This is a genomic window from Shewanella sp. 10N.286.52.B9 (assembly GCF_002873635.1).
Lineage (GTDB): Bacteria > Pseudomonadota > Gammaproteobacteria > Enterobacterales > Shewanellaceae > Shewanella.
The window spans coordinates 1-57,671 of record NZ_MCTY01000181.1; the positions used below are offsets into that span (position 1 = coordinate 1).

General features: G+C 42.3%; 49 protein-coding genes and 2 pseudogenes (1 of these 51 running past the window's edge). 15 read left to right on the plus strand and 36 right to left on the minus strand.

Annotated elements, in window-relative coordinates:
* The 9 genes and pseudogenes from BCU91_RS12950 to BCU91_RS12995 all read right to left on the minus strand — a co-directional run.
* Positions 1 to 206, minus strand: a pseudogene (locus tag BCU91_RS12950) (transposase); the annotation flags it as partial.
* Between the two features lie 340 nt (positions 207 to 546).
* On the minus strand, positions 547 to 1,026 hold the full coding sequence (locus BCU91_RS20700) for a prepilin-type N-terminal cleavage/methylation domain-containing protein (protein WP_102531656.1): 480 nt from the start codon (positions 1,024 to 1,026) through the stop codon (positions 547 to 549).
* A gap of 387 nt (positions 1,027 to 1,413) precedes the next feature.
* Positions 1,414 to 2,421 carry a helicase-related protein gene (locus tag BCU91_RS12965; protein ID WP_157936289.1) on the minus strand — a complete coding sequence of 336 codons (1,008 nt, stop codon included), beginning with the start codon at positions 2,419 to 2,421 and terminating at the stop codon, positions 1,414 to 1,416.
* A 116-nt stretch (positions 2,422 to 2,537) separates the two neighbouring features.
* Positions 2,538 to 2,873 carry a hypothetical protein gene (locus BCU91_RS12970; protein WP_102437417.1) on the minus strand — a complete coding sequence of 112 codons (336 nt, stop codon included), beginning with the start codon at positions 2,871 to 2,873 and terminating at the stop codon, positions 2,538 to 2,540.
* Between the two features lie 244 nt (positions 2,874 to 3,117).
* A complete protein-coding gene (rluB, locus tag BCU91_RS12975; protein ID WP_076537086.1) occupies positions 3,118 to 3,990 on the minus strand; it encodes a 23S rRNA pseudouridine(2605) synthase RluB in 873 nt (290 codons plus the stop codon).
* Positions 3,991 to 4,578: an SMC-Scp complex subunit ScpB gene (gene scpB / locus BCU91_RS12980; protein ID WP_102437419.1), complete on the minus strand. Its 588-nt coding sequence runs from the start codon at positions 4,576 to 4,578 to the stop codon at positions 3,991 to 3,993.
* A 33-nt stretch (positions 4,579 to 4,611) separates the two neighbouring features.
* On the minus strand, positions 4,612 to 5,400 hold the full coding sequence (locus tag BCU91_RS12985) for a ScpA family protein (RefSeq protein WP_102531658.1): 789 nt from the start codon (positions 5,398 to 5,400) through the stop codon (positions 4,612 to 4,614).
* Positions 5,401 to 5,641: 241 nt separating this feature from the next.
* Positions 5,642 to 6,262: an L-threonylcarbamoyladenylate synthase gene (locus BCU91_RS12990; RefSeq protein WP_076537094.1), complete on the minus strand. Its 621-nt coding sequence runs from the start codon at positions 6,260 to 6,262 to the stop codon at positions 5,642 to 5,644.
* Positions 6,259 to 7,119, minus strand: coding sequence for a PHP domain-containing protein (locus BCU91_RS12995; RefSeq protein WP_102437423.1), 861 nt, complete (start codon positions 7,117 to 7,119; stop codon positions 6,259 to 6,261). Before BCU91_RS12995 ends, BCU91_RS12990 begins: the two co-directional genes overlap by 4 nt.
* Before the next feature lie 475 nt (positions 7,120 to 7,594).
* Between BCU91_RS12995 and BCU91_RS13000 the strand changes: the two genes are divergently transcribed.
* The 9 genes from BCU91_RS13000 to xthA all read left to right on the plus strand — a co-directional run bounded on the left by BCU91_RS13000 (position 7,595) and on the right by xthA (position 16,392).
* On the plus strand, positions 7,595 to 9,145 hold the full coding sequence (locus BCU91_RS13000; RefSeq protein ID WP_102531659.1) for an anthranilate synthase component 1: 1,551 nt from the start codon (positions 7,595 to 7,597) through the stop codon (positions 9,143 to 9,145).
* 38 nt (positions 9,146 to 9,183) lie between these two features.
* Positions 9,184 to 9,819, plus strand: coding sequence for an aminodeoxychorismate/anthranilate synthase component II (locus tag BCU91_RS13005; RefSeq protein WP_102437589.1), 636 nt, complete (start codon positions 9,184 to 9,186; stop codon positions 9,817 to 9,819).
* Entirely contained in the window at positions 9,819 to 10,859 is a 1,041-nt protein-coding gene (gene trpD / locus BCU91_RS13010) for an anthranilate phosphoribosyltransferase (RefSeq protein WP_102531660.1), read from the plus strand. The genes BCU91_RS13005 and trpD overlap by 1 nt, the downstream gene beginning before the upstream one ends.
* Positions 10,859 to 12,310 (plus strand): bifunctional indole-3-glycerol-phosphate synthase TrpC/phosphoribosylanthranilate isomerase TrpF, encoded by a 1,452-nt coding sequence (gene trpCF / locus BCU91_RS13015; RefSeq protein ID WP_102437426.1) that lies wholly within the window; start codon positions 10,859 to 10,861, stop codon positions 12,308 to 12,310. The genes trpD and trpCF overlap by 1 nt, the downstream gene beginning before the upstream one ends.
* A 73-nt stretch (positions 12,311 to 12,383) precedes the next feature.
* A complete protein-coding gene (gene trpB / locus BCU91_RS13020; RefSeq protein ID WP_102437427.1) occupies positions 12,384 to 13,589 on the plus strand; it encodes a tryptophan synthase subunit beta in 1,206 nt (401 codons plus the stop codon).
* A gap of 4 nt (positions 13,590 to 13,593) precedes the next feature.
* On the plus strand, positions 13,594 to 14,424 hold the full coding sequence (gene trpA / locus BCU91_RS13025) for a tryptophan synthase subunit alpha (RefSeq protein ID WP_198590468.1): 831 nt from the start codon (positions 13,594 to 13,596) through the stop codon (positions 14,422 to 14,424).
* 295 nt (positions 14,425 to 14,719) lie between these two features.
* Positions 14,720 to 15,265: a septation protein A gene (locus tag BCU91_RS13030; RefSeq protein ID WP_076537104.1), complete on the plus strand. Its 546-nt coding sequence runs from the start codon at positions 14,720 to 14,722 to the stop codon at positions 15,263 to 15,265.
* An 18-nt stretch (positions 15,266 to 15,283) separates the two neighbouring features.
* Positions 15,284 to 15,583 carry a YciI family protein gene (locus BCU91_RS13035; RefSeq protein ID WP_102437429.1) on the plus strand — a complete coding sequence of 100 codons (300 nt, stop codon included), beginning with the start codon at positions 15,284 to 15,286 and terminating at the stop codon, positions 15,581 to 15,583.
* On the plus strand, positions 15,583 to 16,392 hold the full coding sequence (gene xthA, locus BCU91_RS13040; protein ID WP_102531661.1) for an exodeoxyribonuclease III: 810 nt from the start codon (positions 15,583 to 15,585) through the stop codon (positions 16,390 to 16,392). Before BCU91_RS13035 ends, xthA begins: the two co-directional genes overlap by 1 nt.
* Positions 16,393 to 16,537: 145 nt before the next feature.
* On the opposite strand, the gene BCU91_RS13045 is transcribed toward xthA, so the two are convergent.
* The 10 genes from BCU91_RS13045 to BCU91_RS13090 form a co-directional block, all read right to left on the minus strand.
* On the minus strand, positions 16,538 to 18,259 hold the full coding sequence (locus BCU91_RS13045) for a GGDEF domain-containing protein (RefSeq protein WP_157936290.1): 1,722 nt from the start codon (positions 18,257 to 18,259) through the stop codon (positions 16,538 to 16,540).
* Positions 18,260 to 18,309: 50 nt separating this feature from the next.
* Positions 18,310 to 18,600 (minus strand): hypothetical protein, encoded by a 291-nt coding sequence (locus BCU91_RS13050; RefSeq protein ID WP_102531663.1) that lies wholly within the window; start codon positions 18,598 to 18,600, stop codon positions 18,310 to 18,312.
* 48 nt (positions 18,601 to 18,648) lie between these two features.
* Positions 18,649 to 19,449, minus strand: a complete 801-nt coding sequence (locus tag BCU91_RS13055; protein ID WP_102531664.1) for an SAM-dependent methyltransferase — start codon at positions 19,447 to 19,449, stop codon at positions 18,649 to 18,651.
* Between the two features lie 58 nt (positions 19,450 to 19,507).
* The gene (locus tag BCU91_RS13060) at positions 19,508 to 20,074 is read right to left on the minus strand and encodes a GNAT family N-acetyltransferase (protein WP_102531665.1); all 567 of its coding nucleotides are present in this window, start codon (positions 20,072 to 20,074) and stop codon (positions 19,508 to 19,510) included.
* On the minus strand, positions 20,071 to 21,561 hold the full coding sequence (locus tag BCU91_RS13065) for a pepsin-like aspartic protease (RefSeq protein WP_102531666.1): 1,491 nt from the start codon (positions 21,559 to 21,561) through the stop codon (positions 20,071 to 20,073). The genes BCU91_RS13060 and BCU91_RS13065 overlap by 4 nt, the downstream gene beginning before the upstream one ends.
* A gap of 295 nt (positions 21,562 to 21,856) precedes the next feature.
* Positions 21,857 to 24,100, minus strand: coding sequence for a molybdopterin cofactor-binding domain-containing protein (locus tag BCU91_RS13070; RefSeq protein ID WP_102531667.1), 2,244 nt, complete (start codon positions 24,098 to 24,100; stop codon positions 21,857 to 21,859).
* A 2-nt stretch (positions 24,101 to 24,102) separates the two neighbouring features.
* Entirely contained in the window at positions 24,103 to 24,567 is a 465-nt protein-coding gene (locus tag BCU91_RS13075) for a (2Fe-2S)-binding protein (RefSeq protein WP_102531668.1), read from the minus strand.
* Between the two features lie 3 nt (positions 24,568 to 24,570).
* Positions 24,571 to 25,203, minus strand: coding sequence for a nucleotidyltransferase family protein (locus tag BCU91_RS13080; protein ID WP_102476963.1), 633 nt, complete (start codon positions 25,201 to 25,203; stop codon positions 24,571 to 24,573).
* Positions 25,203 to 26,246 (minus strand): XdhC/CoxI family protein, encoded by a 1,044-nt coding sequence (locus BCU91_RS13085; protein WP_102437437.1) that lies wholly within the window; start codon positions 26,244 to 26,246, stop codon positions 25,203 to 25,205. The genes BCU91_RS13080 and BCU91_RS13085 overlap by 1 nt, the downstream gene beginning before the upstream one ends.
* A gap of 342 nt (positions 26,247 to 26,588) precedes the next feature.
* Positions 26,589 to 27,233, minus strand: coding sequence for an MBL fold metallo-hydrolase (locus BCU91_RS13090; RefSeq protein WP_102476960.1), 645 nt, complete (start codon positions 27,231 to 27,233; stop codon positions 26,589 to 26,591).
* Positions 27,234 to 27,502: 269 nt separating this feature from the next.
* Here BCU91_RS13090 and BCU91_RS13095 point away from each other — a divergent pair, with 269 nt between their 5' ends.
* Positions 27,503 to 28,801, plus strand: coding sequence for an alpha/beta fold hydrolase (locus BCU91_RS13095; protein ID WP_102531669.1), 1,299 nt, complete (start codon positions 27,503 to 27,505; stop codon positions 28,799 to 28,801).
* Between the two features lie 284 nt (positions 28,802 to 29,085).
* Here the strand turns inward: BCU91_RS13095 and BCU91_RS13100 are convergent, their stop codons facing one another.
* Positions 29,086 to 31,071 (minus strand): DNA topoisomerase III, encoded by a 1,986-nt coding sequence (locus BCU91_RS13100; RefSeq protein ID WP_102531670.1) that lies wholly within the window; start codon positions 31,069 to 31,071, stop codon positions 29,086 to 29,088.
* A gap of 403 nt (positions 31,072 to 31,474) precedes the next feature.
* Here BCU91_RS13100 and BCU91_RS13105 point away from each other — a divergent pair, with 403 nt between their 5' ends.
* Entirely contained in the window at positions 31,475 to 33,448 is a 1,974-nt protein-coding gene (locus BCU91_RS13105) for a hypothetical protein (RefSeq protein ID WP_102531671.1), read from the plus strand.
* Positions 33,449 to 33,619: 171 nt separating this feature from the next.
* Here the strand turns inward: BCU91_RS13105 and purF are convergent, their stop codons facing one another.
* The 9 genes from purF to fabB form a co-directional block, all read right to left on the minus strand.
* Positions 33,620 to 35,131 (minus strand): amidophosphoribosyltransferase, encoded by a 1,512-nt coding sequence (gene purF, locus BCU91_RS13110; RefSeq protein WP_102476956.1) that lies wholly within the window; start codon positions 35,129 to 35,131, stop codon positions 33,620 to 33,622.
* Positions 35,132 to 35,170: 39 nt separating this feature from the next.
* Positions 35,171 to 35,659, minus strand: a complete 489-nt coding sequence (locus BCU91_RS13115) for a CvpA family protein (protein WP_076537127.1) — start codon at positions 35,657 to 35,659, stop codon at positions 35,171 to 35,173.
* A 115-nt stretch (positions 35,660 to 35,774) separates the two neighbouring features.
* On the minus strand, positions 35,775 to 36,401 hold the full coding sequence (locus BCU91_RS13120) for an SPOR domain-containing protein (RefSeq protein ID WP_102437449.1): 627 nt from the start codon (positions 36,399 to 36,401) through the stop codon (positions 35,775 to 35,777).
* 4 nt (positions 36,402 to 36,405) lie between these two features.
* Positions 36,406 to 37,707 (minus strand): bifunctional tetrahydrofolate synthase/dihydrofolate synthase, encoded by a 1,302-nt coding sequence (gene folC, locus BCU91_RS13125; protein ID WP_102531672.1) that lies wholly within the window; start codon positions 37,705 to 37,707, stop codon positions 36,406 to 36,408.
* Between the two features lie 90 nt (positions 37,708 to 37,797).
* Positions 37,798 to 38,583, minus strand: a complete 786-nt coding sequence (gene truA, locus BCU91_RS13130; RefSeq protein WP_102437454.1) for a tRNA pseudouridine(38-40) synthase TruA — start codon at positions 38,581 to 38,583, stop codon at positions 37,798 to 37,800.
* Positions 38,584 to 38,726: 143 nt separating this feature from the next.
* A complete protein-coding gene (locus tag BCU91_RS13135; protein WP_102531673.1) occupies positions 38,727 to 42,176 on the minus strand; it encodes a FimV/HubP family polar landmark protein in 3,450 nt (1,149 codons plus the stop codon).
* 197 nt (positions 42,177 to 42,373) lie between these two features.
* Positions 42,374 to 43,390: an aspartate-semialdehyde dehydrogenase gene (locus BCU91_RS13140; protein ID WP_102437458.1), complete on the minus strand. Its 1,017-nt coding sequence runs from the start codon at positions 43,388 to 43,390 to the stop codon at positions 42,374 to 42,376.
* A gap of 2 nt (positions 43,391 to 43,392) precedes the next feature.
* Positions 43,393 to 44,526, minus strand: a complete 1,134-nt coding sequence (locus BCU91_RS13145) for a 4-phosphoerythronate dehydrogenase (protein ID WP_102437460.1) — start codon at positions 44,524 to 44,526, stop codon at positions 43,393 to 43,395.
* Between the two features lie 230 nt (positions 44,527 to 44,756).
* Entirely contained in the window at positions 44,757 to 45,968 is a 1,212-nt protein-coding gene (gene fabB, locus BCU91_RS13150) for a beta-ketoacyl-ACP synthase I (RefSeq protein WP_076537142.1), read from the minus strand.
* Between the two features lie 337 nt (positions 45,969 to 46,305).
* On the opposite strand from fabB, the gene mnmC reads away from it, so the two are divergent.
* Both mnmC and BCU91_RS13160 read left to right on the plus strand, forming a co-directional pair.
* Positions 46,306 to 48,303 carry an FAD-dependent 5-carboxymethylaminomethyl-2-thiouridine(34) oxidoreductase MnmC gene (gene mnmC, locus BCU91_RS13155; protein ID WP_241904087.1) on the plus strand — a complete coding sequence of 666 codons (1,998 nt, stop codon included), beginning with the start codon at positions 46,306 to 46,308 and terminating at the stop codon, positions 48,301 to 48,303.
* 33 nt (positions 48,304 to 48,336) lie between these two features.
* The gene (locus tag BCU91_RS13160) at positions 48,337 to 48,876 is read left to right on the plus strand and encodes a hypothetical protein (protein WP_198590467.1); all 540 of its coding nucleotides are present in this window, start codon (positions 48,337 to 48,339) and stop codon (positions 48,874 to 48,876) included.
* A 102-nt stretch (positions 48,877 to 48,978) separates the two neighbouring features.
* Here the strand turns inward: BCU91_RS13160 and BCU91_RS13165 are convergent.
* The 6 genes and pseudogenes from BCU91_RS13165 to prmB form a co-directional block, all read right to left on the minus strand.
* Positions 48,979 to 49,500 (minus strand): annotated as a pseudogene (locus tag BCU91_RS13165) (RNA methyltransferase); the annotation flags it as partial.
* 18 nt (positions 49,501 to 49,518) lie between these two features.
* A complete protein-coding gene (locus tag BCU91_RS13170; RefSeq protein ID WP_076537149.1) occupies positions 49,519 to 49,794 on the minus strand; it encodes a YfcL family protein in 276 nt (91 codons plus the stop codon).
* Positions 49,795 to 49,797: 3 nt separating this feature from the next.
* Complete coding sequence (locus tag BCU91_RS13175) at positions 49,798 to 50,937, minus strand: ATP-NAD kinase family protein (protein ID WP_102531674.1); 1,140 nt, start codon at positions 50,935 to 50,937, stop codon at positions 49,798 to 49,800.
* Complete coding sequence (locus tag BCU91_RS13180; protein ID WP_102519754.1) at positions 50,934 to 52,100, minus strand: MFS transporter; 1,167 nt, start codon at positions 52,098 to 52,100, stop codon at positions 50,934 to 50,936. Before BCU91_RS13180 ends, BCU91_RS13175 begins: the two co-directional genes overlap by 4 nt.
* The gene (aroC, locus tag BCU91_RS13185) at positions 52,100 to 53,194 is read right to left on the minus strand and encodes a chorismate synthase (protein ID WP_102437470.1); all 1,095 of its coding nucleotides are present in this window, start codon (positions 53,192 to 53,194) and stop codon (positions 52,100 to 52,102) included. Before aroC ends, BCU91_RS13180 begins: the two co-directional genes overlap by 1 nt.
* Before the next feature lie 56 nt (positions 53,195 to 53,250).
* Entirely contained in the window at positions 53,251 to 54,195 is a 945-nt protein-coding gene (prmB, locus tag BCU91_RS13190; protein WP_102437472.1) for a 50S ribosomal protein L3 N(5)-glutamine methyltransferase, read from the minus strand.
* An 80-nt stretch (positions 54,196 to 54,275) separates the two neighbouring features.
* Here prmB and smrB point away from each other — a divergent pair, with 80 nt between their 5' ends.
* Positions 54,276 to 54,803: an endonuclease SmrB gene (gene smrB, locus BCU91_RS13195; RefSeq protein WP_102437474.1), complete on the plus strand. Its 528-nt coding sequence runs from the start codon at positions 54,276 to 54,278 to the stop codon at positions 54,801 to 54,803.
* A 140-nt stretch (positions 54,804 to 54,943) separates the two neighbouring features.
* Here smrB and sixA read toward each other — a convergent pair whose 3' ends face one another.
* Entirely contained in the window at positions 54,944 to 55,417 is a 474-nt protein-coding gene (gene sixA / locus BCU91_RS13200) for a phosphohistidine phosphatase SixA (RefSeq protein ID WP_102437476.1), read from the minus strand.
* A gap of 374 nt (positions 55,418 to 55,791) precedes the next feature.
* Here sixA and BCU91_RS13205 point away from each other — a divergent pair, with 374 nt between their 5' ends.
* On the plus strand, positions 55,792 to 57,671 hold the 5' portion of the coding sequence (locus BCU91_RS13205; RefSeq protein WP_102531677.1) for an insulinase family protein. It continues 853 nt past the right edge of the window; only the first 1,880 of its 2,733 coding nucleotides appear in the window; its start codon is at positions 55,792 to 55,794; its stop codon lies beyond the right edge, outside the window.

The following is a 57,671-nucleotide window of genomic DNA, read 5'->3' on the forward strand; positions in this document are numbered from 1 at the left end:
CTCATCACCGCATAAGCACAAATATCAATCGCGAAAATCGTCGCTAATTCAATAATACGGCTATCAACCCACTCACGGCGATGTTCAAAGTTTTCGCCTGTCGACTTATCAAACCCACACAAAAATGCCTTACGTACCACACGCGAACAACAGTGGTAGTAAGGCGTATCTTCTAAACTCACGAGTGTTTTTCTAGGCCTGGCCATCATTAATTACCGAATATTAAGCAGTAACTAAAGCCTAGTAGAGTGTTTGATATTTAGCCAATTAAAATGGGTGGCAATGTTATTATTAAAATGGGTGGCAATGTTAATTGATTGCATAACAATTAACAGGGGAAGTTTTTGCTATTGTAATATCAAGTGTTCATTGAGCGCTTGCTGTTACCTCATGAATAAAGATCCAAAGGTCAGGTCTTTAATCTTGAATTTCGACAAATTGTAAGTTTATTTCCTAAGTCGGTATGTGCCCCGAAGCGCCCCCCACTGTTTTAGTTCCGTTTTAAGCGTCTTGCTGGATTCTCCGACGAAGGTCCCATTTGGACTCTTAGCAACCCGATTCGTCAATCTCTACGACATATTTGGTCATATCAACATTTATATGGTAATAAACACGGCATTTTCTGCTGTAAGTCCCGTCAGACTCCACCCACATATATTCAGCGTAATTGTCCGCACCGTACCAAGAGCTAGGATTACTAGGGTCCTCTAGTTCCCATCTCCCCCCCGAAGCAAGAACTAAGCCTCGCATGCTCCTAGGAGAGGGGTAACCATTAATCATGGTTATTGTGGTACCGTCTATTTCAATATCATCATTGAGTTGCTTACCTTTAATACTCTGCTTGAGATAGGCCATGTCTGCAGCTGCATGTAACGCCCCTGTTAAACCTTCAAACGAAGCTGTACGCGCTGAATCTGTCAGATTAACGAACTTGGGGAGCACCGTTGATGCCAACACCCCTAAAACAACAATCACAATAATCAACTCTATAAGAGCGAAACCTTTAGAAGGCGCAGTTCGATTCATACATTCACTCCAAAACTCAGTGTTGAACGAAGCCGCTGTGCGGCAGAAAACAAAATACAAACAACACGCATACTTATATTTACATCACTTTTCGGTGATACCTAATAGGAGAATAAGCGACAAACACCTCAGAGCAACAAAACTTTAACCTTTTATATCAACAATATTTGAGCAATCTCACACTACAAGGAAAGCGACCAGACACGATCACTAAAGCGGATTTACCAGTCACCGGCTGCATTAGCGCAGTGATTTTGGCCACTAATTTAGAGGCTTAATAGTAACTTTTCTAAGTCGCTCTGTGCCCCAAAGCGCCTCAGTTAGTAAAAATATTCACGCTCGTTTTTTCCCGATAGCAAGCAATATTTCATGTTAGTATTGAGTTTTTTATATATTCTTGGTAGTAAACAAATTCAACTCAATAGTTTCTTGCTTAAAACGACCAAAAATATCCATCACCTTTTCATATGATTGAGTAAGTGGATTTTTATCTCCAGCTTCTGGGTTTGATTTAGTAAACGTCATTGAATCACCAATCTCCATGGATACAGCATGCTTATCTAGATCCCCCTCCAATTGCATTTCATTGCAATTATCATCGAGTAATTCCCCCTCTAAACTCACATGCATTTTTTCAAATTTAACAATACTGACCTCAGTGGGTACATCTTTACCAACCCTATTTGCAAATTCAACCAATTTTGGCTCTGCTGGCATATACATAACCGCCTCTTGATTAATCGAATCTGTTATTCTCAACACACGGCCTAAAATCTGTCGGTAGTGCATCTCTGTTTTGATATTGGTTAAATGGCAGCAAACTTGAAGCCTTGGAATGTTGGTCCCTTCACTGATCATTCCGACACTAATTATCCATTTCTCATTACTATTGCGATATTGCTTTATAAGCACCATTGGCTCATCTTCACGATAAGTCACCACAATCGCCTGTTGCTTTAAATTATCCGCCAAAATTTGCTGTATTTGTTTTGCATGTTTCACCGAAGACGCGACTATCAGACCACCTGCATCTGGGCTTTCAGCCCTCAGCTCATCTAGCTTTGTATTTGCACTCAGAAGTACATGATCGATCACCCTTTCATTTTCAATAATGTCGGAATGCGGCAGAATTGAGGTAGATAATAAATCAAAAAAACTAGAAAAATGTTTTTTATCTTCTCCTGCCTCAACTGTTATATTGTCATTATCAATGGCAATAATTTGAGGAACACGGCAAACATTATCTGTTATTGCGTTCTCTAGGCCGTAGATATAATCACATTCAATTTCATTTGTAACGCTGCCATATTGAGCCAATACAATTGGAGCAGCGTCAGAGCGCCATGGCGTCCCTGTTAGCGCAATTGAATATTTTGATTTATCCTGAATATTCAATATTATTTGCTCCCCCCCAAGAATTAGCATCTTCTACATTAGATCCGCGACAATGATGAATTTCGCAATTTTGTGGTTTGTGCTGCCATTTCGTACTCACTATTTGCGATCTGATACTAGTTATCCATTTTTACTGGGGTTAGGCCTTTAGCTCGATCTTCTATGGCATCTTCTAATTCAAACCCTGACTGCTTCCATGTACCCGCTTCTTCTGGATTAAATTTCTCTTTTGACCATTCAGCTGCTGACTCAACATTAAAGCTCGCTTCGCTCCATTGCTGTGATTGTTCAGCATTAAAGCCGCTCTTACTCCATTTTTGAGCTTTAGCTGCATCAAAGCCTATCGCTTTCCAATCTGCAATATCTCTTTCTGACATTCCTTTCCAGGTTGCTGGCGATGAAGCACAGCCATAGATAAGACACACAAAGATGGCACCGATTAACTTTTTCATTGAATACTCCCTTAACTGTAAGTGTACGTAATTGATGAAAAAATCATCAACATTAAATATAGTTAGCAGATATCACAGTTTCAAGTTAGCGATAGGGAATTATGAGATTAATAGCAAAACACCACGAAATGACTAACTAATAATGCTTTATTACGGGTGTTTTAATAAGTAGGCAGAGGTTTTAGGTATTAAAAAGGCCACATAGTGTGGCCTTTTGTGTCAAACAAGCACGTACTAAAACGTATTAACTACGCTGGCGGTTTGATTTAGGACGCGCTGCGGTAGTTTTGTGCTTACGCACGGCTCGGCGGATCTTAGCGCCTTTCACTTTAGCACGAGCGACACTGTGTTTATCAGTACCTAACATGGTGCGAGTTTCAGGCTCTAGACCTGCAACTTGGCGCAAGTAGTTTACTTGCTCCATATCCAGTTCAACCCAACCGCCACGAGGTAGTGACTTAGGTAGCTCAACCATGCCGTAACGAATACGGATAAGACGGCTAACTTGCACTTCTTGTGATTCCCATAAGCGGCGAACTTCGCGGTTACGCCCTTCTTTTAGGGTCACATGCCACCATTTATTAAGGCCTTCACCACCAGCAGCTTTGATGGTGTCAAAGTTGGCAGGACCATCTTCTAATGTCACGCCTTTACGAAGACGTTGAACTGCCGCTTCAGGTACATCACCAAATGTGCGCACCGCATATTCACGGTCAACTTCATTTGATGGATGCATTAAACGGTTAGCTAGTTCACCATCAGAGGTAAATAACAGTAAACCTGAAGTATTGATATCCAAACGCCCTACCGCTACCCAACGTGAGTCACGTATTGTCGGTAAACGTTCGAAAACCGTTGTTCTGCCTTCAGGATCTTTACGACTACAAATTTCACCTTCTGGCTTATGGTATGCCAACACACGACAAATAATGTCATCTTCGGTTTTGATGGTTATAGCACGGCCATCGATACGGATTTTAGCTTCTGCTTCAACGCGATCGCCTAAGTTGGCAATTTCTCCGTCTACACTAACACGGCCTGCAGCAATCCATGCCTCCATCTCACGACGGGAGCCATGGCCTGCACGGGCCAAGACTTTCTGCAATTTTTCGCTCATCTAGTTCGACTCTTCTGTTTGTTGTGACGCCATTGAGACTTTCTCAAATAGCGCCTGCAATGACTCTTCATCCGATAGCGACGGTAAGTCTGCTAGGGTTTTCAAGCCAAAATAAGATAAAAATTCACTGGTGGTGGCATAGAGTGCCGGTCGCCCAGGCACTTCTTTATGACCCACTGTTTTTACCCAGTGTCTATCAGCTAAACTCTTTATTATGTGGCTGCTGACGGCCACACCTCTTACATATTCAATATCACCGCGAGTAACTGGTTGCCTGTATGCAATTACTGCTAAGGTTTCTAAGGTCGCACGTGAATATTTAGGGGATTTCTCTTGCCACAATGGTTGTAAGAATTCACTTAACAGCTCTTGGGTTTGAAAGCGATAACCACCAGCCACTTCGACCAGTTGTACCCCACGCTCTTGATAATCTTGTTGTAATTCATCGAGGCATTCTTTAATGCGTGCTCGAGAGACATCAAATTTCACTAATACTGTGTCTTTTAATGCTTTTACGGTTAGTGGTTTACCCAACACAAATAAACTGGCTTCGATTAATTGTTTTAATTGAATCATGTTTATTTGCATGGTCATCCTTTATCGTATCTTGTGCAATGCAGCTTAAAACGCTTTGACATAAATGGGGGTTAACGGCTCGTTTTGAACCAAATCAACCAATAGCTCTTTAACCAGTTCCATTAAAGCTAAAAAGCTCACTACCACGCCAGCTCGGCCTTCACTAATGTCAAATAAATCAGTAAATGGCACATAATGCTCGGTCGATAGTAAAGCTAATATCTGACTCATGCGTTCACGGGTCGATAATAGCTCGCGTTTTACATGGTGATGTTCGTTGGCATCAATTCTTTTGAGTACCTCTGAAAATGCTTGAGCAATATCAACTAAAGACACTTCAGGTGGCATCACCATTGGTTTTACATTGGGCGAGAGTGTCGCTTTCGCTAAAAATACATCTCGCTCTAGCCTCGGAAGTTCATCTAAATCAGCTGATGCCTGTTTGATAACTTCATAAGCTTTCAATTGACGAATCAACACTACCCGAGGATCTTCATCATCGTCTTCTTCGGTTGCCATTTTAGGCAACAGTAGTCGTGATTTTATCTCGGCTAATGTGGCTGCCATGACTAAATAATCAGCGGCAAGCTCTATTCGCGCTTCGGTTAAAACTTCAATATAAGCTAAATATTGGCTGGTGATTTTTTCTATTGGTAAGTCAACAACGTCGAGTTTTTGCTTACGAATTAAGTACAACAATAAATCTAGCGGGCCTTCGAATGTTTCTAAAAACACCTCAAGGGCTTCAGGAGGAATGAATAAATCATTAGGCATTGCGTCAAACGCTTCGCCTCGAACAACCGCTAAAGGTAAACTTTTCTGGATACCTTGCATTGTCGTCCCTTAATTTAATGATTAAAATCAGCTTTCTAAGTCAAATAACTTATTAAACTACATTACTACTGTTTGGCTATATCTGTTGTATTTCACAAAGATTAAACTTATATCAACTAAGTATTCAGAAAATATCTGCATCTAATTTTAGCGAGAAATTACCAAACGCGCGATTATACGCACTATTGACTGTGGTTGAAACCACTATCAATCAAACTTGTGCATTCAACCGTTGCAAGGGTTATTCAAAAATACTGGTATCGCCGGCGCCTTGACGAATTATATCGATATCGCCTTCAGACATATCTATAACCGTGGTTTGATTTTCAGCAAGGTAACCACCATGAATAATAGCATCGACATTGTGCTCTAAAATATCTCGAATATGCTCAGGATCAGACTCAGCAAATTCTGCATCTGGCATCACTAAACTGGTAGACATAATTGGCGCTTCTAACGCTTCCAATAATGCCAGTGCAATTAAATTGTTTGGCACACGAATACCAATGGTCTTTTTCTTGTCACATTGTAGTCGACGCGGCACTTCTTTACTGGCTTTAAAGATGAAGGTATAAGGCCCAGGAGTGCAGCTTTTCAATAAGCGGTAAGCTTGATTATCCACTCGAGCGAAATTGGCTAATTCTGATAAATCGCGACACATTAACGAAAAATTATTGTCGTTATCAATCTTACGAATGCGCGCCATACGGGTCATGGCATCTTTTTCACCGATCATGCAGCCCAGTGCATAACCTGAATCGGTAGGATAAACAATCACCCCACCTTGTTTTAAAATATTAACCGCTTGGCTAATTAATCTCGCCTGCGGGTTTTCATCATGTATATAAAAAAATTGGCTCATGTTCGCTCCGTCCAAGATTCTGCTTGCCACACCCACTGTATTCCAGCAGGTTGGAATAAATTTTTACCCAACTCAATCCAATTACTTGGAAAATGAAAATCACTGCCAATTGACCCCATTAGGTTATTCAAATGACTTAATGCGACCAAGTTGGCTCTATCATCAATACTTTGTTGTCCTAATACGACTTCCATCGCATCACCGCCCGCTTCTTTATATTCACGGACTAATTTTTTAAGCCATTTAGCAGATAGCTTATACCCGCTTGGGTGAGCTAATACCGCAACGCCACCACTACGGTGAATAATATTAATCGCGCTGGCCATATCGCCCCAATTATTGGGAACATAACCGGTTTTATTGCGGGCTAAATACCGTTTAAAAACACTCGGCATATCTTTGGCATAGCCTTTTTCAGCTAACCAGCGCGCATAATGGCCTCGACTGATAGCTGCGCCTGCTGCAAATTTTTGTGCGCCTTCATACGCACCTTCAATACCCGCCTTAGCTAAACGAATACCAATGTCTTTAGCCCGTTGCTCACGTAATTCACGTTGGTTTGTTAAAAACGCAAGTAGCGCAGCATCGGTAATATCCAAATTTAAACCGACAATATGAATATCAAAGTTATTCCAACGAGTTGAAATTTCAACGCCATTAATCAGTTTTAATGGCGTGGAATGTTGGTTATTGTATTGATGCGCTTCAGCCAATCCAGCAACGGTGTCATGATCAGTAATAGCGAGCATTTGCACGCCTTTATCAATGGCACGTTCAACAAGTTCAGCTGGAGTGAGTACGCCGTCAGATGCGGTCGTGTGGCTGTGAAGATCGGCCAATAGGGAGTCTGTTATCATTAGGTTATTGTACTTTAAACTTTGTTAGAATGCTTAGCCATCTAGCGTTTATTTGCTACATATACATCAAATTGCTACTGCTTTAGTCGCTAGTTGTAAAAAAATAATAAATTTGAGAAATATTCAATTGACTTTATAAGCCAGCTAAGGTCTTCTATAGCTAGTTACAGAATATAAAACCCATTATAAATGACTTCGCAGTGAAATGACCTGCAAATGACATAAAGAGAACCTTTTTAAATGACAAACTTTAACGCGTTAAACATCAGTTGGTGGTGGCACTTCCCAAATTAACGGGTGGTGTGAAGCGTTGTGGTTATTTAAATAACACAAGATTTTACTAAAAAGCCCGCAGAGATGTGGGCTTTTTTGCTATTTACGGCTTGCACTCTCCAATAAAACTAACGCAATCCAAGCTAAAATGAAGAGAACAGAGTATGAAAAAGCACACTATAAGCGAGGCGCAATAAGCATTATGGAACATCAATTTGCCCATGTGGTAACCCAAAAGCAGACCTTAGCATATCACGCTGACCCGCTTAGTCTTTATCAGCATATTACTGCTAATGCGCCGCATACTATGTTGTTAGAGTCAGCAGAAATAGAAAGCAAAGATCATCTTAAAAGTATTGTATTGACCCATGCAGCCATGATGGTCCGCTGTGATGGTTACCAGCTCACCTTTACTGCATTAACTGATAACGGCGCCAGCTTACTTACGCCAATCAGTAACTTTTTCAAATCCAGTGAGCAACAACGCCAAGATAATGTTATTACCATTCATCTTGCTAAAGCCAAAGAGCTACAAGATGAAGATGCCCGCTTAAAGTCCACCTCACCCCTTGATGGTTTAAGAATGTTTGTCCAGCACATACAAACTGATCAAAGTGATACTTTTGAGGACTTATTTTTAGGCGGTGTGTTGGCCTATGACTTGATTGATACGGTAGAGCCGCTACCTGATGTTCCTAATGCCGACAACGATTGCCCTGATTACTTATTTTATTTAGCTGAAACCTTAATCTTGGTTGACCACCAAACCCAGCAAGCCGACATTATTACTCATCAATTTTTCGACAGTGCAGCTCAAGCCTCGTCACTGCTTGAGCGAGTTACTCAGCTTAAAGCCAATTGCCAAACATTGGCAGCAGTAGCGCCATTGGTCAGTATTGATGCCCCGACTCAAGTCAATATCAGCGATGAAGCCTTTAAACAAACCGTGGTTGATTTAAAAGAGCACATTGTTGCTGGCGATATTTTCCAGGTTGTCCCCTCACGTAGCTTTAGCTTGCCTTGCCCTAATACTCTAGGTGCATACCGCGCATTAAGACTGACTAACCCAAGTCCATACATGTTTTACTTTCGTGGTCCTGATTTCACTTTATTTGGCGCATCACCTGAAAGTGCCCTTAAATATGAAGCCGCCACCAATCAAGTTGAAATCTACCCTATTGCGGGTACCCGCCAACGGGGTAAAACTGCCGATGGCCAGATTGATTTTGATTTAGATAGCCGTATTGAACTTGAACTGCGCCTTGATAAAAAAGAGCTCTCTGAGCACTTAATGTTAGTGGATTTGGCCCGTAACGATATTGCTCGTATTAGTCAAAGCGGCAGTCGTAAAGTGGCCGAGTTATTAAAAGTTGACCGCTACTCTCACGTGATGCATTTGGTGAGTCGGGTGACAGGTCAATTACGCGAAGATTTAGACGCGCTACATGCCTACCAAGCAAGTATGAATATGGGCACCTTAGTTGGCGCGCCTAAAGTTCGTGCTTCACAGTTAGTTAGACAAGCTGAACAAGCTCGTCGTGGCAGTTATGGCGGCGCTGTCGGTTACCTTAATGGTTTAGGTGATATGGATACCTGTATTGTGATCCGCTCAGCCTTTGTAAAACATGATGTTGCCCATATTCAAGCTGGTGCGGGTGTGGTGTTTGACTCCGATCCCCAAGCTGAAGCCAACGAAACCCGTCAAAAAGCACAAGCCGTTATTTCAGCAATTAAAATGGGAGGCGGACTATGAGCACTCTTTTAAACACAACTGCCACGCAAGACAATAATATGAAATTGTATTTACTCGATAACTTCGACTCATTTACCTATAACTTGGTGGATCAATTCCGCTGCTTAGGCTTTGAAGTGATGATTTATCGTAATGATGTCAGTGCTGATTATTTAGCAGAAAAGCTAATAAGCGAAAACGGTAAAGCCGCATTAGTATTATCTCCCGGCCCCGGTGCGCCTCACGAAGCAGGCTGCATGATGGAGCTTATTGCAAAAGTGGCGGGTAAAGTCCCTATGTTGGGAATTTGTCTGGGTCATCAAGCCATGGTTGAGCATTACGGCGGTAAAGTCGAACGCGCTCCTTTTGTCGTTCATGGTAAAGCCAGTCCAACCATTCATAATGGCGAAGGTGTATTTGCTAACCTGCCTTCACCTCTGCCCGTTGCCCGTTATCACAGCTTAGTCGCCACTCAAGTGCCGGCATGTTTAGAGGTCATTGCCAGTACAGATGATATGCCAATGGCAATTTTGCATCCTCAAGATAAAGTGGTGGGTTTTCAATTTCACCCAGAATCAATATTAACCACTTTAGGCAGCACCTTATTAACGCAAACGCTTACCTACCTAACTCAAACATCTGCAGATGTTGATACGTCAGCTAGTGTTGATTCACCAGTTAAAGGAGCCCTGTAATGGCTGAGCTACAACCACTTTTAGACTCGCTATACCAAGGTAATGCCCTTACTCGCGGCCAAAGTGCGCAATTATTTAGTGCTATTGTTGCTGGCGAAATGGATCCCGTCGCCATGGCGGGCATGTTAGTGGCGCTAAAAATGCGCGGCGAAACCATTGATGAAATAACAGGTGCTGCAGATGCGCTGCGTCGAGCGGCTAAACCTTTCCCACGAAGCGCATCGTCGTTAAGCCAAGGCGTAGTCGATATTGTTGGCACAGGTGGCGATGGCCATAACACCATTAATATCTCTACTACCGCGTCTTTTGTTGCTGCAGCTGCAGGAGCAAAAGTCACTAAACATGGTAATCGCGGCGTATCGAGTAAATCGGGCGCATCTGATGTGCTATCGCACTGCGGCATAGCCTTAACCATGAGCCCTGTATCTGCCAGTAAATGTGTTGATGATTTTGGTTTATGTTTCTTGTTTGCGCCCCATTACCATGCCGGTGTAAGACATGCTGTGCCTGTAAGGCAAGCCCTTAAAACTCGCACCATTTTTAATATTCTAGGCCCGCTGATTAATCCAGCAAAACCTGAAGCCATGTTACTTGGGGTGTATTCACCGAAACTAATCGCGCCGATTGTCAATGTGCTTAATGCCTTAGGCGTGAAACGTGCAATGGTGGTGTATGGCAGCGGTTTAGATGAAGTTGCGTTACATGGCGAAACCCAAGTAGCTGAGCTTAATGATGGCAAAATTCGTTTTTATAAATTAACCCCACAAGACTTAGGTGTTGAGCCTGCAGAAATTAAAGCACTAGAAGGTGGTGAGCCAAGTGACAATGCCCTTATCACCCAAGCAATTTTAAAAGGTGAAGGCCAACCTGCTCATCGTGACGCTGTCGCCATTAATGCCGGCTGTGCGCTTTATGTCAGCGGTGTGTGTGACACGGTAAAGCAAGGCACAGCGTTAGCACTTGAAACCATCAACAGTGGTAAAGCTTATGAAGTATTAACCCAACTCGCTGCAGCAAGCCAACAAGAGGATGCGAAATAATGACTACCACTAACTCTGGCGCTAATACAGCGGATAAAGAATCAAACGTATTAACCAAGATTGTTGATACCAAAGTAGCGCATATTGCCTCATTAAAATTGCGCTACCCTGAAGCCAGCTTACAGCCAAAAATTTCAGACCGTAGTTTGTTTGATGCGCTTAAGGCACCCAATGCCGGTTATATTTTTGAATGTAAAAAAGCCAGCCCTTCTAAAGGCCTCATTCGCCCTGTGTTTGATGTTGAAGCCATTGCCGACATTTACGTCAAATATGCCGCCGGTATTTCAGTATTAACCGATGAGCAGTTTTTCCAAGGCGATATAGACTATATTCCGTTAGTACGCGCTCGCGTTAGCCAACCTATTTTATGCAAAGACTTCTTTGTTGACCCATACCAAATCAAGCTTGCGGCTCATCAAGGCGCCGATGCAGTGCTATTAATGTTGTCAGTACTTGATGATGAGCAATACAAGCTTTTAGCCGCTGAAGCCGCAAAATACAATTTAGATGCCTTAACTGAAGTCAGTAATCAACAAGAGTTAGACCGAGCAATTGAACTTAATGCCGCTATTATCGGTATTAATAACCGTAACTTGCGTGACTTAAGTACCGACCTTGCCATGACAGAAGCCTTAGCGCCGCAAATTCCAGCTGACCGAGTTATTATTAGTGAGTCTGGCATTTACACCAACCAACAAGTTAAGCGATTAAATCCACTGGTTGATGGCTACCTTGTTGGCAGTTCAATTATGGCCCAAGATGATATTGATTTAGCCTGTCGTCAGCTCATTTTTGGCAATAATAAGGTGTGTGGTTTAACCCGTTTTGAAGACATTAGCGTGGTAGCTCAAGCGGGCGCGGTATTTGGCGGATTAATCTTTCATTCAAAATCGCCACGTCATGTCAGCGTTGAACACGCGGCAGACCTTGTTAACCAAAGCCAGCAAGCAGGCATTGGACTTCATTTTGTCGGCGTATTTGTCAATCAAGCCAATGCTGAAATCGTTGCAACCGTCAAGGCTGTTGGTTTAAAGGTAGTGCAATTACACGGTAATGAAACCAGCGCCGACATAAGCGAGCTAAAACAATTACTCGCAAGCGCCAAGCTTGATTGCCAAATTTGGAAAGCGGTGAGCGTAGACAGCAGCACCAATACCGTTGGCGATAAAGCACAAGGCTGTGGCCGATACTTATTCGATAGTAAAAATAGTGCTGGATTTGGCGGCACCGGCGAGACATTTAACTGGCAAGGGTTACTCGATTCATCAGTTATAACAGCGACTGAACGAGATAACGCCATGCTTGCAGGTGGGCTGACACCCGAAAATATATTTGAAGCCAACCAGCAAGGCTTTTATGGCTTAGATGTTAATTCAGGGGTTGAATCTGCGCCCGGAATTAAAGATGCACACAAAATTAATTTAGCCTTTAACGCCATTAGAAAGAATTAGTGCCATTAGGCAAGACTGAATGGCAAAGCGCCTGCTAAACAACAAAATTAAACAGAATCATTAAGGAATACCCATGACAAAGCTTAAGTTAGACCCTTATTTTGGTGAATATGGCGGCATGTATGTGCCACAAATTCTAGTCCCTGCTCTTAAGCAACTAGAAACTGCCTTTGTTGATGCTCAAGAAGATCCTGAGTTTCAAAAAGAGTTTACTGATTTACTGAAAAACTATGCTGGCCGCCCAACTGCGCTGACATTAACCCGTAATTTAAGCCCTAACCCAATGGTAAAAATTTACCTAAAGCGTGAAGACTTACTCCACGGCGGCGCCCATAAAACTAACCAAGTATTAGGTCAGGCATTACTGGCAAAACGTATGGGTAAAAAAGAAATTATTGCAGAAACCGGAGCAGGCCAACATGGCGTTGCATCGGCATTAGCCTGTGCGTTATTAGGGCTTAAATGTAAAGTTTACATGGGCGCTAAAGACGTTGAGCGTCAATCACCTAACGTATTTAGAATGAAGTTAATGGGCGCAGAAGTTATCCCTGTCACCTCAGGCTCAGGTACCCTTAAAGATGCTTGTAATGAAGCCATGCGTGACTGGTCTGCAAGTTATGACAAAGCACATTACTTATTAGGAACAGCTGCTGGGCCGCATCCATTTCCGACAATTGTACGTGAATTTCAGCGCATGATTGGTGAAGAAACTAAACAGCAAATTCTTAAAAAAGAAGGCCGTTTACCAGATGCCGTGATTGCCTGTGTCGGTGGAGGTTCAAACGCCATTGGCATGTTCGCTGACTTTATTGATGAAAAAGACGTTGAGCTTATTGGCGTTGAGCCGGCAGGTAAAGGCATTGATACCCCAATGCACGGCGCGCCGTTAAAGCACGGTAAAACTGGTATTTTCTTTGGGATGAAAGCGCCGCTAATGCAAAATAGCGATGGCCAAATTGAAGAATCATACTCAGTGTCAGCAGGTCTTGATTTCCCATCTGTTGGTCCACAGCATGCTTATTTAAATTCAATTGGCCGCGCTCGATATGAGTCAGCAACCGATGATGAAGCCTTAGAGTGTTTCCAGTTATTGGCTCGCACTGAAGGGATTATCCCAGCATTAGAGTCAGCTCACGCGATCGCTTATGCCGTACGATTAGCAAAAGAGGCAACCAAAGAAACCATTTTAGTGGTTAACCTTTCGGGCCGTGGTGATAAAGATATTTTCACCGTCTCTGACATTCTAGAACAACGTGCTTCAGCTGATGCTGCGAAATAAGGAAATCAACATGTCTGTAAATAATACCAATCGTTATCAAGCTGCTTTCGCTGAATTAGCCGCTAAAAAACAAGGCGCTTTTGTGCCTTTTGTGACCTTAGGCGATCCATCGGTTGAAGTATCACTTAACATCATTAAAACCCTAGTGGATAACGGCGCTGACGCATTAGAGTTAGGCTTTCCGTTTTCAGATCCATTAGCAGATGGCCCTGTGATCCAAGGCGCAAACTTACGTGCCCTAGACTCTGGCACCACAGTGGCTGATTGCTTTGCGCTGCTCACCCAAGTGCGTGAGTTATACCCAGATATGCCTATTGGCTTATTGTTATACGCAAACCTTGTGTTTACTAATGGCATTGATGCGTTTTATAGCAAAGTGCAACAAGCCGGTGTTGATTCTGTGCTAATTGCGGACGTGCCCGTTGAAGAGTCAGCTCCCTTTAGTGAAGCTGCTAAAAAACACGGGATCTCGCCAATTTTTATCGCCCCGCCTAATGCTGATAGCGACACCTTAAAAATGGTCAGCGTTGAAGGTCAAGGCTATACCTATTTGTTATCTCGTGCTGGGGTAACAGGAACAGAGTCAAAAGCTGGCCAGCCCATTGATCAAATACTCGCTAAACTGGCTGAATATAATGCACCGCCACCATTATTAGGTTTTGGTATTGCTGAGCCAAGCCAAGTCAGTGAAGCTATTAACGCTGGCGCTGCTGGCGCAATTTCAGGTTCTGCTGTAGTGAAAATCATTGAGCGAAACCAGCACGATGAAGCGGCATTGCTACAACAGTTAGCTGAATTTACCCGTAATATGAAAGCGGCGACGCATAAGGGCTAATTGAGTAAGCTTACAAGTCAACGGACATAAGCTGACGTTAATTAAAGCAAAACATTGAAACTAAATATGCCGTAATCCAATAGGATTGCGGCATTTTTTTATATTAATGGGGCCAAACATACACAGCGCCAATACCGATCCTCAACGATCAATAAAAACTTATCAAAATTTCCCCAAGTTCAGCCGAACGACGGCGAATCAACTTCAGATCAGCTGCGGTAACTGCTACACTTTGAGCCATTATTTTCCTTTAGCAAACGGACTGCTAACACTTACTTTTAGGTTATTGCATCTAATGAAACAACTGCTTGATTTTCTGCCATTGGTTATCTTTTTTACCGTCTATAAATTTTATGATATTTATACTGCAACAGGTGCGCTAATTGCTGCCACAGCCGTGCAGCTTATCGTGACTTATTTGCTCTATAAACAAGTCGAAAAAATGCATTTAATCACCTTTGCCATGGTGACCTTTTTCGGCACCTTAACCTTAGTGTTCCATGATGACGCATTCATTAAATGGAAAGTCACCATAGTCTATGCCTTCTTCGCCATCGCATTACTTGTCAGCCAGTTAATTGGCAAGCCAATTTTAAAAAGCATGCTTGGCAAAGAAATGAAGTGTGCTGATAACATTTGGGCCAACGTCACTTGGTATTGGGTTACCTTCTTTGTTGCCTGTGGTTTGGCTAATATCTATGTTGCCTTCAGTTTGCCGCTAGAAACCTGGGTCAACTTTAAAGTCTTTGGCTTAAGTGCATTAACACTGGTCAATACTGTTATTACCGTTGTGTATCTGTATAAACATATGGAACATGATGAGTCTGAACAAGCAAAATAAACTTAAGGAAACTTACTTATGTGGTACATGATTTCGTCACAAGATGTTGAAAACAGTTTAGAAAAGCGCATGGCTGTCCGCCCTGCTCATTTAGCGCGCCTAGAAGCATTGGCTGGCGAAGGTCGTTTGCTTGTTGCAGGCCCTCATCCTGCTATTGATAACGAAAATCCTGGTGAAGCAGGCTTTACCGGTTCTTTAGTAGTTGCTGATTTTGAGTCATTAGTCGCTGCACAAGCTTGGGCAGATGAAGACCCGTATATTGCAGCGGGCGTTTATGAAAAAGTTATCGTTAAGCCATTTAAAAGAGTACTGGTTTAATGAAAATAGTCTCATTTAACATTAATGGTATTCGAGCACGTTTGCATCAGCTGCAAGCGTTAATCGACAGCCACCAGCCTGATGTTATTGGCCTGCAAGAAACCAAAGTCCACGATGAAGCATTTCCAGTCGCTGACGTTGAAGCTATGGGTTATCACGTCCACTACCATGGCGGTAAAGCGCATTACGGTGTGGCTATGCTGTCAAAAGCTGAACCCGTTGAAATCATCAAAGGTTTTAGCGGCGATGCAGAAGATGCTCAGCGCCGGATGATCATGGGTAAGTTTACTCAAGCTAATGGCCGTATTCTAACGGTGATAAATGGCTATTTCCCACAAGGGGAGAACATCAGCCATGAGACTAAATACCCCGCTAAACGCAAATTCTACCAAGACTTGATGCAGCACCTTGCTGATAACCACACCCCAGATGAAGATATCGCGATTATTGGTGATATTAATATTTCACCGATTGATTTAGATATTGGTATTGGTGAAGTGAACGCCAAGCGTTGGCTTAAAAGCGGTAAGTGCAGTTTTCAACCTGAAGAACGTGAATGGTTAGCGACATTAAAAGACTGGGGCTTTGTTGATAGTTTCCGTGAATTACACCCAGATCGCACTGAGCGTTATTCTTGGTTTGATTATCGCAGTAAGGGCTTTGTTGATAACCGCGGTTTACGTATTGATGTGGTGATGGTGACCAAATCTATGTTGCCAAGGCTGACTGAATCAGACGTAGATTACGATTTACGCGCTATTGAAAAACCATCAGATCACGCCCCGATTTGGAGTACTTTTTCAGACTAGTTTTCTGATGCGAATGTAAAACCTTAAGGTTGGCATTCCTATGTCTTGTCCTAAAAAGCCTAACTACACCTTGAGTATATAGTAGTTAGGCTTTTTGATAACTGCCTCGCTTTAAATGACCAAGGTGGCTTTATTGATGCCTAGATTAATCAGCATAAGTTTCAGTTGATGCACAAACTTTGTTTCGGCCAGATTTCTTAGCTTGATACATGGCATGGTCAGCATCAGCAATCAGTTTATCTAATGAGGTACCAGAAGTACTGAAGTCACTCACCCCAAAGCTGCCGCTGATAGCAAAATCAAACCCCGTTTCAGTAGTGATGATTGCATTAAGCTTAGCGCGGTAAGTTTCAGCAATGACTAATGCATCGCTTATACTGCAGTTGGGCAAAAACAGACAAAATTCTTCGCCGCCAATACGGGCAAAAATATCTTTATTACGGACTATTTTTTTGCATTCCAAAGCGACCCTTTTTAAGACCCAGTCCCCTGTTTTGTGGCCATAGCTGTCATTGATATTTTTGAACTTGTCTAAATCAAACAATATACAGCTGCCAACCTGCTTGAGGTTATTACACTTTGCAATCGCGATTGTGGCACTTTGAGTAAAATAGCGACGATTAAACAATCCGGTTAGGCCATCATTTTGCGCTAGATGGCGCAGTTTCTTTTGCGTCGATTTGGTTCTAAAAATCATCCCCAGTAAAACCGTCACACACAAGATAAGCAGCGCGATAAATAGTCGATTATTCTCTGATTCAACGATATCAATCTTTTGCTTTAGCAGCAGTACATTGTTTTGCTGACGTAAAAATTCAATATTATTTTGTTGTTCAGCAGCCCGATGTTTTGCGAGTTGATAAGCTAAGTGTTTGGCTTTTATATCATTCAAATACGCCTTATCCGCTTCGGCAAATTGTTGATAATATTTAAGCGCCTCAATGGGATTATTCGCTTGTTCTGCAAGGCTATATAATATTTTATTAGCAATCACTTCTGGTTCTGAACTGCCTAAAGTTTCTGTATAAGCCAGTGTCTTAAGAGCCATTTCTTTAGCCTGCTGGTTTTCACCTAAGCCGAAATAGGCTTGAGCAAGGAAACCATAGAAATAAGATAAAATTGGGGTGTATTGGGTTTGCTCAATCATCGATTGATGTTGCAGTAACAGTGCTAACGCTTGTTGGTGTAGATTTGTTTTTATTAATAGCGAAGCCTTAGAGGTATAAATCCCACTCAGCACTACAGGCTCTTGAGCCTGCTCACAAGACTGAATAGCATCGTTAAAAAGTGGACTGTCGTAGTCAAGTAAATTGAGCTTAGACTTGGCTTCTAATGAAAGCTGCGCCGCCATGCAGTGATTGCGACCTTTTGTGACATCTTTAGTTAGCTTACTGGCATATTCTTCACCGAGCTCATATTGGCCTATTTGATTATAAAAAATGGCGTTAACTATTAATCCATGCTGTTTGCTTTCACTGTCGACAATATCAGGCAATAAGCTTTGACTAATGAGCAAGTGCTTTAAGCCTTGATTCCAATCTTTTGAAATTGCGTAAATGTTAACCAGTGACATATTGGCCCGAAATCGGATCGACGTGGATGTTTGATCGTTATCGACAATATCGGTATAGAGGCCAATCGCGCCTTTAAAATCACCTTCAAATGACTTTTGATAAGCCAGCAGGTAATGGTAATGGCCTTGTTGTTGCTGAGATAGCTGTGCTTGTTCTAGTTCTGATAATATTGTCTGAAACGTTTCAGGGTGACTACTGCGAAGATTATCAGCCCTAACTAACAAATCATCGATGTAATTTGCGTTTAGCGATGCTGAAATAACGAGTGCGAAAATAAAAACAAACTTTTTCATCAACTTTAGATCCATTTTTATTTTCGCCAGTGAGTTATGCTGATAGCTATTTAAGCTGACAGTTTGATATTTGAGGTGGTGTTATCTTTATCTTGTGGCTGACTTTCATCAGCAGGTTTGTCATCTTCTGTTGGTTTGTCACTTTCGGCTGGTGCCATCATGCAAACAATATCAGGGCATACATCGAGCTGCTTTTCTAAGCTAGTAATGTCATTATTTGATAAAGCCAGTTTTAACTCGGGAGTTAAGTTAGAGGTTGAAATCGCATCCGCTAATGAAAGTGGATTTTGTAAGTCCGCATCTTGGCCCATACGCTCGAGTAATTGAATAATGTTTGACATGTTTTCTCCTTAAAATGATGTCTTGTAAATCCAGCTTATATTTACAATTTAACTTGCTTGGTGGTGACTTAATTGAGCTTCTAACTCAAGTAGTCGGGTTTGTAATTTGGTATTAACTTTCATACTTTCTGAAGGCGGGATCACCAATGTGGTATGTTGATGAATAGCAACTTGGGCTAATTCGCTAACTGGGATATACTGTTGGCGAACCTTATCAATCGGTAACACTGCCGCTTCATACAATATGACCGAATGGTCTGCGGGGTAAGTTTCAAGTAACAACTCCACTAACAGTTGCTTATGGGCTTGCCCTGTCTCAAGTCGCTGTAATGACTTATCGCCAGCGACACCCACTTGCCATAGTATTAAGTAAGCAGATGCATCAATTTTACGTTGATAAAACATAAATTGACTAGCTTCAAAATGTTGGCAACCAACGCGACCCGGATCTATGCCCAAATCCGCATATAAACAGTCTTCAGCAGAAATGCCGGGGATCATCTTGGCAGCAAACCCCTCTTGTTTTGCCTGTTCGATAGCGACATGGGGAGCTTGGGCAAACACGCCAGGGTGACCGTAAAAAGCGCCAACAACTTTTTTACCCGCTCTGACTTGTTCGAGCATGGCATCGACCATTTGTTTATAGGTAATGTGGCGAGACTTTCCTTTATCGTAGAAGACTTGCAGGCTACGCACATCGGGATGCATTTCTTTAAGCCATAACTCGACAATACCGTTAGAGACGCCAGAAAACACCACGTCGGCCTTATCAATATGACTCTTGCTAATAGGGCAAATATGCGCCCCTAGCGTCATTCCTAACCCTACGCAAACTAAAGATCCATTCATTGGTGTGTATTCTCACGCCTTTATAGTTAAAATCAATGTTACTTTTATGTTATCTAATTTAACAGGTATTGATATGATTTGGCAGTGATTTTTGCCAAATCTCTGCAGTTATATAACTACTGATGTATTGGGGTTTATTTTTGACGTTTTTTTCATCGAAGCGGTTAATTTTTGGCTGCTCAATTATAAACCCTAACTTTTGAGTACTCCTATGGGTCGCATAATTGGTGCTGTCATATTGAGCGTAAATTCGTTCGAATCTAAGCTGACTAAAACCAAAACTAATTAAGCCGATAGTCGCCTCTTCAGCAAGTAACTTACCGTTATATTGTCTTAGTAACATAATGCCTATATCTGCGCGGTTCGATTGATTTTGTTGTGCAAATAAACTTTGTAAACCGATTGCTTGGTTATTGTGTTCGATGACCCAAACCCAGTATTTTTTTGTTGGGGTAAGGTTATTTTGAATGGCAGTTTCGAAAAATTGTTTGATTTGCTTCGGCTCAAAAGGGGCGCATATTTTTCGCATTGTCTTAGGGTCGGAATAAAGCTGCACAAAGATGTCAAAATCACCTTGCTGTATTAATCGCATCGACAGACGTTGAGTGTTAAAGCTGTAATTCATTTAACCGCACCCGTTGATACTGATAGCTGATGTTTGGCTGCCCCTTGCACCAGTTTTGATTCAAAGGGTACTTGCTCTGCAAAACGAATCACTCCAGTTTTATGTTCCTCTCGGTCAAAAATAACGTAGTAATTGTTGAGTAGCGGTAAGCCAATTAATGACTGATTACCCCACTGCGGTAACTTGCCAATAATTTTGAAACACGCTTTACCTTGTAAAGGACTATTAAGTTGCCAGTAATCATGGGGCTTGCAAGTTAATGTGATGGGTTCTGGTTGGTGACTATTGGTTTGAGTTTGAGAGTGAGTATGAGAAGCTGGCGCACCGCCATGACCATCACACTCAGAATGACCCGCAAAAATAAACTCAATATCTGGCCACTGCGTTAAATCCAGTAATTCGGCATCAATTCCCACTTCTTGTGCTGCAAGGTCAGTAAAAGGCGCAATTAAGCTTAAAAAATCCTGTGGAATGCCAGTGTGTTTGTTTGGTTTGGACGCCGCTACAGTTTGAGTCAGTGTGTGTAAGTTCTGCTTTAACCCCTCGAATAACACATCGGTTAACATGATACCGCTAGTGCCGGTATCGATAATTGCATTGGTTAAGTAGTAGGCAAATTCAGGTTTAAGATCGGCGGCATTAATTTGCGCAAAGTCACCCACTTTAATCCCAACTAAGGTGACATTGTAGTGTACGTTATGTTCAACCTTTATGTGCTTGAATTGACCTTGATATAAGTGTGTTTGCTCTTTGCCACCCCCAAGAATTAACCAGCCCTGATTTAAAGGATCTGCAGCAAGTGATGCTTTTGATGGCGTTGCACTTGCCACATGCACACTGGATCGCTGAGAGTAAAAAGCGAATTTGTTTGCACATAATCCTTGAGTTTCTAACTGGGTAAAATACGGCAAAATATCCTGCTCTGGCTGAGTTTTTAAAAAAGCCTTAAAGCGGGTTAAATCATTGCTACTAAAGTGCTGATGTTCATCAGTGTGGTGATGAGTATCATTTGGGCAAACCGAATCCTCTTCTGAAAATGGCCAAGGATAGGTAACTGGCGGGGAAACATTACGTTCAACTAAATAATCATGCAGGTCATAGCTTGAATTCAGTTGATAGTAAGCTAGGCCTAAAATACCATTGGCTTCGCCAAATGTTTTGCGTTGTGCCAGCGAAGACACCACTGCTACAGGACACGGATTCAAAGTAAATGAAAATGTATCATTGCCTATGGTGACATTCGTATTTATGACAGGCCCGTCCCAACCACCGATACCGTAAGTCACTTCCTGAGCAAAACTGGTGGCCGTTAAATCTGTATCATCTTCGGGGTGATAAGCGACTTGACCGACAACTAATGTGCTACTACCTGAATCAACAATTAAGTTCACTTCCGTTTGTTGACTGCCAATATGTAACTTTACTGTGTAACCGCCTTTTGCATAAATATTGATGAGAGGTAAGGCCAATGGATGTGTTGCTGTCATGTGTCGCAGTCCTGTGCTGTTGAGGTTTACTTTTAAAATCGATAATTTAGCTTTAGCTTATATTAAATAAAATTACCTTACTTGTTTTAATTAACTCTTAGCCAAAACATTAGCATGGCCCCTTTTTACAAAAAGCGTCACTGTTGACCTTCTAAATCGAATATGTGCTCACTTCAATAAAGCCTGTGCTGGTCTTGCAAATTTCAGTGTTATTTATACTTTATTATTAAAAATACTTACAAAAAAACGCCCAAATTCTATCACCAATTTGGGCGTTTAAACTTGCTGGCTAAAGTTACATTTTTAACACTTTATTCAGTGGTAAATCACGATAGCGCTTACCGGTAGCAGCAAAAATCGCATTGGTTAAACTTGGCGCAACAGGCGGCACACCGGGCTCACCCACACCAGCGGGTTTTTCGCTTGATGCCACGACAATGGTTTCAATTTCAGGTGATTGCCCCATTCGTAATAACCGATAGTTATGGAAGTTTGATTGCTCCACTTTACCGTCTTTGTAGCTAATCTCGCCCATCATCGCGAGGCTTAAACCAAATATAACCGCACCTTCTGTTTGAGAGTGCGCTCTATCAGGGTTAACCACTGTACCCGCATCAATGGCGGCGATACTCTTTAAGACCTTGAGGTTATCGCCGTTAACTTCAACTAATGTCGCAACCGCCACGTAGCTGACAAAGCTACGATGTACTGCAAAACCCCAGCCTTGACCGTCTTTGACTTTAGGGTGTTTCGCCATCGCTTTTTCTACCGCATCGATAACACCAAGAAAACGACCAATATCGATGGGAAAATCATCTAAGGTTTCACCATAGTTACCGTATTTGACGATTTGGTTCTCAAGCTTTTCATAGCGTGGCGTACCGAGCAGCTCACGCCACATTGCAATGCAAGGTTTACCTGCATTGACCGCCAGTTCATCGACAAAGCTACCGATCCCAAAACCGTGTTGAATATTACACACAGAGCGCATCCAACCGATACGAGAGTGAGCCGTGGCTTTCACTGACTCTAATTGAATTTGAGGTAAATTAAACGGCATATCGGAAAAGCCCAGGTCCAATTCGCCAGCCGATGGCATATCAACGCCTTCAGCAAAGGTTGAACTAATAGACGGGAAACCACTGCGAGCCAGTAATGCTTGTGGCGCTTGGTTGTTATCTAACTTAGCTTGATAATACTGAGCGCTAATTGCATGGTAATAGCCATTTTGAATTTCATCTTCACGGCTCCAGCTGACTTTTACTGGCTTATTCAGTTGCTTGGATAATATCGCCGCTTCTACACTAAAATCGGGCTTAGATTTACGTCCAAAACCACCACCAAGTAGGGTGACATTGACTTTAACTTGCTCGTCTTTAAGCCCTAAAGTGCCGGCAACATTTTTCTGAGTGCTTTGGGGCGTTTGAGTTGATGCCCACAGCTCGCAACCTTCTTTGGTTACTGAAGCGACCGCTACAGGTGGCTCCATCATCGCATGGGTGAGATACGGCACTGTGTACACCGCTGATAAGCTATTATCTTTATTCCAATCAGTAACACTGTCACCCAATTGGCGAATAACTTGTCCAGGTTGGCCAACCCGAGTCACTAGCTGAGCTAAATCTGCATCAGAGTCATAACGGCTATTAGCTGATTCGGTCCAAGTTACTTTTAATGCTTTTCGACCTTGAATTGCGCTCCAGGTGTTACTCGCAATAACAGCTACCCCGCCAAGGGCTTGAAATAACGGCGCGCCTTTAGCAATAGGAATTTGAATAACATCTAGCACTCCTGCAACCGCCCTTGCTGCACTGTCATCAATTGAGGCAACATCGCTGCCTAAAACTGGCGGGCGAGTGATTGAGGCGTAAACCATGCCTTCAACCTTAATATCATAACCAAACACCGCTTTACCGCTGATCATGTCGTCCATATCAACAATTGCGGGAGATTTACCAATGTGGGTAAATTTTGACGCAGGCTTTAAAGTCACACTATCAAGTGCTGGCGTAGTTAATACACTTGCTGCGAGCGCTAAATCGCCAAAACTTAACGACTTTGAGGAGGACTTATCATGGACTTTACCCGCCTTGGCATACACTTGCGATGGCGGTACTTTCCACTCATTCGCAGCAGCTTGCTCAAGCATGACTCGGGCAGTAGCACCCATTTGACGCATTCGCTGATAATGCTTACGTATACTGCGACTGCCATCGGTATTTTGACTGCCAAACTCTTCGTTAGCGAGACCTTGCACGACGACGATTTGTTCCCAGTCAGCTTCTAACTCATCTGCTAATACTTGAGGAATACCCGTTCTGATCCCTTGGCCCATTTCAGAGCGGTGACAGGTCAAATACACTTTATTGTCTTCACCAATGGCAATAAACAAGTTTAGCTGCGCTTGTTTGCCTTCTGCCATGGCCATTGGGCTCCAAGCAAGCCCAGATGCTCCAAGGGCTAAACCACCTCCTACGGCGCCAAATAACTTCAACACCCCACGGCGACTCATATTTTCTACGGCGGTAAAGGTAGTCATAATTACGCCTCCACTTTGCTGTTAGCGGCAGTAAAAATAGCTGCCTTAATACGTGGATAGGTGCCGCAACGACAAATATTACCGGTCATCGCTTGATCAATTTGTGCTTCTGTTGGATTGGCTGTCGTGGTTAATAATGCCGCTGCAGACATTAACTGCCCTGCTTGGCAATAACCGCATTGCGGTACGTTATGTTCAACCCAAGCCGCTTTTAACTTGTCAGCTTCAAGGCCTTCAATGGTGGTAATTTGCTTACCTGCTGCTTGCTTAATACTGGTCAGGCAGCCTCTAACCGGTTTGCCATCAAGGTGAACAGTGCAAGCGCCGCATAAGCCAGCGCCGCAACCAAACTTAGTCCCAGTTAAGCCTAAGATATCGCGCAGCGCCCATAAAATGGGCATATTCGGGTCGGCATCAAGACTAAAATTTTTGCCATTTACCTGCAACGTTTGTGTTTGTTGTGTCATAACTTACTCCTTGTTGACCAACCACTGCTTGAGATCGGTTTGAGTATCAATATCAATTGCCGCTTGCGCTAATGGCAAAACAGTCAATTGTTGCTGTTCTAAATGTCGTGTTAATATTTTTTTCGCACCACTGTCGCCTTCAAGTTGCTGTAATGCTTCAAAGTCACTGGCGAGAAAGATGGCTGGTACACCGGGGCTTTGCTGGTAATAAGCCGCAGTGGTTTTACCAAATTGGCAAAAAAGCCCATACAGGCTTAAATAATCTGAATGAGAGATGGCAACTTGATCTGCTAATGTCAGTAGTAATGCATCAGCCTGTTGTGATTGGGCATAACTTGCCGCCATAGCCACTGAACTTGCCAAACCTGATTGCCAGTTTTGATTGGTTAATATCTCAATGTCATTGGCGAGTAATGGACTAAGTAGGTCTTTATGGCCGCCAAGTACCAAAACTGGTGGCGATAGATCTAACTCGGTTGTCGCCTTACTCAATATTGCATAACTCTGTTGAATTAGGCTTTGCGCGTTATTATCAGCGCTTAACGTTGCGGCAAGTTTTGCCCCATTAAAGCGAGTACTACCCCCTGCGGCTAACATCACGGAGACCACATTAGGGGGAGTAGAAAATAAATTCATCAAAGCATGACCTTATCAAGATTACTTAACTCACCTTGCCGCTTAAGTCCGTGATGTAATACCCCGTGGCATTGAGACAAGATACTTAAGGCCACAGAACTTGGTAGCTCTCCGCCTAATGCCAGCCCTGCAGGGGCTGAGAAAAAGCCACTAAAATCATCAGTTGAAAGCTGACATTTTTGCAACACCTTATCTCTTCGATGAGTTGGCCCTAAAAGCGCGATATAAGCGAGGTTTGTTCCTTGCAATAGGCTTAATGCTGCAGCGTCCATATCCAAGTTATGATTCATAACTACGGCCGCATCAAGGTGTTGTATTTCTAACAAGTCTATCTGCGTTAGTGGTTTTTTACAAATCTTAGCATCTGGAAAATCATAGCCTCTTGCATACGCAGAGCGACTATCAAATACGCTGACTTGCCAGTCAAGCTGCTGCGCCATAGCCACCAAAGGCTGTGCATCCAACCCGCCACCAAACACCCCTAAATGAAATGGGCTTCTGACTGGGATACGTAACAAGTTGAGGTTATTGTCAGAACTCACGTCAGTAACAATACCAGTAATAATGTCTGCTGCAGTTTGCTTGTAAGCTATGTCATCAGCAACGAACTTACCTACGACTTGGCCAGCATGGCTATGATGCTCAACTATCGATAATTGGTACGAGCCTTTTTTACCTAGCGTCAGCTGGTGATGTAACTCGGCTAAGCCGAGGTAATGATTATCACCTAATAGCGGCACCATCATAATGTTGACCAAACCACCACAACCTAGTTGGTAACTGGTGTCATTTTCATCAGTGGCGTCATAGGTTAATTGCTGAACTTGCTGGGTTTGTATGGACTTTTGTGCGTGACGACGTAAGTCTGCTTCCAAGCAGCCACCACTTAACATGCCTAAGGTTTTCCCCAAAGGGTCAAACAGCATAATGGCGCCAGGTTTGCGGTATGAAGAACCTTCAACAGAAGTGATGACTGCTAAAGTCCAGTCTTGTTGCGGTTTTTCAGCCCAAGTGTCTAACAATGATAATAAATGATGTGCCATGAGTCCCTGCCAGCATGCTGATTGATATGAAAACACCGCTCAGCAGTAATTAATCAAAGCAGCATAAGTGCTTTAAGTGACTATAAGCTAGCAAAGCCGCTAAACAATGCAAAGCCTTATGGCACTTACCAAAGTATTAACTGTATTAATTTAAGGGCAGTAATAACTATGTTTGAACCAGCAAGTCAGGCTAGTCGCTGGTTTAAGGGATGTGAAGCTGGTGCAAGATAAAATGTAACGGTTTATGCCAATTTAGCTAGCAGTGTATTTTACTTTACACTGCTAGCTTGCTGCGTAAGCCACCGGGCAATATTCCCAGCAGCTAAATGAATACGCTTGAGCCTAGCCCAATAATTGATCAGCAACAAATGGATTATGCTGACGCTCTTCTTCAAAAGTCGACATAGGACCATGACCGGGTATAAAGGTTACTTTTTCCCCTAAAGGCCATAATTTTTGTGTAATTGAGTGGATTAGTTGTTGATGGTCCGATTGCGGAAAATCAGTGCGGCCAATGGAGCTTCTAAATAGCACATCACCAACCCATGCAAGGTTTGATTTATTAGAGTGAAACACCACATGTCCTGGAGTATGACCGGGACAATGCACCACCGATAAACGCTCTTCGCCAATGGTCACTTCATCGCCTTCATTTAAATATTGGCTAGGCTCAAACGAGTCAACATGCGCAAAACCAAAGTTCTGGCTTTGCTTTGCTAGCCCTTGTAGCCAAAATTGGTCAGCGATATGTGGGCCAATGATAGGAATATTAAGCTGATTAGCCAGTGTTTTCGCGCCGCCAACATGATCAATATGACCATGGGTTAATAAGATTTTTTCTAAGCTCAGACCTAACTTATTAACTTCAGTAATAATACGTTCAATGTCACCACCGGGATCGACAACGGCTGCCAGTTTGGTTTTTTCACACCAAATAACACTACAATTTTGTTGAAACGGGGTGACTGGAATGATTTGGTACTTCATTACTTCTATCCTCAAATTGAGAAAATTATCGCGACCAAGTTATTATGCGTTAAAGCTTAATAAAATGTTTGATCTATCTATAAGAATCAAAAAATAAAACCAATTAGTTGGTTTGAACACAAGCATTTTTACTGAGCTTGCATCGCTGCCCAAACAAATGAATAATTTAACATCACCACTTCATTTAATTAGCATCATATTTTCATTGTGACCAAGGACTAACCTTCATACAATACTACCTTTCTGAATCCTATTTTCACAGGCACACCATGCAAATTGACAGTATTCTTTCTGGGATCGTTTCCACAAAACACTTTTTTAGCGTTCCATTAGATTATCAGCAGCCCGAAGGTGAGCAATTATCAATTTTTGTTCGGGAAATCGTCAGTACAGAAAACCAAGATTTATCCTTACCCTATTTAGTGTATTTTCAAGGTGGACCGGGCTTTGGTGCAGTGCGCCCTGTTGAGAATAGTGGCTGGATAAAACGCGCCCTAAAAGAATATCGAGTGCTGTTGCTTGATCAGCGCGGCACCGGTCTTTCAAGCTTACTAAATAGCGCCACACTGGCGCATTTAACCGCGCACGAACAAGCCGATTATGTGTGCCACTTTAGAGCCGATAACATTGTTCGAGATGCTGAAGTAATTAGAGCTCAATTAGCAAATAATCAGCCATGGAGTATTTTAGGCCAAAGTTTTGGCGGCTTTTGTGTTTTACGCTATTTAAGCGCAGCGCCACAAGCACTAACTGAAGCCTTTATCACAGGTGGTATTCCATCATTAACCCGTCAAGCAGATGACGTCTATCAAGCAACCTATAAACGGGTACTTGCCAAAAACGCTGATTTTTATCATCGTTTCAAAGATGCTGAGTCATTAACAGCAGAACTGGCTGACTATATTGCTGATAATGACGTTTACCTTGCCACAGGCGAAAAACTCACCGTTGAGATGCTACAGCTGCTCGGGGTTAATATAGGTATGGAGCAAGGCCCTGAAGCCCTCTATTACTTACTTGAGCAAGCCATGATCGATACTGCCCAAGGTCGCACAATAAACCCGCTATTTTTGCATCAATTTAGTCAATTTTTGGATTACAACACCAACCCAATTTTCGCGTTATTGCATGAATCGATCTATTGCCAGCAGTTTCATCAACAAGGGGCTAATTGGTCAGCCCATAGAGTCAGAGAGCAGTTCCCTAAATTCAATTATCAACAAGGGCAGCGCTTACTGTTTACTGGCGAAATGATTTATCCATGGTTCTTTGAACAATTTAATCAGTTAAAGCCTCTCAAAGAGGTGGCAGAATTAATTGCGCAAAAATCAGATTGGAGCAATTTATACGATGTGGACGTGTTACTGCAAAACACCGTCCCGGTCACTGCGGCTATTTACAGTGAAGATATGTATGTTGATATGAATTACAGCCTTGAAACTGCGCAGCTAGTGAATAACCTCAGCTATTGGCTAACATCAGAATATGAGCATAATGGCATTCGTATGGATGGTGAGCATATTTTAGATAAACTCATTTCATTGAGCCGAAAGGATAGCATTCGATAACAAATGTAATTTAATGTTCAGTTTTAAATTGATTAATATTGAAGTCGATCACACTCCACAGCACGTCGACAGATTAAATTAATTTTCAGTTAAGTAAGTTCGGCCATAATCTAACCTGTTCCGCCCTTTATGTTGTGAACTAGTGAATTTTTATGAGTAAACCCTGATTCGGTTTACTCATTTTTTTTGCCTGAAATTCCGCTATTCCCTTTAAGAACAATCGAGTGCGAGCGATGCAATACCTGTATCCCATGATTTATTCATACAAACTCTCTTTTATCGGCTTATTTACTCGAGCTGCGCTTACGGGAAGTTTTAGCCGTAGAGGTTTTACTTGCTGCACCTTTGCGTTTATAGCCACTACTGGCGCGGCGTTTTTTATAGCCAGGCCCTTTAATCCCCTCAAGAGCTGTAGGTAATTGATTTGAAGCTTGCTCAATCAGTTGCTGTAATTGCGCTAACAATGGCTCCATAAAGGCATCATACCTAAGCTGCTTTTGACTTATGGCATCAAGGCTACTTTCCCACAGCGCAGTCATATCCGGTGTGGTGGCTGTTTCTGGTAATGAATGGATCAAGCCAACGCCAACTGGGGTGGCAATGATTGATTTACCCTGCCTTAATAAGTAACCGCGATTAAACAGTAATTCAATAATGCCTGCTCGGGTTGCCTCGGTGCCCAAGCCATCGGTGTCTTTTAGGATCTTCTTCACTTCAGGGTTAGTGACATAGCGATTGATACCCGTCATGGCGCCAAGCAGGGTCGCATCTGTAAAATGTTTTGGCGCTTGAGTGGTTTTTTCAAGCAATTCGCCACGCTCACAATGGAGTTGTTGACCTTTTTTCAGTGGCGGCAAAGTCACTAAATTTTCATCATCACTGCCATCTGCATTATCTTTACCCTGCATTTTCGCAAATAAACATTTCCAACCTAATGACAGTTCTTGCTTAGCTTTAGTGGTGAATAAGCCACCCGCAATGGTCACTTCAACTTGGGTTTCATCATAAATATAGGCGGGGTAAAACTGGGCTAAATACTGCCGTGCAATATGAGAATATAACTGCGACTCTTTGGCTGATAAGTTTGCCAAATTAGTGGTTTTTTCAGTGGGAATTATCGCGTGGTGAGCATCAACTTTACTGTCATTCCAGGCTTTGGACTTAAGCTTGGCATTAGGTTTATCTGCTTTAGCGGTTAAACCGGCATCATTACTTAATACTGCGCGAATAACTTGGGGTGCAAGGCCATGTTGCTCAGCAGGTAAATAGCGACTATCTGAGCGCGGATACGTAATTAATTTATGCCTTTCATATAGACTCTGACAGGTATCAAGCACCTCTTTAGCGCTCATGCCAAAACGCTTGGCCGCATCGATTTGCAGGCTGGATAAACTATAAGGCAATGGGGGGTTCTGACGCTTATTTTTTGACTCAAGCTTGGTCACTTCAGCAGCTTTGTTGGTTATCCGTCCCACCACATTTTCTGCTAAGCCTTTGGCGAGCACTCGCCCCTCTTCATCCATATATGGCTGACATGCTTCACTGGGTTTCCACTTAGCCGAAAAGCCTTCTTGGTTATCGGTCAGTAAATGCGCCAATACTTCATAAAAAGCTTTGGGCTGAAAATTGGCAATTTCTTCATCTCGCCTTACCACTAACCCCAGTACCGGGGTTTGCACTCGACCAACAGACAATACTCCCTGATAACCTACTTTTTTGCCTTGAATGGTATAAGCGCGGGTCATATTCATGCCATATAGCCAATCTGCGCGGCTGCGGGCTAAGGCTGAGGTAGATAAGGGGACAAACTCTTTATTAGTGCGCAATTGCCCTAAGGCGCGTTTTACCGCCGAAGGGTTAAGATCGCTAATAAGTAAACGCTGGGTTTGAGCAATCTTGTCGGCCTTTACACCTGCATAGGAAATGACTTCATCCACCAGCAGCTGCCCTTCTCTATCTGGATCGCCAGCATTAACTAAACTCGATGCTTGTTTGATGAGCTTTTTTAAGATGCTCAACTGTGAGCGGGTATTAGTTTTAGGTTTTAACTGCCATTTACTCGGCACTATGGGTAAATGGGCTAATTGCCATGATTTAAAAGCGGGATCATAGACATCTGGTTCTGCTTGCTCTAACAAATGCCCTATACACCAAGACACGCAATCCCCATTGGCGCTCATGATAAAACCATCACCTTTTTTATGAGGCTTTGGTAATACATCGGCAATAGCACGGCCTAGACTGGGTTTTTCAGCAATATAGAGCATCATAGATTTATTAGACTTTTAAAACACTGTATGAAATTACAGTGTAATTTAGCGAATAGCAAAAATAAGTGCAACTGTTAATGCAATGGCAGGTTTCTTAGAAAGATAATCTGCCACTCAAAATACTAGGCTAAAGCATCAAAAAACACGCTTTTAAGGCGCTAAACTTAACCAAAAACAACCAATAAAAATTTACTTTAATTTGTGATCTTAATGCAAAAACACATCGGGAGATTAAGCTTTAATTCAGAATGTTCAGCTAGGAGGTTTATATTCAAACTATTGAATATAAACAATTAAACTAGTAATACTCCTAGTTTGTGATCTAGTCAACAGTTGCCAAGCAATCTTTACATTACGCTCCAATTACCCATTAAGAGGTAAGAAAAACATTTTGGAGTATGAGATGAAATTAATGAGCAAATGTCGTGTTGCTTTACTTGTGGCTACTGCACTGGGGATGAGTGCTTGTAATGATGGTAAAGATGGAAACGATGGCCTACCTGGCGAACCTGGTGCACCTTGGGTGCCACCAGTAGTGACCACATCAGCAGTAGCAAAAGTCATGGAATGGCAATATGCCGAGGGTGTCGTGAATGTTGAATTTTCGGTGGAGAACCAAGATGGGGTTCCAGTAGAAGATTTAGATAAAGTCCAGTTAATGTCAACCATCAAAAATGAAGCAGGTTTACTTGCTGACACTGTTGATGTGACTTGGGTTGCGGGTGATGATAACGCACCGGGTACGCTAACTCACGCTGGTGAGGGTATTTATAACCTTTCTATGCCACATGAAGCTGCGACATCTGAATCAATTGGTACTGGCTATATTCGACCAGGTAATGGCGAAAATGGTATGCCACGTACTAAACGCGTGATGTTTACCAAAAACGATTCTTATGCACAAGTTAGCACCACTGACGATGCTAAATGTGTCGCCTGTCACGGTGAATTTGAAGATGCTACTGGCAACGCAACTTGGGGTTGGCATCAACATCACCATGCAATCGACAATGACCAAGAAGTGGTTGTCGTTGAAGCATGTCTAGTTTGTCACACTCAAACTGAACAAAAAGATGGCGGCTGGGCTGAAAACACCATGGCAATGCTAGGACATGGTAAATTAGCTGATGGCGAAGGTGGTTATTTAGCTTCTGGCCACGAAGCATTAGCTAAGAGAATGTCCTCAGAAGATCCAAGTGAGAGTGCTTACTCAATGGATAAGTACCGCTGTTCAACGTGTCACATTGACGATGTGGTATTTACAGCATCTCTCAATGGCTGTGCAACCTGTCATGCTGATTTACAAGATAAAGATTTAACTGTTAATCACAGTAACTTTACTGACCTTGATTGTGCAAGCTGTCACAATTCGTTCCAACATGAACATGAAAACGGTGCAAATCGTGATGAAGCATTAAACCGCTATAACTTTGAAGTTATTTCTGTTGTTCGTAGTGAAGATAAAGCGACGATTGAAGTCACTGCAAAAGCGACTGATAGCGAAGGTAAGGTTGTTGATATCTTAGCAATCGAAAAAACAGATGCAGAACCAAAAGGTTGGGCTACTGTCATGAAAAACGGCGAGGCAATGTTGCCTGGTCGTGACGCAGGACATGTAGCACGTTCTAAATCGACTCGTGCTGGCGACGACAATACCACGGTTTATATCATCGAACATGCTCTACCATATGAAGAAGGTGAAGAATTATTTGGTGGTGTCGATGGTAGTGTTTATTACACTCATCGCTGGGGATACTCTGCTAATGCCCCTATCTCGGTATCGAACATCAAAGACGTCCGTCGTACTAGCTCTGACGGTCTAAAGTGTCTTTCTTGTCATACTGAAGGTCTAGATGGGCACGGTAGTAAGCGTGGTGGCTTCGATTTAGGCGGTGACTCATGTGTACAATGTCATTCCGCTTATAACTGGGAACCTGCTAGAGAAGGTGAAGATTATGCGATGGCGTGGGGACCATTGGTTCACAACATGCACTTTGGAGCATACAAGCAAGACCGAGGTCTAAATGACATGCCAACAACCGACAGAAACATGCCGGTAGACTGTCAAGCTTGTCACACTGGTATGATTGACCTTGAAGATGTAGCACCAGCAGTTGTGTTAAACGGTATGGATGAAAGCAGTGTTTACGGTATCACGGCGATTTCTGCTAACTGTGCCACTTGTCATACAGGTGATGCTGCGAAAAATCACATGATACAACAAGGTGGTGATTTCGATGTGGTTATCACGCCAGAAGCTGATCACACTCACACGGGTGAAAGTGGCGACTTTGCCGTATTTGACCCTGCACCTATCACTGAATCATGTTCTGTATGTCATTCCCCTGCAAGACTAGCTGAAGCTCATAATTACTAATATTTTTATATTAATAATCTGAGATTGATTCATCATCAATAAACCGAGCAAAATGCCTGAAGTGATTCAGGCATTTTTTTATCTGTAGTACTAGTTTCGATTACTGAAGGAAAAGAAAAACAAAAAAGCCAGCGGCTAGCTGGCTTTAATCAGTTACTTAGAAAGTATCGTTTAAGGATGACAAACGTTATGCATTTCTAAGTTAGTACCAATGTCTTTATTATTGGCTTTGGCATCATCATTTCGCAGTTGAGTCAGGTGATCCAAGTACGCCTGGTCAACATCGTTAGTGATGTAATGACCATCAAATACTGAGGTTTCAAAGCGCTTAATTTCTGGATTTTCCATTCCAACGGCTTCAACCAAGTCTGATAAGTCTTGGAAGATAATCCCATCAGCGCCGATGATTTTAGCGATTTCATCAGCATCACGGCCATGAGCAATCAACTCATTGGTGGTTGGCATATCAATACCGTAGACATTCGGGAAGCGAATTTCAGGTGCTGCTGAAGCAAAATACACTTTCTTAGCCCCAGCTTCACGAGCCATTTCAATGATTTGCTCAGAGGTGGTACCACGAACAATTGAGTCGTCAACTAACAATACGTTCTTACCAGTAAACTCAGTTTTAATCGCGTTTAGCTTACGGCGAACAGATTTCTTACGCTCTTGCTGACCCGGCATAATAAAAGTACGGCCAATATAGCGGTTTTTAACAAAACCTTGGCGATATGGCAGGTCCATTCCACGAGCAATTTCTAGGGCGATATCACACGAGGTTTCAGGAATTGGGATCACCACGTCAATATCATAATCTTCCCATTCCTTTTGAATTTTTGCGCCTAATTTAGCCCCCATGTTTACACGGCTGGCATAGACAGACACTTTATCAATACTCGAGTCTGGACGAGCGAAATAGACGAATTCAAAAATACAAGGTGCATAGCTTGGCTCAACCGCACATTGGCGAGTAAATAGTTGACCATCAAGTGAAATATAAACTGCTTCGCCTGGCGCAACGTCGCGCATCACTTCAAAGCCAACTGCATCAAGTGCCACTGATTCAGAGGCGACCATGTATTCGGTACCTGTTGGGGTTTCGTTCTTACCAAGTACTAAAGGACGGATCCCAAATGGGTCACGAAATGCCACTAAGCCTTGGCCAATAATCATCGCCGCAGCAGCATAAGCACCGCGAGTTTGTGCATGAACTTTCGCTATTGCATCAAAAACTTCATCAGCGCTTAAGGTTAAGCTGCGGGTTTCTTGCAGTTCATCAGCAAGCAAGTTTAATAACACTTCAGAATCTGAGGTGGTATTTACATGACGGCGCTTTTTGATCAGTCCTTCAGCAAGCTCAACTGTATTCGTCAAGTTACCGTTATGGGCTAAGGAAATACCAAATGGAGAGTTAACATAGAATGGTTGTGCTTCAGAGGCACTCGAGCTGCCTGCTGTTGGATAACGTACGTGTCCAATACCTGCATTACCTTGAAGGCGTTGCATGTGTTTGATTTCAAATACGTCTTTAACGAGTCCATTAGCCTTACGTAAACGAAATGCATTTTTGTCCACGGTCACGATGCCTGCAGCATCTTGACCACGGTGCTGAAGCACGGTCAACGCATCATAAATGGTTTGATTAACCGATGACAGACCAACTATTCCGACGATACCACACATGGGTAAGCTTCCTCATTGTAAGATGTTTTATATTTATATTTATATTTTGGGTACAAAGCTGGAGGTATTTTCCAGATAGTCAAAAAACCACTGAATAACCACACCAAATTGGGGTACAAGCTCTGAATCCGTCCACCAGTCTTGACTTGAAGCACCGGTAAACGCATCCAGAAAAAATAATATTGCGCTGACGATTAACGCCCCGCGAAGCGCGCCAAAGCACAAACCTAATACGCGGTCTGTGCCTGACAAGCCGGTTTTTGACACCAGTTGGCCTAATATGTAATTAACTAAGGCACCAAGAATGAGAGTAGCGATAAATAAAATAGCAATTGCAACGCCATTTCTAAGCATTTCGTCATTCATCTGCGTTAGGTGAACAGCGAGATCTTGATAAAATTGGCTAGCAACAAAGAAAGCAGCGAACCATACCACTAGCGACATGGCTTCTTTGGCAAATCCACGTATCAAACTGATAACAGTTGATAGGCCGATGATAATGAGAATAGCGTAATCAATCCAAACCATTGAGAGAGGGATCCGGTATAGATGTTAAGACGGCGCGATTCTAACAGAGACTGAAAAGTTTCACACCTCTAGCAGAATAAATTGACTGTGCGCTGAAAAAAACAATGATGAATAGTTAGTTTTCTAGGGGATTGTATTGCACAATCTTGCCTTGAAGACCGGTTATTTTCTGTATTTTTTGTTGATAACTTTTCAGTTTATCTGCTGAGAGTTCAGGGCCGACAAACACTTTTGTTAAAGAACCATCAATCGGTTTAGTCGGTAATGTATAAGCGGTAAAACCATTAGTGCGCAGCTTTTGAACTAAGCCTTCAACATTTTTAGCGTTATTAAAACCACCCAACTGCAAGGTAAATCCCGCTTTGATGGGCTGAGCTTGTTTTATGGCTGATTTAACAGTTTCAGGCTTTGAGGTTACTGCTGTTAATGCGGTTGCGGTGTTGGCGCTTGTGACTGACTTTGTTCCACTGTCAGTTTTAGTCGCTGGTGTAGTGCTGGTTTTTTCTGAAACTTGAGCTAAATCTTGGGTTGCTGCAATCTCTTCAACTTCAAAGGTTTCAGGAGTGTAACCCTCGCCAATTTGATCGCTTGCTTGCTCAGTAATCACTGGGCGTAAAGGAATTTCTGTAAACTCTTCAACTTGGCGCTGCTTTTTACCGTCTAATAAATCAGGTAAAAATATAACCCCAAGAGCAACGATCACTATGGTGCCAACTAAACGGTTTTGAAATTGACCAGACAAATCTTTATCCCTTTTTTAATAATTCACTAAACGCTGCCACAGTGTAAAATGAGCCAAAAACAATTACTACATCATCTGCATTTATATTTGACTTAATACTGCGCCAAGCCAAATCCATTGAGTCAAATTGTGATGCAGACAAGCTTGTATTTAACTCCTTGGCTAATGTTTTAGCATCATTTCCGCGCTCAACCGGTAATGATACAAAGTTCCATTCATCAATACTGTCTTCAAGCTCCTTTAAAACTGCAGCGGCATCTTTATCTTTTAACATACCGCATAAGGCAATAATGCGCGCAGGCTTAAAGCCTTGCAGTTGCGTAGCAAGGTATTTCGCAGCATGGGGATTATGTGCTACATCAACCCACACTTTTGGTTGTTCTAGTACTTGCTCAAAGCGGCCTGACAAACTGGCATTGGCAATGCCCTGTTTAATATCGTTATCACTGAGTTGTGGGAAAGCCTGCTCAATAACAGCAATGGCAGTGGCGGCATTGGCTAAAGGTAATCTCGGTAATGGTATAGCCTCTATGCTGCGATTAGCACTGCTATAGTGCCAAGTTGAGCGGTTATCTGTGCTAGTGTTATTTGCAATAACATAGCTAAAGTCTTTATTAACACTATAAGCATACGCATTAATCGCTTGGGCATATTCGGTTATGGAATTAGGGCAATCAGGTTCGCCAATCACCGCTAAACACTCAGTTCTAAATACTCCTGCCTTTTCACGGCCGACTAGCTCTCTGGTATCACCTAGATACTCTTGATGATCAATATCAATCGAGGTAATGACACTGACATCGGCATCAATAATATTGGTTGCATCTAAACGACCACCTAAGCCCACTTCCAGTAAAATAATCTCAGGTTTAGCCAGCTTGAAAATATATAATCCTGTTAAGGTGGCAAATTCAAAAAAGCTTAATGAGATCTCAGAGCGGGCATGTTCAATGACACTAAAGGCTTCAATAATTTGCGCATCTGTCACGTCAATATGATTAAGCCTTACGCGCTCGTTAAAGTTAACTAAGTGCGGCGAGCTATAAACCCCAACCGTTTTACCGGCTTGCAAAAATACCGCCTCAAGCATGGCGCAAGTGGTACCTTTGCCATTGGTTCCGGCAACGGTAATCACTTTAGAGTCAGCTAAGGACAATAGACTTAAACGCTCAGCAACGGCCGTTACTCGGGTTAAGCCCATATCTATTTCAGTGGGGTGAATCGATAATAAATAATCTAACCATTGGGACAAGCTTGCGTCTTTTGCAGGCTTAACGGTTAATTGCGTGTCATTATCTGTCTTCATTGTATCCCTTTTGAATTTGTCCCATGCTCACATTGTTGTTTCGTAAACAGTAAAAATGCGACTATTTAGCGATCAGTAGCAGCTAAGTGTCTAATCTTGCATAAATAGCGGCCCCATTGGCGGCTTAGGTAAGTTGTAGTGCTCTGGGTAAGTCACATCCACCAGATATAAGCCATTGGGCTTTGATGTCGGCGCGGCAAATTTTCTATCTTTTAATGCTAGAAGTTCATTAACCCACTCAATTTTTTGATGTGACTGGCCGATTTCAAGTAAGGTGCCAACAATATTACGCACCATATGATGCAAAAATGCATTGGCTTTAATATCGATAATAATGAATGTTCCTTGACGAGTGACATTAACAAATTCAATGGTTCTTACCGGGCTATGGGCTTGGCACTGTAATGCTCTGAAGCTGGTAAAGTCATGTTCACCAACAAACAATTGCGCGCCTTGGTGCATCAAATTGTGATCCAGTGGGTAGTGATAATGGGTTAAACCCTTATTTAAAATACCCGGTCTAAATTCACTGTTATTGATAATATAACGATATCGACGTGCAGTCGCTGAAAAGCGAGCATGGAAGGTCTCATCCACTTCTTTCGCCCAGCGGATTGCAATATTATCAGGTAGCTTGGCATTAACGCCTAATGTCCACGCTGACATCGCTCGATTAGCTTGAGTATCAAAATGTATGACTTGACCTGTTCCATGTACCCCAGAATCTGTACGTCCCGCACAGATAATTTCAATCGGTTCATTGGCAATTGATGATAACGCCGCTTCGATTTGCGCTTGCACAGAATCAACTTCTTTCTGTCTTTGCCAACCAAAATATTGACTACCATCGTATTCGACGCCTAAGGCCACACGCATTGATTAAACCCTCTAATTTTAAGTGCGCGCATTTTATAACAAATTAACTGAAGATGTAATGCAAAAGCACAACCCACTGTCAGAGTCTGTATACCTGATACAAAAACGGCGCAGTTAACTGCGCCGTTTTATGTACTTTATGATTAGCTTATATCATTCAGTAGTTTTGAGGCTTCACTTTGTTGGCGTTCATTACCGTCAATTTTGACTTCAGTGAGTAATGCTTTGGCAGCATCTTCATCTTCAATCTCAATGTAGGCACGGGCCAGATCTAATTTGGCATTAACTGAATTTTCTTCGTCATCAACATCAATCATTTCCGCATTGCCAATAAGGGCATTAACTTCGCCCATATCCACTTCAACATCTTTGTACTGATCGCTTACTTCAACTATTTCATCGGCATCATTTAATAATACGTCAATATCGATGAAACCGTTTTCTTGTTCAAAGGTATTAAGAGTCTCTTCAGATGGTGTTGATTGCTTTTCTTCAGCGTCAAGGGCTGCAAGGGCTTCATCAACAGTTAAATTATCTTCAGTAAGAGAATAACTGCCATCATCTGCACTATTAACTTCATCTGCACTATCAACATCATCTTGGTTGCAGGCTTGTTCAAATAATTCTGACTCCCAATCTAATTTGGCCGGCTCAGCTTTTTTTGATTTTAGATCATCAAAAAAGCCTGACTCTTTTGGCTCAAATTCAGGGTTTTCGTTAAGCTTGCTGTCATGGTCAGTGTCAGTGTCTTTATCAGCGACTGTTTCTGGAGCTGCATCAGTTTCAGCTAAGTCATCATCAAGTGCAGACAAGCCTGCCAGCATGTTATCAAATTCAGCTTCAGAGCCTCTTTCGTCCTCCGAAAACTCATCGATTGAAAATAATGGCGGTTCATCATCCTCGGCGAGCTTATCGACATCAAAGTCTGCCAATAACGCATCAAGATCGTCGGCATCTGTATTGCTATCGTTATTAGACTCTGTTGATTTCTCAGCCGCTAATAACTGGTTAACGAGGGGATCATCGTGCTGATCATCATCTAGGCCAAGAGTGACATCATCACCAGAGGCAAATGTGAGTGGCTCGGCTTGGCGCGTATCTGTATCTGCAAGGCTGGCTTCTGGCTCATTATTCATGTCAGCAAGCAAGGCATCTAAATCGGCATCCGATGTGGTGGCGTGTTCGTGCTCGCCTTGTTCCTGCTCAAGCTCGGCGGCAATTTGCGCGGCGAAATCATCTGCCCCAGTAAATGACTCTTCAGGCTCTGCTGTCTGTTGAGGTAACTCGGTTTGTGTTTCTAAATCTGAAATGAGTGAGTCAAGATCGCTATTGTCGCTATCAATTTCAAGCTCTGATTCAATTTGGGCTAGCTCAGAAGCTAATTGCTGCTCGACATCGACATCTGAAGTGGCTAGCGGAGTAAACTCTTTTTCAGGATCGACTGTTGCCAGTAACTCATCAAGATTCTCGCTGTCATCTAATGTGGTGGCAACATCGCTTTCTAATTCAGCTGCAATTTCGGCAGAAAAATCTTCTGCCCCTTCAACATCATCAGTAACGTCGATGGATGCAAGTAAGGCGTCAATATCATCAACTGAATCATCAACTGCGCTATTGGCAGATTCATCAGCCTGTGTATCGACAACATTTGATGATTCAGGCGCTAAATCAAAGTCAGCTAGTAAGCTGTCGATGTCATCTTGAGTATCTGTTTCTGGCGTTTGCTGTAAAGATCCGCTATCTAATTCACCGTCTGCTTCACTGCCTGCTTCGGTTATAGCTTCATCTGCCGGTAAATCAAAATCTGCCAGTAAGCTGTCGATATCATCTTGGGTATCTGTTTGGCTTGGTTCTGGTGCGACTTCAAATTCAGCTTCTGCAGCAACTTCACCAGCATTATCCGTCGGTAAATCAAAATCTGCCAGTAAGCTGTCGATGTCATCTTGGGTATCTGTTTGGCTTAGTTCTGGTGCGACTTCAGATTCAGCTTCAGCTTCAGCAGCAACTTCACCAGCATTATTCGTCGGTAAATCAAAATCAGCCAGTAAGCTGTCGATGTCATCTTGAACATCTGTTTGGCTTGGTTCTGGTGCGACTTCAGATTCAGCTTCAGCTTCTGCAGCAACTTCACCAGCATTATCCGTCGGTAAATCAAAATCAGCCAGTAAGCTGTCAATGTCATCTTGGGTATCTGTTTGGCTTAGTTCTGGTGCAACTTCAGTAGTATCCTCTGCTGGTAAATCAAAGTCTGCAAGTAAACTGTCTAAATCTTCTTCGTCTGTTTGTTTAACTTCTGCTGATTCATCAAGACCGTCAAGTAAGCTTTCAAAATAGTCTCCTTCGTCTTCTATAGACGCCAATTCGACTTCTTGCTCATTCATGGCTTCAGACCACAAATCATCTAGTGAGGTGCCTTCAGCTATTTGTTCGCTAGCCTTTTCATCTTCGATATACATATCAACATCATCAGCACCATCTAAAGATAATTGCGTTTCGTTGGTGATATCTAGATCAAGCAAATCTTCCGTAGAGTCTTCTTCATCTAAATGAATCGCTAAGTCATTGAGATCGTCAATATCATCCGTAACGGCTAATGATTCAGCCACTGCAGCTTGTGGGCCTGCCATTGAGGCTAAGGGTTCTGAACTAGTTTCAGCTTGAGGTGTTTCATTGATGCTTTCATCCTGCTCATTTTTACGGCGCATCAGCCAGAAAATAATCAGAAAGATTATAATAAGCGGTAATGCCGCGATAACGGCAAGCAATATCATGTTGTCAGCAATTGACCGCCAAAAGTTAGTTGGCTGCTCAATGACTGTTGGCTTAGCATTTTCAGCAACCAATAGCGCGTAGGCCGCTTCAAGTTCAGTGTGCTTTTCAGAAAGTAATTGTAACTCTTCTTGTGAGACAGAAAGCTGCAAAGACAGCTCTTTTATCTTCGCTTTTAAGGCAGCGTTGTCAGCGTCCTTAATCATTAACATATCTTCTGAACGCGCCAATTCATCGGTTAAAGATAAACTTTTACTTTGTGCGTTCTCGAGTTTAACGGTTAACTCATCAATGAGAGGTTGGTTAACCTCGACTGTATTTTTAAGTGTTTTTTCAGCTACGATGGCTAACGGTTTTTGAGCTGAAGTTGCGCTCGTTTGCCCAGCACTTACCGCAGGCTTTTGCGGCGCTTTGACCGTTATATTGGCATTCGCGAAGCGTTTATCATTATCTTCAGCCCGAAGCTTGGCATCCGCTTTGGGGATTTGCGCCATCACATCTGCAGAAGGGACCAACAGCGTCATCCCCCGCTCTAAAGAATTATAATTATCACTGCTAAAGGCATGGGGATTAGCATCAAAAAGTGCCGCCATCACTTGGTATATGGTGATACTTTGATTGGGCCTAACCTTTTGCGCAATACTCCAAAAAGTGTCGGCTGAAGTTGTAGGACCATATTGACGGGCAACGATAGAATTGACTTCGCCGTTGGGGCCGGTAATTTTTAGCGTCTGAGCATGGACAAGCTCAACCGTAGAAGAAGCAGAAACAGCGGCCAAAGCACAGGCCATTATGCCAACAAAATAAGCAGTACGAAGAATCATCAATCTTTCCTTTGAGCGCTATGGGGTTGTCATCATGACAACTGGCTTTAGGCAATTGTATTTATTAGTTTTAGTATTCATAAGACTATAAACCAGATTTAATTACCCTGCTACTGTGAACCACGCTAAAATGAAAAAAGCCTGCAGGCTGCAGGCTTTTTAATCTAAATAGCTCTATTTATAGGGATATTATCGTATTAATAATAATCTCTAATCAAGACTTCGGCTATTTGAACACTGTTTAAAGCAGCACCTTTACGGATGTTATCGGCAGTCACCCATAAATTTATACCGTAATCATGAGAAATATCTTTTCTCACACGGCCAACAAATACTGGATCGGTACCTGCAGAGTCTGTCACTACCGTTGGATAATCTTCATCATTTTCAAATAACACGATACCTTCAGCATCACGTAGGACGGCTTTTACTTCTTCTGCTTCAACAGGTTGGCGAGTTTCAAGGTGCACTGCTTCTGAGTGACCATAAAAAACCGGAACACGCACCGCTGTTGGATTAACCACGATATCGTGATCACCAAAAATCTTTTGCGTTTCCCACACCATTTTCATTTCTTCTTTGGTGTAACCATTGTCCATAAACACATCAATTTGCGGTAATACGTTAAAAGCAATTTGCTTTGGGTATACTTTATTTTCAGCTGGTAAACCTTGAAGTAGTTTGGCCGTCTGACCCGCTAATTCTTCAATAGCTTGCTTACCTGAACCTGATACAGACTGGTAAGTTGCCACGTTAATACGTGAAATACCAAATGCATCATAAATAGGCTTTAGCGCCACTAACATTTGAATGGTTGAACAGTTAGGATTAGCAATGATATTACGATTACGGAAGTCTGCGATGGCCTGCGGATTAACTTCTGGTACCACTAATGGCACATCGATGTCATAACGAAAATGTGAGGTGTTATCAATCACCACACAGCCATGCTCTGCAGCAATCGGGGCCCACTTAGCTGAGACGTCACCACCTGCGGAGAAGAATCCAATTTGAGCCGTGCTCCAATCGAACGTATCCACATCTAGAATTTCGACTTGTTTACCATTAAAGCTAACGGTTTCACCTGCACTGCGGCTACTGGCTAATGGGTATAAGTTTGCAACCGGAAAGTTTCGCTCTTCAAGGATCTCAATCATAGTTTGACCCACTGCGCCCGACGCACCTAAAACAACAACATTAAATTCCTGTGACATAATTAACGCTCGACTCCTGAAAAACCTAATTTATAGACCCAATTTACCTTACAAGCACCCGTGTTGACTAGCGACAATGCACTAAATTCACGTCGATGAGTGTGATTTTTTCTCATATGATCGAAGCCATTGTGATTTAGAAAGGTTTTTCTAAATAATTCGTCATCATCTTTGAGGTTATAAACCTGTCTAGCAAGGGTAAGTAACTGACTTTCTGTCGGTTGCTCTGCCACGGATAATTGATTAATAAAAAATGACGGTAACAGGCTCGATACTGATTTCTCATGGGGCAACTTTAGGATGTCACACAATTTTTCAAACAACATAAAGGTGCCCCGAGCTTTGCCTTCTAAGCTATATCCAGCAATGTGAGGAGTCGCAAATTCAGCTAACGGCACCAGCTCAGCCATTGGGTGTGGCTCACCTTCCCATACATCTAAAACCAGTTTTAAATCGTCACGTAGACGCTTAACTTTTATCAAGGCTCGGTTATCAATGACCTCACCTCTGCAGCAATTTAATAACCAGGTATTTTCTCTTAGCTGCAGTAATCGAGCTTCATCGAATAAATACCAGGTTTTATCTGCGCCTTCTTTGGTAATTGGCACATGTAAACTGATGATGTCGGCTTGCTCGATTATGGTATCTAATGACACGAACTGGCGTTCATCCGCAGCACTTTTTTCTAAAATAGGATCACATAACAGTACTTTCATGCCATAAGCGTTTAGGCACTTTTCTAATGCTGAACCGGTATTACCCGCACCGACAATGCCAACAACTTTATTTTTTATTGGCTGCTTAAAGCGTTTAGCCAATTCAAGCATGGCGATAAAAGCATACTCGCCCACCGCTGTGGCATTGCATCCAGGGGCATTAGTAAACGGGATATTACGCTGCTTAAGATAGGCTAAATCAATATGGTCGGTACCTATGGTGGCACTGCCAACAAACAGTAATTTGTTTGCTTTAGACAATAAGCCTTGATTGACCTTAGTAACTGAACGAACTAGCAGCACGTCAACATCAATCAGTTGCTCTGGTGCTAATGAGCGACCATTTACGCGCTCAATTGTCCCTAGGTGCCCAAATAAGGCTTCCACATAAGGCATGTTTTCATCGGCAACGATTTTCATAAGTGTAATTAGCCATAAATACTGTGATTATCTGCTTATTCTATCAAGTTATTAGAATGCATAGGTATCAATGAATTAGAAATATTGTTTTCGAGCCGCATTGATTAGCTATGTGTAAAAATAGTTTTAATCTGCTTTAAAGGTCAAAAAACACAAAAAAGCCTTCTAGTCTGTCGACTAGAAGGCTTTGATTACTTTATACGAACGACTAATAAAGTCGCTGTCTAAGCTTATTTATACTTGCGCATAACCAAAGTGGCATTAGTGCCACCAAAGCCAAAGCTGTTGCTCATCACAGTCGTTAGCTTTGCATCACGATACTCAGTGACTAAAGGAATACCAACGGCTTGTTCATCCAAGGTATCGATATTGATACTTGGTGCAATAAAGCTATCTTCCATCATCACTAAGCTATAAATGGCCTCGTGAACACCGGCTGCACCTAATGCATGGCCAGTCAATGATTTAGTTGATGCAACTGGAGGCATGTCTGTCGGAAAAACCTCACGCAAAGCTTCAAGCTCACGCACATCACCAACTGGGGTTGAAGTACCATGAGTATTGATATAATCAATTGGGGTATCAACATCAGCTAGCGCCATTTGCATACAACGCACAGCACCTTCACCTGACGGTGCAACCATGTCGTAGCCATCAGAAGATGCGCCATAACCAATGATTTCCGCATAGATTTTTGCGCCACGAGCTAATGCATGCTCTAACTCTTCAACGACAACAATCCCGCCGCCACCAGAGATAACAAAACCATCACGGTCAGCATCGTAAGTACGTGAAGCCTTTTCAGGCGTGTCATTATACTTAGTTGACAATGCCCCCATAGCATCGAAGCCCATGGTTAGGGTCCAATCTAGTTCTTCTGCACCACCAGCAAATACCATATCTTGCTTACCCATTTGAATAAGCTCAGCTGCATGGCCAATACAATGTGCTGAAGTTGCACAAGCAGAACTAATTGAATAATTCATACCTTTAATTTTAAATGGGGTCGCTAAACAAGCACTCGCCGTACTGGCCATAATGCGCGGTACAATATAAGGGCCAACACGTTTTACGCTTTTTTCACGTAAGGTGTCAGCTGCTTGTACTTGATTTTTAGATGATGCGCCGCCAGTACCGACCACTAAACCCACGCGATGGTGAGAATACTGCTCTTCTGTCAAATTAGCATCACTGATTGCTTCTTGCATTGCAATATAAGCGTAAGCTGCTGCGTCTCCCATGAAGCGTAATGCCTTACGGTCAATATGCTCAGCAGGGTTTAATTTGATATCCCCCCAAACATGACTACGTAATTTCATTTCTTCAAATTGATCTGAATGGGTGATACCACTACGTCCAGCTTTCAATGACTCTGTCACTTCTTGCTTGTTATTACCGATGCTAGAAACAACACCTAAACCTGTAATTACGACTCTTTTCATTTTATGCTATCCATTTTGTACATGTCAGTACCTAATTTTGCTGTGGCAATGATATCCGCTTTAGATGAATAAAGTGGTCAGCTTTCAGCAAACACAGGTAAAATAATCTCAATTGAATCATTTTGAGTAACGAACTTTGACCAAATTAACCACTGACTTCCTTTTTATAGACCGAGATTGTGCAACATTTTCGGCCAAATATCCAAGTAGTTACTGTCAAAATCCTGATTATGCCTCTAGCATAAGGCATTATCATCAAACTGTCCTGTCTGATGCAGCAGTCTCAAATAAAACCTTATCGATTGCTCAAATAGGCTTCGGTATTGGTATGGAGCTCATGTCACTATGGCAGTTATCTCTAACAAAAAACCAAAAAACACTGCTCAGCATATTTGAACCTAATCCTATAAATTCAGCTGAATTAGGCTTTTTACATCAACATCTTGATAAACAAGATCCATTTTATGAATTAGCCTTAGTCCTTCAGCAAGCTTGTATCGCCAAAATATCTGGTTGCCAAAGATTGGTGTTAGCCAAAGGTTTATTCACTGTTGATCTGTATTTCGGTTCATTGTTAGAAAATTGCCAAGGTATTCCCAACGCCGAAAAAATGTTGATATCAAACTGGCATTGCTTACCTCATACGATTACAAGCCAATATATAGATCAATACCTTAGTGAAAAGTTACTGTGGCAAATGGGCAGACTGAGTGAAGATACAGCCAATATTCACTATTTTGACTCTGCCAGTGACAATGATAACGCAACGAGCTTTAAACAACTTAACCTATTAGCCAGCAGAAGCGGTTTTGGCGTAAATAATATTTTTAACCAGAAAAGTGAATGTCAACCTGATACTCAAAAACACGATTCTATTGCCTTACAAGAGCGCCAAGCGCTGCGCCGCAGTACTGATAGCCATTACGCCTATTGCTTGAGCCCTTGCAGTGAACATCATCAAAGCAGTGACGACACTATCGCCATTATTGGTGGCGGTATAGCTGCAGCCCATTTGGCGTTATCACTGATTGAACGTGGGCAGAGTGTCACCATTTATTGCAAAGATAACCAATTGGCTGATGGCGCATCGGGTAATAAGCAAGGCGCTATTTATCCCCTACTCACTCCTGATAACAACCTGATGAGTCAGTACTTTCAACAAGCTTTTTTATTCAGTCGCCGTAGGTTGCAGCAATTAACAGCGTTAGGTCACCAGATTGACCATCAATTTTGTGGTGTACTGCAAACTGGGTTTGATGAGCGCAGTGATGCCAGACTGAATAAAATTATGCTTGGTCAGCAGTGGCCAAAAGAAATTGCTTTCAGTGTTAACGCTGAGCAAGCCAATCAACTGGCAAAAATCGACATCAACAAAAATGGCTTTTACTATCCTTGGGCTGGTTGGATCTGCCCTTTTGAATTTGCTCAGGCAGCCATTGCTCATGCCACTTCAGTTGCAGAAAAAAATGGCTGTAAATTAATAATTAAGCTCAACACTAAAATTAACAGCCTTGAGCGCGTTAGCAGCCTTGAGCGAGTTAACAGTTCTGAACGGGTTAACAGCCTTGAGCACGACATTGACTTAACACAAGATGGCAAAGTACCCTCTCAGAGTGCTTACTGGCAACTTAACGCCAGTCATGACAACGAGCAACATGATAGCTTTAGGCATGGTAAAGTCGTCATCGCTTCAGGGGCTCAATTAACTGATTTTAAACAAACTAAATTATTACAGGTCACAGGCTTTCGTGGCCAAGTAAGCCATATACCCAGCCAAGGTGAACTGGCTCAACTTGATACGGTGATTTGCGCCCACGGCTATCTCACTCCCAGTAATAATCAGCGCCACTGTGTTGGGGCAAGCTATGTAAAGTCGCCCGATAATGTTGATTACAGTCCCACTGAGCAATTAGAAAATGCCCAAAAAATGCATCAGAGTTTTCCTGAGCGTAACTGGCTGTGCGATATTGATGTATCAGCTGCCAGCGCCAGAGTGGGCGTTAGAATGGTTACTCGTGATCATTGCCCTATGATGGGACTCACCCCTAATGTTGAAGCCATTTATGCCCAATATAATCAGCAGCCATTAGAGCAACATCAGCATAGTCCCGCTAGCCGAAAGTTTTGGCAGCAACACCAAGCACCAAGCTATGACAATTTATTCATTTTGGGAGGACTGGGCTCAAGAGGTCTAAGTTCTGGGCCTTTAGCTGCAGAGGCATTAGCGGCAATGATATGCAATCACACGCCACCACTTAGCTATGAAATGCTGGCAATGCTTAACCCCAATCGAATGTGGTTAAGAAAGTTACTCAAAGGTAAAGCGTTAAGCTAATTGAGCCTTTTAATTCAATCGACAGAGATAACAATGAATCATCTAATCCATCAAGCTTACGAAGGCGAGATTTACGGCATTGCATTTTTTAGTTACTTTGAAAATGTTGACGATAATGATGAGCAAAATAAGCTCTGGAAGGCGTTAGTGGAAGTAGAAACGGTTACCGCAGAGTTATTACTACAGCATCTTTTGAAACAACCTCAAAAATATGTGTTTAAAACCGCTGAATTAACCGCACAAGGCGATGACGATGCCAAAAAGTGGATCGACTTACCTTGGCTTGAATTAATGCAGACCTTAAGCCAATGGGTTGAACCTTATGAAGTAAAATATCGACAATGGTTACAGCAATGTCAGCTTCAAGATAGTCAAGAGAGCCGTCAATTAGCACCGACATTTGAACTTATAGCAGAACATGAAACTGCAATTTATCACTGCTTACAAGCTGAGCTAACTCGAGCCTATGCACAAGCAGAAACTCAAGTAGCAACACAAGTAACAACACAAGTAGCAACACAAAAAAGTGGCTTGGAATATTTAAGCTCTTTTTTGAACAAATACAACAAATAGCCACTTAAGCATCTAAAAATCAGGCATAAAAAAGCTCAATAGGACATTATCTTATTGAGCTTTAGTTATTACCAGGCGATTAACGCTGAACCAATTAACCGTTTACTTTTTTAGCCAAGTTTTGACTTTGGTACGATTATTATTGTCGCGACTTTCACGAATTAATTCATCGTCTGCCGCTATTTGAGTGCTTTTTGATAAGCGGTCATAAAGCAATACATTCACTGACGCAGCTAAGTTCATACAACCGACAGTTGGCACATAAACCACATCATCCGCGGCATCGATAATTTGCTGGGGTATGGTGCCATCTTCAGGGCCAAAAATATAAAATGCATCTTGCGGGTGCTCAAACAAAGGCAGCGGCGTTGCGCCAACCACTAGATCAACACAAATGATTTTTGCGCCTTGTGGCACTTGCTCAAGTAAAGACTCAACAGCGGTGAGCGGAATAGTAGCGGCCGCATTTTTGGTATCGATGTCATATTGCGCTTCACCAGAACGTGCCGCCAATGCATAACGATTGCCAGTGTAAAAAACCGAATTAGCTCGGTAACAGCCAGCAGCGCGCATAATGCCGCCAACATTTACTGGTGTTTTTGGGTTAACAAGCCCAATTGAAACAGTTTGCTTAGTCATAGATTATTTAATGTCGCTAATAATTTGACGAAGCTGTAACCATGCAGCCTTGACTAGACTGAAATCTGCTTCATCTAGTTCATCGTTTGCTAGCGCTAAACAATCGACCATTTTATCATCTAATGCATCGATGCCAGAAGTCTGCTCTTGCTCAAGCTGTGACAATACAACAGCGATATGGCCTTGCAAATAACCACTGGCAAATAACGCATCATCATCGCCATGGGCAACGTTACTTTCAATCCATGACTCTAATGCAGCATCATATTTTTCTAACATGGTTTAGCTCTCCGATAAATCTGGATTTGCCACTTGGTACATCACGTAATCGTGGTATCCAGTAACAATTTTATAATAGCCCGTAAGCTCTCTATCTAATTCTGGGTCGCCACTATCCACAATTAATGGCCTGCCTTCAAGTGCTTTTAACTTAGTTTTTGTGGCAAGGATAATAATATTGTCTTTACCAACTTGTTTTATTAGCTCTGCAGACAACTGCTGATTACCTCGACCTAATATGTGGCCTTGACCGCCAATGAGGGTAATAACCAGTTTTGTGGGTTTATGCTGAGTAAGCTCAATTAACTGCTTAGCAGTAACATCACTGGCTACTAAGGTTTGATCATGAATCACATCAACACCTAATAAGGTGTTATCAATATTGAGCTCTTCCATTAACGCAGCAACAGTAGAGCCACTGCCTATGATATACAGCTCATCTTCCATCTGACTAATCACATCAGCTGCGATATCAGCTAACACCAGTTCATCGACTTCCTTGCCGCCCATTTTTACCGCTTGAATATAACGTGGCTCTGCAGGCACCTGCATTTCACCGTATCGTTTAGCTTTTACCACACCTTGCCTAAACGCCACTTCATCAATATCCATCACGTCAGCATCCATCAAGCTCACCAATTCACGTTTTAACAGCATTTCAACCACAACACCGGCAGCATGGGGGGTAATCGCATACACCCCAGAGTGAATCTTAACCCCAGCAGGCACACCTAACACAGGTAAAAGCGCAGTATCATCTTGCTCAATGACACTATAAATATCTCTGGCAGTGCCGTCACCACCGGCAAATAACAGTAAATCTAACGATTCATTGATCAGTGCTTTAACGGCTGATTGAGTGTCTTTGGCTTCGGTTATATTCGCAGACTGATAAACGCACTCAGTATTAAACCCAAGCTGTTGGGCTAAATCATGCCCCATCGCGCCGGATGCGGTAATAATATCGATTTGATCTTTAAATGGCAGCACAACCTCTAAAGCTTGTTGCATTCTAAGCTGCGCTTTGGGCTCAGCGCCTTTTGCAATAGCTTGCGTCGCAACACCGTCAGAGCCTTTTAACCCGACACTACCACCTAATCCAGCAAGCGGATTGATAATCAAACCTAAACGAAAACGCTTCACGAAATAACGTCCTTTTTTTTCTCTGAAATGGCCATAACGGCAAGCATAGATAAAAATGCACACATAGCGGCAAAAATCCAAGTATTGGTAGAGCCAGAACCATCACCCCAAATAAGCCCGCTTATCCAAATACCGAGCGCGCCACCAAAACCAAAGCTGATACTGGCGTACATGGCTTGGCCTTTGCTGCGATGGGCAATATCAAAATTACGATGAATAAACTGAATAGAAGCCGCATGGGTTAAACCAAAAGTAAAGGCATGCAGCGCTTGGCTAATGGATAAAATTAAGATGCTATCAACCCCATAAGCTAACAACAACCAACGAACAGCCGTTAATGCCACACTGAGTAGCAGTAATAATTTAACCCCAAACCGACCCAGTAACCTTGGTGCTAGCATGAACATTAAGATCTCGACCACAACACCAAAAGCGACAAATAACCCCGCGCTCGCTTCAGAGTAACCCGCTTGCTTTAGGTAAAGTACGAAGAAGCCATAAAATGGCCCAACACTCATCTGTAATAATAAGGCTGAGACTAAAAACCAAAATATAGGCGCGGTAATTTTTAAAGGGGGCCTTAAAGATGCGTCAGCAACGTTGACTCGATTAGCAGGCAACGCCAAGGAACACAAAAACATACCGATGAATAACAGCATGCCAATTGAGGGCAATATGTCAGCGCCAAACTGGCTGATAGCAAAGCCACCAGCCACCACTAAACAAATGTAACCGACACTGCCCCAGCTTCGAATCGCGCCATAGCGATGCGCTTCATCACCCAAACTTTCAAGGGTAATCACTTCTAACTGAGCGAGAATTGCATTCCAAAAAAAGGTATAGATAAACAAGCTAATGGCAAGGTAAACCACACCAGCATCAAAGAAAAAACTGATGTAAGTTATCGCCGCGGCAGCTGATCCAAACTTAACTAACTCACTGCGCATGCCCGTTCTATCAGCGACAAACGCCCAAACGTTAGGTGCAATGATGCGTGTTCCCATGAGTATTGCCATGAGAAAACCAATTTCTTGCGCATTGTAGCCTCGGTTATCGAAAAACACACCGAGATAAGGAACCATTAAACCGAGGATGGAAAAGAAAAAGAAATAACAAGCACTGAGCCAAACTGCTTTTGGCTCAGTGCTTAACAAATTAGGCATTACTTCATTCCGATGACAGGGGTTTGGGAAACCACGTCCTGATTTTGCGCGCGATGACGAAGTAAGTGATCCATCAATACGATAGCCAGCATGGCTTCGGCAATCGGTACAGCACGAATACCAACACATGGATCATGACGACCTTTAGTGACCACATCTGCTGTGGTACCTTGAGCAGTCATACTTTGACCAGGTACTGAAATACTAGAAGTTGGTTTTAATGCAATATGCGCAACAACAGGCTGACCAGAAGAAATACCGCCAAGTACTCCGCCCGCATGGTTAGACTCAAATCCTGCTGGCGACATTAAATCACGTCCTTCTGAGCCTTTTTGGGTTACCACACCAAAGCCATCACCAATTTCAACGCCTTTAACCGCATTGATACCCATTAACGCATGAGCAATATCGGCATCTAAACGGTCAAATACTGGCTCGCCTAAACCAACAGGAACACCTGTTGCTGCCACGGTAATTTTAGCACCGACTGAATCGCCAGATTTTTTCAAATCACGCATGTATTCGTCTAGTTGCTCAAGCTTACTGGCATCAGGGAAGAAAAAGGCATTTTGCTCAACTTCATTTAAATCAACTGATTCAGCGCAGATAGGACCTAGCTGAGACATGTAACCATGGATTTCAATACCATGTACTTGCTTTAAATATTTTTTAGCTACAGCGCCAGCAGCAACTCGCATCGCCGTTTCACGCGCTGATGAACGTCCACCACCACGATAATCACGCAAGCCATATTTTTGCTGGTAAGTGTAATCAGCATGACCAGGACGGAATAAGTCTTTAATATTTGAGTAATCTTGGCTACGTTGATCGGTATTTTCAATCAATAAGCCAATCGATGTACCGGTAGTTTTATCTTCAAATACCCCTGACAAAATACGAACTTCATCAGCTTCGCGACGCGCGGTGGTATAACGAGATGTCCCAGGGCGGCGACGATCGAGATCATGCTGCATATCTTCAACGGTTAACTCAAGCCCTGGAGGGCAACCGTCAATAATACAACCTAACGCGACACCGTGACTTTCTCCAAAGGTAGTCACTACAAAGTTTTGACCAATACTATTTCCTGACATGCGTTCTGATTACCTCAGCTAAATTTTATGCTAATAGCTATTATTCACTATCCCTATTATTCACTATCTTTGTAGATGGCGAAAAGTGATTCATTTTCAACTAGCTGATCATAAGTCAATACAAACACGCCATCGCCGCCATGTTCAAACTCAACCCATGTAAATGGTACGTCTGGGAACTGCTCAATTAAATGCACCATTGAGTTACCCACTTCAACCACTAACAGACCATCTTTTGTTAGGTAGTCTGATGCATTAGCTAAAATACGCTTGGTTAAATCTAAACCATCACGACCCGATGCCAGCCCAATGGCAGGCTCATGATGATATTCATCTGGCATATCGCCAATATCTTCTTCATCTACGTATGGTGGATTAGATACGATCAAATCGTACTGCGGCCCTTTTGGGATAGCAGAAAACATATTTGACTGAATAGGGAAAACACGATCTAGCACGTCTAAGGATTCAATATTAATTTGAGCAACTTCAAGTGCATCTTCACTGATATCTAATGCATCGACTTCTGCATCTTCAAATGCATAGGCACACGCAATTGCGATGCAGCCACTGCCGGTACATAAATCCATCACACGATGAACTGGCTTGTTATAAAGCCAAGGGCTGAAATTATTGTTGATCATTTCAGCAATTGGAGAACGTGGTACTAACACACGTTCATCAACATAAAACTCTAAATCAGCAAAGCGTGCTTTATTAGTCAAATATGGAACAGGTAGACGCTCACGAACACGGCGAATAATTAATTCCACTATTTTATGCTTTTCACTGCTGGTTAAATTGGCATGAACCACTTGCTGGCCGATTTCTTCAGGAAGGTGCAGTGCGTAAAAAACCAAAGCAATCGCTTCGTCCCAAGCATTATCAGTTCCGTGACCATAATAAATGTTGGCATCGTTAAAACGGCTAACGGCCCAACGTAACATATCGCCAACGGTTCTTAATTCGGTGACAGCTTCATCTACAAAGATTTTATCCAAAACATCGCTCCTGAAAAATTGTTCCCGCACATTGTAACTGAAGTCTATTAAGATGACCTAGAATTCAATACAATAGCAGCATGAATAAAGAAAATAACCCTGACTTTGCACTGTTTTCAGAGCACTTGGATGGTATTAGGCCATTAAACCAAGATAAGCATCATTTTAAACAGTCAGTCAAAACTAAACAACAAGTCGAAATCAAAGAACAGCAGGTTTATGCCGACAGTTATTTTTCAGATAACTATCAGCCGTTACTCCCCGTTGAAGGGCCGATGCGCTGGTTAAACGATGGTGTTGAAAAGATTGAATTAAAACGACTTCGCCGTGGTGATTACCAACCTGACTTGTTACTTGATTTGCACGGCATGCGACAAGCTGAAGCTAAACTTGAGCTTGCAGCCTTAATACAAGCCTGTGTGAAACAGCATGTTATCTGTTGCTGCGTCATGCACGGCTATGGCTCAGGGATTTTAAAACAGCAATTACCCATGTGGCTGGCTCAACACCCAAAAGTCAAAGCCTTTCATCAAGCCACCAAAGAATGGGGCGCTGATGCTGCGCTACTGGTATTGATTGATATTGGTGAGCATCCCCATAGAAGATAGCGGCTATTTACAGTTAATAACGACAAGCATTTAAATAATTATCTTGAGCCAAAACTAAAAAGAGCCTTAAAAGGCTCTTTTATATTAAATACTCAACCAAGATTCAATAACTGCAGTTACCAATCACTCATTGGAAGAACTTAAGCGCTTATTTGAGTTGGGGTTTGCATTAGCTCAAAATGAAAACCGTGTTCGTTTTTATCAATCGATACAATAGCCGATGTAGCAAATATCGGAGGCTCCATACCTGCAACTAATTCACTGACCATATAACCTAGAATAGGCATGTGAGCGATAACTAACACCTTTTGAGCATTGTAATGTTCAGCATAAGCTAAAATAGCATCAACAGCGATTTGAGGGCTGCCAGAAGGCGTTATATCATCTAACACTAACCATTTGTTTGGTTCCGGTAGATGTTTAGCCACTTCTTGCCATGTTTGTTGTGCCCTTAGGTAAGGACTTACTATCACTAAATCGACACTGTTTACTTTCTGCGTTAACCAATTGGCCATGGTATTTGATTGATTACGCCCAACTTGAGATAACATACGCTCTCTATCAGATGGGGCGTCAAAACTTGCTTCGCCATGGCGCATTAAAAATAGCTGCATACTTCTCTCGCTACTCATTATTATAGTGTTTATTGGCTAATTGTAGCCTTAAATAATTCATCCACAAAGAAACTATGAAGTAAAATTAATTAGTCTTTAGTCGATGTTTCTATGAATTTTATGCGTATTATTCTGAAAAGCTATTAAACTCTTTCAACAGTGTGACTAAAAGTTGCTAAAAACCGCTAACAATATCACTATATATATTCAAACTACTTTTTTAATAGTTGCAAAGTGAGCAACAAAGAACCCAAGTAGTTACTCAAGTCGTTATACAGTGCCTTCTCATCTGGAGCATTATCTTGACCATAAAACCAGACACTACACAGCCTGAAATAGTGAAAAGCCCAAATGATCATCGCCAATACCAATATATGGTTTTGGAAAATGAATTGCGGGTGTTATTAGTTGAAGATACCAAAACTTCACATGCGGCAGCATCGATGACGGTTTCTGTGGGTCACTTTGACGATCCATCGTCACGGCCAGGAATGGCGCATTTTTTAGAACACATGTTATTTTTGGGCACAGAAAAATACCCTGACTCAGGTGAATATCATCAGTTTATTAATCATCATGGCGGTACCAATAACGCGTGGACCGGCACTGAACAAACTAATTTTTTTTACAGTATCGATGCTGAACAATTCGAAGAATCTTTAGACCGTTTTAGTCAATTTTTTATTGCACCAAAGTTTGACCTTGAACTGGTAGACAGAGAAAGACATGCCATTGAATCTGAATACAGTTTAAAACTTAAAGACGATATTAGACGCGTTTATCAAGTACAAAAAGAATCAATAAATCCAGCTCATCCATTCAGCAAATTTTCAGTGGGTAATCTGCAGACCTTGGCAGGTGATGAAGCTGATGTGCGCCAAGAATTACTGGATTTCTATCAAGAAAAATACAGCGCCAACATTATGACATTATGCCTAATATCGCCGCTATCGTTAGACCAGCAAGCTGAAAAAGTACAACAATATTTCAGTGCTATTAATAATAAAAAGATAATAAAGAGCTACCCTGACACCCCTTATTTAAGCCAAGAGTTATTACTAAAAAAAATTAATATCATGCCAGTAAAAGAGCAAAAGAGGCTCAATATTAGTTTTGCCCTGCCTAGCATGGAACCTTTTTATAAAACCAAACCACTGACTTTCATTAGTCACTTATTAGGCAATGAAAGTCCTGGTAGTTTACTGTCATATTTAAAAGAGCATGGTCTAGCCAATAATTTATCGGCAGGTGGTGGGGTCAGTGGTTACAACTTCAAAGATTACAGCATCAGTATCCAGCTAACCGACAAAGGTTTAACGCAAGTTGATGAAATCGTAACCTGCACATTTGAATACCTTGAATTAATTAAAGAGTCAGGCATTGAGCCTTGGCGTTATCAAGAAAGAGCAAGCCTGTTATCTACAGCCTTTAAATTTCAAGAACAAATCAAAAATCTAGATCTTGCCAGCCACCTTAGTATCAACATGCAGCACTATGATGTTGAAGATGTGGTTTACGGTGATTACCGAATGGATAAACTTATTGAGACAGAAACTCTTGAGTTACTTCATTATTTTAATCCTAACAACATGCGTACTCAGTTACTCTCAAAGGAAGTAAGTACTGACACTCAGGCGCAATGGTATTTTACCCCTTACTCTATTGAGGAGATCTCAAAAGAAAAAGTGGCCCATTGGCAGCAGGTAAAACCAAGAAAAGAACTAAAATTACCCCTTAAAAATCCTTTTATCGTTGACGACCCACAAGCTAGAAGTGAACTAAGTACCAGTGCTGTGCCGACCATTGTGGCTGAAGATGAAGGTTACCGTTTTTGGCATCGTAAAGATGATGAGTTTAACGTACCCAAAGGACATTTATATTTATCCTTGGACTCAGATCAAGCTAGCCCCACCCCAAAGCATGCCGCGTTAACAAGACTGTATGTTGAGATGGTGCTAGATTACCTCGCTGAAGCCACTTATCAGGCTGAAGTAGCAGGACTAAATTATAATATTTACCCTCATCAAGGTGGAATAACACTGCATCTAACCGGCTTTACCGGTAATCAAGAAACGCTATTAGCTTTAGTAATTGAAAAAGCCAGAGAGCGAAACTTTACCCAAGATAGGTTTAAGCTTATCAAAAAGCAGCTTATCCGCAGTTGGACTAACGCAGCCCAAGCCAAACCCATCGCGCAGCTCTTCACTAGCTTGACTGTGACACTGCAGAAACGCTCTTACGAGCCCACTAGAAT

What these genes read in the sequence shown, in the direction of transcription:
- BCU91_RS13115 (WP_076537127.1), bottom strand. Translation starts at nt 35,659, where the DNA reads ATGGTTTGGATTGATTACGCTATTCTCATTATCATCGGCCTATCAACT.
- BCU91_RS13060 (WP_102531665.1), bottom strand. Translation starts at nt 20,074, where the DNA reads ATGAATTACAGCTTTAACACTCAACGTCTGTCGATGCGATTAATACAG.
- BCU91_RS13005 (WP_102437589.1), top strand. Translation starts at nt 9,184, where the DNA reads ATGAAATTGTATTTACTCGATAACTTCGACTCATTTACCTATAACTTG.
- mnmC (WP_241904087.1), top strand. Translation starts at nt 46,306, where the DNA reads ATGTCACTATGGCAGTTATCTCTAACAAAAAACCAAAAAACACTGCTC.
- BCU91_RS13045 (WP_157936290.1), bottom strand. Translation starts at nt 18,259, where the DNA reads ATGAAAAAGTTTGTTTTTATTTTCGCACTCGTTATTTCAGCATCGCTA.
- BCU91_RS13140 (WP_102437458.1), bottom strand. Translation starts at nt 43,390, where the DNA reads ATGTCACAGGAATTTAATGTTGTTGTTTTAGGTGCGTCGGGCGCAGTG.
- BCU91_RS13095 (WP_102531669.1), top strand. Translation starts at nt 27,503, where the DNA reads ATGCAAATTGACAGTATTCTTTCTGGGATCGTTTCCACAAAACACTTT.
- rluB (WP_076537086.1), bottom strand. Translation starts at nt 3,990, where the DNA reads ATGAGCGAAAAATTGCAGAAAGTCTTGGCCCGTGCAGGCCATGGCTCC.
- trpCF (WP_102437426.1), top strand. Translation starts at nt 10,859, where the DNA reads ATGACTACCACTAACTCTGGCGCTAATACAGCGGATAAAGAATCAAAC.
- BCU91_RS13180 (WP_102519754.1), bottom strand. Translation starts at nt 52,100, where the DNA reads ATGCCTAATTTGTTAAGCACTGAGCCAAAAGCAGTTTGGCTCAGTGCT.
- BCU91_RS13065 (WP_102531666.1), bottom strand. Translation starts at nt 21,561, where the DNA reads ATGACAGCAACACATCCATTGGCCTTACCTCTCATCAATATTTATGCA.
- trpB (WP_102437427.1), top strand. Translation starts at nt 12,384, where the DNA reads ATGACAAAGCTTAAGTTAGACCCTTATTTTGGTGAATATGGCGGCATG.
- BCU91_RS13035 (WP_102437429.1), top strand. Translation starts at nt 15,284, where the DNA reads ATGTGGTACATGATTTCGTCACAAGATGTTGAAAACAGTTTAGAAAAG.
- BCU91_RS13135 (WP_102531673.1), bottom strand. Translation starts at nt 42,176, where the DNA reads ATGATTCTTCGTACTGCTTATTTTGTTGGCATAATGGCCTGTGCTTTG.
- truA (WP_102437454.1), bottom strand. Translation starts at nt 38,583, where the DNA reads ATGCGTGTGGCCTTAGGCGTCGAATACGATGGTAGTCAATATTTTGGT.
- smrB (WP_102437474.1), top strand. Translation starts at nt 54,276, where the DNA reads ATGAATAAAGAAAATAACCCTGACTTTGCACTGTTTTCAGAGCACTTG.
- purF (WP_102476956.1), bottom strand. Translation starts at nt 35,131, where the DNA reads ATGTGTGGTATCGTCGGAATAGTTGGTCTGTCATCGGTTAATCAAACC.
- BCU91_RS13080 (WP_102476963.1), bottom strand. Translation starts at nt 25,203, where the DNA reads ATGAATTTATTTTCTACTCCCCCTAATGTGGTCTCCGTGATGTTAGCC.
- BCU91_RS12985 (WP_102531658.1), bottom strand. Translation starts at nt 5,400, where the DNA reads ATGCAAGGTATCCAGAAAAGTTTACCTTTAGCGGTTGTTCGAGGCGAA.
- BCU91_RS13145 (WP_102437460.1), bottom strand. Translation starts at nt 44,526, where the DNA reads ATGAAAATCGTTGCCGATGAAAACATGCCTTATGTGGAAGCCTTATTT.
- folC (WP_102531672.1), bottom strand. Translation starts at nt 37,707, where the DNA reads ATGAAGACAGATAATGACACGCAATTAACCGTTAAGCCTGCAAAAGAC.
- sixA (WP_102437476.1), bottom strand. Translation starts at nt 55,417, where the DNA reads ATGCAGCTATTTTTAATGCGCCATGGCGAAGCAAGTTTTGACGCCCCA.
- aroC (WP_102437470.1), bottom strand. Translation starts at nt 53,194, where the DNA reads ATGTCAGGAAATAGTATTGGTCAAAACTTTGTAGTGACTACCTTTGGA.
- BCU91_RS13070 (WP_102531667.1), bottom strand. Translation starts at nt 24,100, where the DNA reads ATGACTACCTTTACCGCCGTAGAAAATATGAGTCGCCGTGGGGTGTTG.
- BCU91_RS13030 (WP_076537104.1), top strand. Translation starts at nt 14,720, where the DNA reads ATGAAACAACTGCTTGATTTTCTGCCATTGGTTATCTTTTTTACCGTC.
- BCU91_RS13170 (WP_076537149.1), bottom strand. Translation starts at nt 49,794, where the DNA reads ATGTTAGAAAAATATGATGCTGCATTAGAGTCATGGATTGAAAGTAAC.
- BCU91_RS13000 (WP_102531659.1), top strand. Translation starts at nt 7,595, where the DNA reads ATGGAACATCAATTTGCCCATGTGGTAACCCAAAAGCAGACCTTAGCA.
- trpD (WP_102531660.1), top strand. Translation starts at nt 9,819, where the DNA reads ATGGCTGAGCTACAACCACTTTTAGACTCGCTATACCAAGGTAATGCC.
- fabB (WP_076537142.1), bottom strand. Translation starts at nt 45,968, where the DNA reads ATGAAAAGAGTCGTAATTACAGGTTTAGGTGTTGTTTCTAGCATCGGT.
- BCU91_RS13085 (WP_102437437.1), bottom strand. Translation starts at nt 26,246, where the DNA reads ATGGCACATCATTTATTATCATTGTTAGACACTTGGGCTGAAAAACCG.
- BCU91_RS12990 (WP_076537094.1), bottom strand. Translation starts at nt 6,262, where the DNA reads ATGAGCCAATTTTTTTATATACATGATGAAAACCCGCAGGCGAGATTA.
- xthA (WP_102531661.1), top strand. Translation starts at nt 15,583, where the DNA reads ATGAAAATAGTCTCATTTAACATTAATGGTATTCGAGCACGTTTGCAT.
- BCU91_RS13055 (WP_102531664.1), bottom strand. Translation starts at nt 19,449, where the DNA reads ATGAATGGATCTTTAGTTTGCGTAGGGTTAGGAATGACGCTAGGGGCG.
- BCU91_RS20700 (WP_102531656.1), bottom strand. Translation starts at nt 1,026, where the DNA reads ATGAATCGAACTGCGCCTTCTAAAGGTTTCGCTCTTATAGAGTTGATT.
- BCU91_RS13105 (WP_102531671.1), top strand. Translation starts at nt 31,475, where the DNA reads ATGAAATTAATGAGCAAATGTCGTGTTGCTTTACTTGTGGCTACTGCA.
- BCU91_RS12970 (WP_102437417.1), bottom strand. Translation starts at nt 2,873, where the DNA reads ATGAAAAAGTTAATCGGTGCCATCTTTGTGTGTCTTATCTATGGCTGT.
- BCU91_RS12995 (WP_102437423.1), bottom strand. Translation starts at nt 7,119, where the DNA reads ATGATAACAGACTCCCTATTGGCCGATCTTCACAGCCACACGACCGCA.
- BCU91_RS13100 (WP_102531670.1), bottom strand. Translation starts at nt 31,071, where the DNA reads ATGATGCTCTATATTGCTGAAAAACCCAGTCTAGGCCGTGCTATTGCC.
- BCU91_RS13075 (WP_102531668.1), bottom strand. Translation starts at nt 24,567, where the DNA reads ATGACACAACAAACACAAACGTTGCAGGTAAATGGCAAAAATTTTAGT.
- BCU91_RS13050 (WP_102531663.1), bottom strand. Translation starts at nt 18,600, where the DNA reads ATGTCAAACATTATTCAATTACTCGAGCGTATGGGCCAAGATGCGGAC.
- BCU91_RS13090 (WP_102476960.1), bottom strand. Translation starts at nt 27,233, where the DNA reads ATGAAGTACCAAATCATTCCAGTCACCCCGTTTCAACAAAATTGTAGT.
- scpB (WP_102437419.1), bottom strand. Translation starts at nt 4,578, where the DNA reads ATGCAAATAAACATGATTCAATTAAAACAATTAATCGAAGCCAGTTTA.
- BCU91_RS13160 (WP_198590467.1), top strand. Translation starts at nt 48,337, where the DNA reads ATGAATCATCTAATCCATCAAGCTTACGAAGGCGAGATTTACGGCATT.